This is a genomic window from Bifidobacterium breve DSM 20213 = JCM 1192 (assembly GCF_001025175.1).
Classification (GTDB): Bacteria; Actinomycetota; Actinomycetes; order Actinomycetales; family Bifidobacteriaceae; genus Bifidobacterium; species Bifidobacterium breve.
Window position 1 is genome coordinate 1,664,888 of record NZ_AP012324.1, and the last position, 57,671, is coordinate 1,722,558.

Annotated in this window: 46 protein-coding genes, 1 pseudogene and 1 riboswitch (2 of these 48 running past the window's edge); of the genes and pseudogenes, 12 read left to right on the top strand and 35 right to left on the bottom strand. The window is 57.2% G+C overall.

The window, feature by feature from the left end:
• The 6 genes from alsE to BBBR_RS07325 form a co-directional block, all read right to left on the bottom strand.
• Positions 1-107, bottom strand: partial view of a D-allulose 6-phosphate 3-epimerase gene (gene alsE / locus BBBR_RS07300; RefSeq protein ID WP_014483527.1) — the 5' portion only. 610 nt of this gene lie to the left of the window's left edge; 107 of the gene's 717 nt are visible here — the first part of the coding sequence; its start codon is at positions 105-107; its stop codon lies beyond the left edge, outside the window.
• Between the two features lie 177 nt (positions 108-284).
• A complete protein-coding gene (locus BBBR_RS07305; protein WP_003830272.1) occupies positions 285-1,403 on the bottom strand; it encodes a PTS fructose transporter subunit IIC in 1,119 nt (372 codons plus the stop codon).
• Between the two features lie 51 nt (positions 1,404-1,454).
• Complete coding sequence (locus tag BBBR_RS07310) at positions 1,455-1,766, bottom strand: PTS fructose transporter subunit IIB (RefSeq protein ID WP_003830271.1); 312 nt, start codon at positions 1,764-1,766, stop codon at positions 1,455-1,457.
• A gap of 50 nt (positions 1,767-1,816) precedes the next feature.
• A complete protein-coding gene (locus BBBR_RS07315) occupies positions 1,817-2,287 on the bottom strand; it encodes a PTS sugar transporter subunit IIA (RefSeq protein WP_003830270.1) in 471 nt (156 codons plus the stop codon).
• A 43-nt stretch (positions 2,288-2,330) separates the two neighbouring features.
• Entirely contained in the window at positions 2,331-2,759 is a 429-nt protein-coding gene (locus BBBR_RS07320) for a PTS sugar transporter subunit IIA (RefSeq protein WP_003830269.1), read from the bottom strand.
• The gene (locus BBBR_RS07325) at positions 2,756-4,249 is read right to left on the bottom strand and encodes a BglG family transcription antiterminator (protein WP_003830268.1); all 1,494 of its coding nucleotides are present in this window, start codon (positions 4,247-4,249) and stop codon (positions 2,756-2,758) included. The genes BBBR_RS07320 and BBBR_RS07325 overlap by 4 nt, the downstream gene beginning before the upstream one ends.
• Before the next feature lie 243 nt (positions 4,250-4,492).
• Here BBBR_RS07325 and BBBR_RS07330 point away from each other — a divergent pair, with 243 nt between their 5' ends.
• On the top strand, positions 4,493-5,206 hold the full coding sequence (locus tag BBBR_RS07330) for an HAD family hydrolase (protein ID WP_032738313.1): 714 nt from the start codon (positions 4,493-4,495) through the stop codon (positions 5,204-5,206).
• A 59-nt stretch (positions 5,207-5,265) separates the two neighbouring features.
• Here BBBR_RS07330 and arc read toward each other — a convergent pair.
• Positions 5,266-6,825, bottom strand: a pseudogene (arc, locus tag BBBR_RS07335) (proteasome ATPase); the annotation flags it as partial.
• A gap of 68 nt (positions 6,826-6,893) precedes the next feature.
• The gene (locus BBBR_RS07340) at positions 6,894-7,589 is read right to left on the bottom strand and encodes a DedA family protein (RefSeq protein WP_003830263.1); all 696 of its coding nucleotides are present in this window, start codon (positions 7,587-7,589) and stop codon (positions 6,894-6,896) included.
• A gap of 50 nt (positions 7,590-7,639) precedes the next feature.
• On the opposite strand from BBBR_RS07340, the gene serB reads away from it, so the two are divergent.
• The 4 genes from serB to fmt all read left to right on the top strand — a co-directional run bounded on the left by serB (position 7,640) and on the right by fmt (position 12,820).
• On the top strand, positions 7,640-8,362 hold the full coding sequence (serB, locus tag BBBR_RS07345) for a phosphoserine phosphatase SerB (RefSeq protein ID WP_003830261.1): 723 nt from the start codon (positions 7,640-7,642) through the stop codon (positions 8,360-8,362).
• Between the two features lie 47 nt (positions 8,363-8,409).
• Positions 8,410-10,719 carry a primosomal protein N' gene (locus BBBR_RS07350; protein WP_003830258.1) on the top strand — a complete coding sequence of 770 codons (2,310 nt, stop codon included), beginning with the start codon at positions 8,410-8,412 and terminating at the stop codon, positions 10,717-10,719.
• A 244-nt stretch (positions 10,720-10,963) separates the two neighbouring features.
• The gene (locus tag BBBR_RS07355; protein WP_003830255.1) at positions 10,964-11,668 is read left to right on the top strand and encodes an HAD family hydrolase; all 705 of its coding nucleotides are present in this window, start codon (positions 10,964-10,966) and stop codon (positions 11,666-11,668) included.
• Between the two features lie 138 nt (positions 11,669-11,806).
• Complete coding sequence (fmt, locus tag BBBR_RS07360) at positions 11,807-12,820, top strand: methionyl-tRNA formyltransferase (protein WP_003830253.1); 1,014 nt, start codon at positions 11,807-11,809, stop codon at positions 12,818-12,820.
• Between the two features lie 296 nt (positions 12,821-13,116).
• On the opposite strand, the gene ilvD is transcribed toward fmt, so the two are convergent.
• A complete protein-coding gene (ilvD, locus tag BBBR_RS07365) occupies positions 13,117-14,979 on the bottom strand; it encodes a dihydroxy-acid dehydratase (protein ID WP_003830252.1) in 1,863 nt (620 codons plus the stop codon).
• Between the two features lie 166 nt (positions 14,980-15,145).
• On the opposite strand from ilvD, the gene rpoZ reads away from it, so the two are divergent.
• Both rpoZ and metK read left to right on the top strand, forming a co-directional pair.
• The gene (rpoZ, locus tag BBBR_RS07370; protein WP_003830251.1) at positions 15,146-15,430 is read left to right on the top strand and encodes a DNA-directed RNA polymerase subunit omega; all 285 of its coding nucleotides are present in this window, start codon (positions 15,146-15,148) and stop codon (positions 15,428-15,430) included.
• A 230-nt stretch (positions 15,431-15,660) separates the two neighbouring features.
• Positions 15,661-15,720: riboswitch (SAM riboswitch) on the top strand.
• Positions 15,716-16,936 carry a methionine adenosyltransferase gene (metK, locus tag BBBR_RS07375; protein ID WP_003830250.1) on the top strand — a complete coding sequence of 407 codons (1,221 nt, stop codon included), beginning with the start codon at positions 15,716-15,718 and terminating at the stop codon, positions 16,934-16,936. It overlaps the preceding riboswitch by 5 nt.
• A 248-nt stretch (positions 16,937-17,184) precedes the next feature.
• On the opposite strand, the gene BBBR_RS09940 is transcribed toward metK, so the two are convergent.
• The gene (locus tag BBBR_RS09940; protein ID WP_197540523.1) at positions 17,185-18,036 is read right to left on the bottom strand and encodes a restriction endonuclease subunit S; all 852 of its coding nucleotides are present in this window, start codon (positions 18,034-18,036) and stop codon (positions 17,185-17,187) included.
• 91 nt (positions 18,037-18,127) lie between these two features.
• Here BBBR_RS09940 and xerA point away from each other — a divergent pair, with 91 nt between their 5' ends.
• Positions 18,128-19,087 carry a site-specific tyrosine recombinase/integron integrase gene (xerA, locus tag BBBR_RS07385; protein ID WP_003830245.1) on the top strand — a complete coding sequence of 320 codons (960 nt, stop codon included), beginning with the start codon at positions 18,128-18,130 and terminating at the stop codon, positions 19,085-19,087.
• A complete protein-coding gene (locus BBBR_RS07390; RefSeq protein ID WP_080543820.1) occupies positions 19,084-20,175 on the top strand; it encodes a restriction endonuclease subunit S in 1,092 nt (363 codons plus the stop codon). The genes xerA and BBBR_RS07390 overlap by 4 nt, the downstream gene beginning before the upstream one ends.
• Here BBBR_RS07390 and BBBR_RS10430 read toward each other — a convergent pair.
• Genes BBBR_RS10430 through BBBR_RS07400 form a run of 3 tightly spaced genes read right to left on the bottom strand, consistent with a single transcriptional unit; the run spans position 20,138 to position 25,221 of the window.
• The gene (locus BBBR_RS10430) at positions 20,138-20,641 is read right to left on the bottom strand and encodes a restriction endonuclease subunit S (RefSeq protein ID WP_033501742.1); all 504 of its coding nucleotides are present in this window, start codon (positions 20,639-20,641) and stop codon (positions 20,138-20,140) included. The two genes, BBBR_RS07390 and BBBR_RS10430, sit on opposite strands and share 38 nt — an antisense overlap.
• Positions 20,631-22,139, bottom strand: a complete 1,509-nt coding sequence (locus BBBR_RS07395) for a type I restriction-modification system subunit M (protein WP_003830240.1) — start codon at positions 22,137-22,139, stop codon at positions 20,631-20,633. The genes BBBR_RS10430 and BBBR_RS07395 overlap by 11 nt, the downstream gene beginning before the upstream one ends.
• Positions 22,140-22,164: 25 nt before the next feature.
• Complete coding sequence (locus tag BBBR_RS07400; protein ID WP_225851402.1) at positions 22,165-25,221, bottom strand: type I restriction endonuclease subunit R; 3,057 nt, start codon at positions 25,219-25,221, stop codon at positions 22,165-22,167.
• A 379-nt stretch (positions 25,222-25,600) separates the two neighbouring features.
• Between BBBR_RS07400 and BBBR_RS07405 the strand changes: the two genes are divergently transcribed.
• Positions 25,601-26,032 carry a PBECR4 domain-containing protein gene (locus tag BBBR_RS07405; RefSeq protein WP_025299953.1) on the top strand — a complete coding sequence of 144 codons (432 nt, stop codon included), beginning with the start codon at positions 25,601-25,603 and terminating at the stop codon, positions 26,030-26,032.
• Here the strand turns inward: BBBR_RS07405 and BBBR_RS07410 are convergent.
• From BBBR_RS07410 to BBBR_RS07480, 15 genes are all read right to left on the bottom strand, one after another.
• A complete protein-coding gene (locus tag BBBR_RS07410; protein ID WP_003830231.1) occupies positions 26,026-26,853 on the bottom strand; it encodes an alkaline phosphatase family protein in 828 nt (275 codons plus the stop codon). The two genes, BBBR_RS07405 and BBBR_RS07410, sit on opposite strands and share 7 nt — an antisense overlap.
• Positions 26,854-26,923: 70 nt before the next feature.
• Positions 26,924-28,042, bottom strand: a complete 1,119-nt coding sequence (locus tag BBBR_RS07415; RefSeq protein ID WP_003830229.1) for an ABC transporter ATP-binding protein — start codon at positions 28,040-28,042, stop codon at positions 26,924-26,926.
• The gene (locus BBBR_RS07420) at positions 28,039-28,965 is read right to left on the bottom strand and encodes an ABC transporter permease (RefSeq protein ID WP_003830228.1); all 927 of its coding nucleotides are present in this window, start codon (positions 28,963-28,965) and stop codon (positions 28,039-28,041) included. The genes BBBR_RS07415 and BBBR_RS07420 overlap by 4 nt, the downstream gene beginning before the upstream one ends.
• Complete coding sequence (locus BBBR_RS07425) at positions 28,953-29,855, bottom strand: ABC transporter permease (protein ID WP_003830226.1); 903 nt, start codon at positions 29,853-29,855, stop codon at positions 28,953-28,955. The genes BBBR_RS07420 and BBBR_RS07425 overlap by 13 nt, the downstream gene beginning before the upstream one ends.
• A gap of 36 nt (positions 29,856-29,891) precedes the next feature.
• Positions 29,892-31,016 carry an ABC transporter substrate-binding protein gene (locus tag BBBR_RS07430; protein WP_014483317.1) on the bottom strand — a complete coding sequence of 375 codons (1,125 nt, stop codon included), beginning with the start codon at positions 31,014-31,016 and terminating at the stop codon, positions 29,892-29,894.
• Between the two features lie 543 nt (positions 31,017-31,559).
• Positions 31,560-34,868 carry a mupirocin-resistant isoleucine--tRNA ligase gene (gene ileS, locus BBBR_RS07435; protein WP_003830220.1) on the bottom strand — a complete coding sequence of 1,103 codons (3,309 nt, stop codon included), beginning with the start codon at positions 34,866-34,868 and terminating at the stop codon, positions 31,560-31,562.
• Between the two features lie 672 nt (positions 34,869-35,540).
• The gene (locus tag BBBR_RS07440) at positions 35,541-36,509 is read right to left on the bottom strand and encodes a ribokinase (RefSeq protein ID WP_025299957.1); all 969 of its coding nucleotides are present in this window, start codon (positions 36,507-36,509) and stop codon (positions 35,541-35,543) included.
• A gap of 225 nt (positions 36,510-36,734) precedes the next feature.
• Entirely contained in the window at positions 36,735-38,165 is a 1,431-nt protein-coding gene (gene dcuC / locus BBBR_RS07445) for a C4-dicarboxylate transporter DcuC (RefSeq protein ID WP_003830216.1), read from the bottom strand.
• Between the two features lie 101 nt (positions 38,166-38,266).
• Positions 38,267-39,187: a ribonucleoside hydrolase RihC gene (gene rihC / locus BBBR_RS07450; protein ID WP_003830214.1), complete on the bottom strand. Its 921-nt coding sequence runs from the start codon at positions 39,185-39,187 to the stop codon at positions 38,267-38,269.
• 64 nt (positions 39,188-39,251) lie between these two features.
• Positions 39,252-39,713 (bottom strand): GNAT family N-acetyltransferase, encoded by a 462-nt coding sequence (locus BBBR_RS07455; RefSeq protein ID WP_025299959.1) that lies wholly within the window; start codon positions 39,711-39,713, stop codon positions 39,252-39,254.
• 187 nt (positions 39,714-39,900) lie between these two features.
• Entirely contained in the window at positions 39,901-40,926 is a 1,026-nt protein-coding gene (locus tag BBBR_RS07460; RefSeq protein WP_003830211.1) for a LacI family DNA-binding transcriptional regulator, read from the bottom strand.
• A 179-nt stretch (positions 40,927-41,105) separates the two neighbouring features.
• Entirely contained in the window at positions 41,106-43,121 is a 2,016-nt protein-coding gene (locus BBBR_RS07465; protein WP_003830208.1) for an ABC transporter ATP-binding protein, read from the bottom strand.
• Positions 43,118-45,079, bottom strand: a complete 1,962-nt coding sequence (locus BBBR_RS07470) for an ABC transporter ATP-binding protein (RefSeq protein ID WP_003830206.1) — start codon at positions 45,077-45,079, stop codon at positions 43,118-43,120. Before BBBR_RS07470 ends, BBBR_RS07465 begins: the two co-directional genes overlap by 4 nt.
• Complete coding sequence (locus tag BBBR_RS07475) at positions 45,076-45,609, bottom strand: MarR family winged helix-turn-helix transcriptional regulator (protein ID WP_003830203.1); 534 nt, start codon at positions 45,607-45,609, stop codon at positions 45,076-45,078. Before BBBR_RS07475 ends, BBBR_RS07470 begins: the two co-directional genes overlap by 4 nt.
• A gap of 210 nt (positions 45,610-45,819) precedes the next feature.
• Positions 45,820-48,093: an exo-alpha-(1->6)-L-arabinopyranosidase gene (locus BBBR_RS07480; protein ID WP_003830202.1), complete on the bottom strand. Its 2,274-nt coding sequence runs from the start codon at positions 48,091-48,093 to the stop codon at positions 45,820-45,822.
• Positions 48,094-48,339: 246 nt separating this feature from the next.
• Here BBBR_RS07480 and BBBR_RS07485 point away from each other — a divergent pair, with 246 nt between their 5' ends.
• The gene (locus BBBR_RS07485; RefSeq protein WP_003830200.1) at positions 48,340-48,927 is read left to right on the top strand and encodes a TetR/AcrR family transcriptional regulator; all 588 of its coding nucleotides are present in this window, start codon (positions 48,340-48,342) and stop codon (positions 48,925-48,927) included.
• A 216-nt stretch (positions 48,928-49,143) separates the two neighbouring features.
• On the opposite strand, the gene BBBR_RS07490 is transcribed toward BBBR_RS07485, so the two are convergent.
• From BBBR_RS07490 to BBBR_RS07500, 3 genes are read right to left on the bottom strand one after another with little or no spacing between them, the layout of a single operon-like run.
• Entirely contained in the window at positions 49,144-50,412 is a 1,269-nt protein-coding gene (locus BBBR_RS07490) for a glycoside hydrolase family 5 protein (RefSeq protein ID WP_003830199.1), read from the bottom strand.
• Between the two features lie 14 nt (positions 50,413-50,426).
• On the bottom strand, positions 50,427-50,828 hold the full coding sequence (locus tag BBBR_RS07495; protein WP_003830196.1) for a nucleotidyltransferase substrate binding protein: 402 nt from the start codon (positions 50,826-50,828) through the stop codon (positions 50,427-50,429).
• The gene (locus BBBR_RS07500; RefSeq protein ID WP_016462486.1) at positions 50,815-51,102 is read right to left on the bottom strand and encodes a nucleotidyltransferase family protein; all 288 of its coding nucleotides are present in this window, start codon (positions 51,100-51,102) and stop codon (positions 50,815-50,817) included. The genes BBBR_RS07495 and BBBR_RS07500 overlap by 14 nt, the downstream gene beginning before the upstream one ends.
• 180 nt (positions 51,103-51,282) lie before the next feature.
• On the opposite strand from BBBR_RS07500, the gene BBBR_RS10955 reads away from it, so the two are divergent.
• A complete protein-coding gene (locus BBBR_RS10955) occupies positions 51,283-51,534 on the top strand; it encodes a hypothetical protein (protein WP_003830192.1) in 252 nt (83 codons plus the stop codon).
• Between the two features lie 5 nt (positions 51,535-51,539).
• On the opposite strand, the gene BBBR_RS07510 is transcribed toward BBBR_RS10955, so the two are convergent.
• The 4 genes from BBBR_RS07510 to BBBR_RS07525 all read right to left on the bottom strand — a co-directional run.
• A complete protein-coding gene (locus tag BBBR_RS07510) occupies positions 51,540-53,903 on the bottom strand; it encodes a glycoside hydrolase family 3 N-terminal domain-containing protein (protein ID WP_003830190.1) in 2,364 nt (787 codons plus the stop codon).
• Between the two features lie 195 nt (positions 53,904-54,098).
• A complete protein-coding gene (locus BBBR_RS07515; RefSeq protein WP_003830189.1) occupies positions 54,099-54,830 on the bottom strand; it encodes a TetR/AcrR family transcriptional regulator in 732 nt (243 codons plus the stop codon).
• A gap of 59 nt (positions 54,831-54,889) precedes the next feature.
• Positions 54,890-56,167 carry a glutamate-cysteine ligase family protein gene (locus tag BBBR_RS07520; protein WP_003830187.1) on the bottom strand — a complete coding sequence of 426 codons (1,278 nt, stop codon included), beginning with the start codon at positions 56,165-56,167 and terminating at the stop codon, positions 54,890-54,892.
• Positions 56,168-56,334: 167 nt separating this feature from the next.
• A protein-coding gene (locus BBBR_RS07525) for an acyl-CoA dehydratase activase-related protein (protein ID WP_003830185.1) crosses the window boundary here: on the bottom strand, positions 56,335-57,671 show its 3' portion. The gene runs 3,778 nt beyond the window's last position; 1,337 of the gene's 5,115 nt are visible here — the last part of the coding sequence; the start codon falls outside the window, past its right edge; it ends in the stop codon at positions 56,335-56,337.

Genomic DNA, 57,671 nt, shown 5'->3' on the forward strand with positions numbered 1-57,671 from the left:
TCGATGTGGAAGGAGTTGACCTTGTCATTGAGGAAAGTAATCTGCTCCTTGAATTGATCGAGATCCATGGTCATCAGGGACGGTGAAAGCTGAATCTTGCGAGTCATTACTGCGCTTCTTTCTTGAGTAATACGGGATATTTCCAGGTTTTTGGGCATAAGAAACCGCGCGCCGGTGCCACAGACCTTGTGATTCCGGTTGGCCGGCGCGCGGCCTTACTCTGTTGTGATGATTGCGGTCAGTTACTGACCGATATAACGGTGTCCGCTATCTCGCGATGCCAATCACATGACCTTGATGTCGTCGAGGTCGAGCTCCTCTTCCTCGGCGGAGGAGGACTGCACGGCATCGAGCTGATCGGCGGGGATGTCCTTCTTGATCAGTGCGTAGACCACGCCGGTGACGACCACGTTGGCGGCGATGGCCAGCAGGCCGACCCACCAGTTGGAGCCCATGGTCGGCAGCATGAGGAAGCCACCGAACGGAATCGTTGCGCCTTCGCCGTTGGCAAGGGACATCAGGATTGCACCTTCAACGCAACCGCCGAGGCCAGCAGCCACGATGCCACGCACCAGGTCGTTCATCACAATCGGGATGGTGCCTTCGACGATGTTGACCACGCCCATCGGCATGGAGGACTTCAGGGTCTCGACCTCTTCGCGGGTGTAGATGTTCTTGCGCAGCAGCTTGGCGACAAGGAATGCGAAGCCGAAGCCGATCGGGGTGGCGGTGTTGGTCAGCTGCAGAGCGGTGACGGCGCCGTTGAGGCCTTCAGCCTGCAGGGTCAGGGCGAATGCGAACGCGGTCTTGTTGATCGGGCCGCCGAAATCGACGATGGACAGGGTACCGATCACAGCACCGAAGATGAGGTTGGAGGCACCGGACATGGACTGCAGCAGGTTGGTCAGCCAGCTGGTGAACCAGGAGACCGGGGTGCCGATGATGTAGACCATGATCAGACCGGAGCTCAGTGATGCTAGGAACGGCACGATCAGAGTAGGCATCAGGCCCTTGGCCCAGCTCGGAACCTTCACGAGCTTGATGACGGCCACGGCGATCCAGCCGGCGACATAACCACCGATGATGCCGCCGATGAAACCGGCGGAGATGGAGTTGGCCGCGAGACCCACCACAAAGCCCGGTGCGATACCCGGCTTACCGGCGATGGAGAAGGCGATGCCGGTGGCGATGATGACCGGCAGCATGCCCAGGGCCTTGCCACCGAGGGTGGCGAGCGCTTCCAGGAAGTTGAACTTGCCCATCACAAGCGAGTCCTGGCTGGTACCGCCGAAGGCCATACCGATGGCAATGACGAAACCGGCACCGCACACGATTGGAATCATGTACGAGATTGCGGTAAGCAGGTGCCCCTTAAAATTGGCAGCCTTCCAGAAATTCTTCATTGAAATTCCTCCTTGTTTTCTTATCTCTATTGCTATAAGCGCGGAAAGCGATTACTTTTCGGCGATTTCGTGAAGCTTGGCGATGAGCTTGTTCGGAGCCTTGATCGCGGTCTCGGTGGAGACCTTGACGACCTTCTTGCCGGCAAAGCGCTCTTCGTTGGCGATCTTGATATCGATGGCGAGAATCACAATGTCCGCGTCGGCGATGTCCTGGGCGGTCAGCTCGTTCTCGACGCCGATGGTGCCCTGGGTCTCGATCTTGACCTCATCACCCGCGGCCTTGGCGGCATCTTCGAGCTTCTGCTGGGCCATGTAGGTGTGCGCAATGCCAACGGTGCAGGCGCTCACTCCGACGATCTTCATGATGTACTCCTTTGTTGTGTTTATTGGTTGCTATTGGTTCGAGAAACGGTTCAGTCTTGGAACGCGGCGATGACCTCGTCGGCATCCTTGGCTTTAAGCAGCGCGTCAACGACTTGCTGCTGGGCCATCTTGCGGGCGAACATCGAGAGCAGCTTCAGATGATCGTTCGCGCCATCGCCGGAGGCACCGACGGTGAACATGACCACCAGCTTGGCGCCGGTGTCATCCAAGGATTCCCACTCGATCTCATGATCGAGAATCGCGATGGCGACGCCGTTGCGGGTCACAGTCTCGCTACGGCCGTGAGGGATGGCAATGTGATTGCCGATGCCGGTGGCGCCTTCCTCCTCGCGCTTGTGCAGTGCATCGAGGAAGTCATCGACGGAAGAAACGTATCCTTGTTCAAACAAGCGCTCGGCGAGCGTGCGGAACACATCTTCCTTGGTCTCGACCTTGACGTCAGTGAGAATCGTGTTGCGATCGAGAACGTCGTTGAGGGTAAGGGTTGCGGTGTCTGCCACTGTGGTTCCTTTCTCCTAGTTGTTGAAAAAAATCGTTTGGTTCCTATTGGAAAATCTGGGTTACTGACTCTTGGCTGCCGGTACTGAACACGTTCAGCACCGCATCGTCGGCCAGTGAGGTGAAGAAGCGTTTCACGGCTTCCCCATCGTCCGCGCTCGGCTGTTCGGGCACCACGGTGAACACGAACCGATCCACTGCCGCGCCTTCACTCCAATCGAGAAGCGGTTCGGCGAGTTTGACGTAGACGAACGCGCCTTCAGTAACCGCCGGGCATGTGGCGTGCGGAATCGCTGTGTTGGTGGCAATAAGCGTATTGCCCAAATCTTCGCGGGCCACAAGGGCTTCGACCAGCGCGTCTTGCTCGCCGAATGACACCACGCCTTGCTGGGCAAGAGACTCAGCCACGCTGGAGATAAGCGTGTGCTTGTCGTTGGCGGCCAATGCCGGCTCCCATACCATGAGTCGTTTCATCGTCCCATCGCCTCCCTGCGGATGCGGTTGGCTTCCTGTTCGAGACGGTCCTGATCCTCGGTGGTGAGCATCGCGGACACCACCAACGTGGGCGCTGCGACTTCATCCGGCAGGCGGACGGTGGAAACGACCAGATCGATATCCGAGTATTTGGCGAGCGTTTGTGCCAGATTGCGCGACGACACCGTTTCCACAATGTTGAACCCGGAAAAGCGCTTGGCGATCTTGGCCTGCAATAGCTGCGCGGTGCCCAGGCCCGTTGTGCATACCAGTAGCAGGTTGAGCGGCATCGGAGCACGCTCCACGGCCTGCGCGAAATGCACGGTGATGAAACCAAGCTCCTCATCGTCGATGCGGGCAAGCCCATGGCGGCGCTCCAGCTCGCGGCAGGCATCGCTCACCTTGCTGAACAGGTACGGGTATTCAAGCTTGATTTGCTCGAGCAGATTGTTGGCCACACGAATGTTGTTGCGCAAGCGGTTCATCAGCGGCTTCATATGCAGCGACAGGTGAGCGAACAGCGCCTGCTTGTCGATGGTGCGGAAGGCCGGGTCTTCGGCGACATGATCGATGAGTTCATAAGTCAACTCGCGCACGTCATCGGGGATCTCGTGCGGGTCGAGCTGAGCGAAGTCGATGCGCGAGGAAGTGAGGTACTGGTACAGGTAGTAGACCTCGATACGCGGCAGTGCGGAGCCGAGGTAGACGTCGAAGTTGCCGATGACCTTCTCGCAGACCTGCGTGATCTCCTGATGGTGCTCCATCAGCGCTTCGTCAGCGTTGCCCTGCTCGCCTTCGTCGATCAATGCCCCGACGCCGCGGAAACGTTCGATGAGAATGTACAGGTGGGTGAACAGGTTCACGCTGTACGGGTAAGGAACCTGTGCGTGGGTGAGGTCCTCGATGAGGTCAAGCTGGTGAGAGACGAATGCCACGTCACGCTGCTGCACCGTATGGTCAGCGTGCATGAACTGACCGTTGGCGATGTCATCATCGGTGACCAGCAGGCTGGCCATCGCACGACGGATGTCGGTTTCGGTACCGGACACCCAAATGACATCGGCGCTGCGGGCAAGATCCAAATCGAACTTGGCAAGCATGCTACGCAAGGTGCGCACATCCACCGCGATAGCGGATTCGCTGATGTAGAACTTGCCCCACAGATCATTGATGCGGTACTGCTGCGGAGCGGTGATGAGCAGACGCTTGATGATCTCGTCGCGGCGTTCCACCGAGCTCAGCACACCGGGCTTGCCGGCTTCCGCGTTGAGGTCTCGCTGGGCGAAGTAATTGGAGGAGTTGAGGCGATAGCCGCGACCGCGCTGCGATTCGATGATCATGCCATTCGTGGACTGTTCGTTGACATGCTTGACGATACGTGACACGGTTTTGGTCGACACGCCAAGTACCGCGGACAGCTCCGTTCCGGGAACGAAATCACGGCGGTTCAACAGGTAGTTGAGCAGTGATTTATTGTAGCCAGTCGCCATTGCCTTGCCTCCTTGACATATTCCAATGTAAGGGGAACACGGAGGCGGACTGCCGTTCTACGGACAAACTGTTGTCCGTTGTCTACGGACACTGCCTCCTGTCCGTAGACAACGGACATCAGACCATCAGCCGCTCCGAGTAGCGCTGCCGCACGAACCTAATATGAGAGTTGAGGGCGGTTTTCCGCCTTTGCACCTGATGCCTGTTCAATAGGTCTCATGAATCTCATGAAAGGAAACACGATGAAGGGTTGGCCTGGAGAATCGGAGCTGAATATACCGTTCAATGAAGTGATCGCCTATGACTCCGCTGCGGCTCATGCCAGGCAGCCGATCGCCAACGTCATCTTTGATTTCGGCAATGTACTCGTCGATTGGGATCCGCAGGCGCTGTTCATGCCGCGCTACAGCGAGAAGCGTATCGAGGATTTTCTCGACAATGACATATCCGGCTTTTACGACGCCTGCGACAGGATGGATGCGGGAGCCAGCCCGGCCGAGGGCATTGCGTGGATACGTGAGACTCATGGTGAACGCTGGGCTGAGATGCTTGCCTACTATTTCGATAATTTCTTGGACTCACTTACCGGCACCATTCCCGGCATGCGCGTACTGGTGCATGACATCAAGACCGCCGGCCTTGGTGTATGGGGATTGTCGAATTGGCAACGGGAGACCATTGGCGAGGCCGAGAACGCCTATGAGATTCTGCGCATGCTGAATGGACGCGTCATTTCCAGTGAGGTCCATATGCGCAAGCCCGATACGGCCATCTATATGAAAGCGTTGGAGTCCTTTGGCATTGATGCCGAGACAACCGTGTTTGTTGACGACAGGGCGTCCAATGTGATCGGCGCGAACCGTGCGGGGATTCGCTGCATCCGTTTCCACGACGAGCGCGGGCTGCGAGAGACGCTTATCGATGCCGGAGTGCCGATTCCGGCGGTCGCCGAATAGGTATGCGCTCATTCCGTTGTGCGGCTGACTTATGGCTATGACGCAGCCGCACGGCTGATTCAACACCCTACTGCACGGATTGCAGTGACTCGTCCAGCGTCGAAACCATTGACACGCGCCCATTGCACCGGATCGGCGTCAAGCAGCGAATCGCGAGTCTCAGCAAACTCATCTTCGACCGCACGGCCAAGCAGCGTGGCATCAAGAGCCACATCCTTGCCTGATGCAATCGATGCTTTAACCGCGTGGGTCTTCGCACGGTCAACGATATTCTTGAGGCTCGCGCCGGAAACCACGTCGGCCAGGAACAGCGCATTCCACGTGCCGCGCTCGTCACGCACGTCAGCGAGATGCCGGCGCTCGGAACGTGTATAGATATCTCGCACAAGTACGCGGGAGAGCGCATCGGCATCCAGACCCTGTTCCAGCGGCAGGTCATCAGTCAGGTAATGACGCACGATGGAGGCGGCTGCCTCGCCGGAAGGCCGGTCTATACGAATCTTCACGTCAAGACGGCCCGGGCGCAGCACGGCGGGATCGATCATGTCCACGCGATTGGATGCGCCAATCACCATCACATTATCGAGCGATTCCACGCCGTCGAGTTCGGAAAGGAACTGTGGCACGATGGTGGTTTCCACGTCGGAGGATACACCGGAGCCGCGGGTTCTCAGCAGCGAGTCCATCTCGTCGATGAATACGACCACCAGCTTGCCTTCGGCGGCGCGTTCGCGGGCGCGTTGAAAAATCAAACGAATCAGACGCTCGGATTCACCGACGTACTTGTTGAGCAGTTCAGGCCCTTTGACGGACAGAAATACGCCTTTGACCTGCTGCTCTCTGCCGTTGATAGAGCCATCGCCATCCATGTCACAGCCGCCTTCGCACAAGGCATTGGCCACGGCTTTGGCAATCATCGTTTTGCCATTGCCGGGAGGCCCGTAGAGCAATACGCCCTTCGGCGGCTTCAAATCATAGCGCTCAAATAGCGCGCGATGCTGGAACGGCAGCTGCACGGCATCCCTGATGCGGACGATCTCGCTGTCCAAACCGCCGATGTCGGCAAAGGTGACGTCTGGAGTCTCTTCCAACACCAGATCCCGGTCACTCTCATTGGGCAGCAGTTCGATGGCGAGACGCACGGACGGATCGACGATAATGCGATCGCCTTGACTGATGGCGGTCAAACTGAGTGCGCTGGAACGACGCACCAACACGGGATTGCCGGAAGCATCGACAACGATCAGACGTCCGTCATCGAGTATTTGCTTGACTACGCGAATCTGGCCCACAGTGTCGGCATCGCGCTGTTCGACCAGCACGAGCTTCTCGTTGAGCACAACAGTGGAACCAGCGGCGAGACGAGACGCGTTGACGTTCGCGGCCACGGGCACGACTATGCGTCGAGTACCGGAAATCACCTCTGCGCTGGCATGCTGTACGCCGTTCTCATCGGTGTGGGTCGAATCGATTTTGACCATCGTGGCGAAGGTGAGCGGCGGCTGTGCGAGTTGCGCCAGCTGCGATTTGGCTTTGGTGAGCTCTTTGCCGGCACGGTTCAGAGCTTCGGCGAGCGCATGGTTCTTGGCCATAAGCCGGTCGTTCAGCTCGGCAAGATTTTCGGCTTCTCCCATATATGCCTTCACTCCCCTATCGGAACCATCCGAACCCTTATGCGGGCTTGGCGTTATTCGCCATGCTGTGCTTTCCTGTTACGCACCACAGTACGCACTTTTTTCACCGCGAACCATACGATGACCACAACCACGGCCACGATGACCACGTCTTCGAACACACCGAGCGCACCTTGAATCGAGCACCATTGGTCTCCGAGCAGATAACCTGCGGACACCAAGATGGTGTTCCATACGGCCGATCCGAGCAGGGTCCAGCCGGTGAACTGCAGGAAATTCATACGGTTGAAGCCGGCGGGAATGGAAATCAGCGAGCGCACCACGGGAATCACGCGGCCGATGAGCACCGACCATGTGCCGTACCTGGTGAACCAATCGTTGGCCTTGCTCACATCCTTGCGGCTGACGCCTGGAATCTTGTCCGCCGCACGGTTGATGCGATGCAAGCCCACCCAACGGGAAATGCCATACAGCGTCCATGCACCCAGCAAAGAGCCAATGGTGGCCCAGATGATCGCGCCGGGCAGACTCAGCGTGCCGCGGGCCGCGGTGAAGCCTGCGAGCGGCAGAATCACTTCGGAAGGGATGGGCGGGAACACCGATTCGAGGGCGATGGCCAGAGCCACGCCGACGCCGCCGATGGTTTCCATCAGGGTGATGAGCCATTCAGTGATGGTGCCGATCAGGCCGCCTTCGGACGTGGTGCAGATGGGTGTGGGGTTAGCCGCGAGTGCAGTGGCAAGCTCCATAGAAAAACTCATAGAGGGCATTGTCTCAAGGTTTTTCGAGAATCGAAAGCATGACGCAAGAAGATGTGCATTTTATTGACAAGTCCGCCGAAAGCGAAGTTGGGGCTTTGGGCGGTTCCGCCGATTCCGTACCGACGCTGGCTGAGCCCGGTCTGCTGGTGATGGATGTGGACTCCACGCTCATCGACGAAGAGGTTATTGATGAGTTGGGCGAGGCCGCCGGATCCGGTGAGGAAATCGCGAAGGTGACCGAACGCGCGATGCGTGGCGAGTTGGAGTTCTGCGACGCGTTGCGGGCCCGTGTGGCATTGCTTGAGGGTTTGCCGGTCTCCGTGTTCGACACCGTGCATGACAAGCTGCATTTCACCAAAGGCGCGCTGGAGCTGATTGACACGCTGCATGCGCATGGCTGGAAGGTCGGCGTGGTGTCCGGCGGCTTCCATGAGGTGGTCGACAAGCTGGCCGCCGAGGGGCATATCGATTATTGGATTGCGAACCGTCTTGAAGTTGCCGATGGGCGCTTGACCGGCAAGGTGTTGGGCGAGATTGTCTGCAAGACCGTGAAACTGCATGCGCTGCGGAAGTGGGCCAAGCAGCTGGATATTCCGATGAGCCAGACCGTGGCCGTGGGTGATGGCGCGAATGATATTCCGATGATTCAGGCCGCCAGTCTGGGTATTGCTTTCTGCGCCAAGCCGAAGACCCAGCTCGCCGCCGATGAGGCTATCAACGACCGCGACCTGATGCACGTACTCGACTATCTGCGCCGGTAGACCGGTAGATAATTACCGGTATTGGCTGAGGCCCTTATAGTTGAGACATGACTACATCGGACGCACAGCAGCTCACGCTTGACGGGTTGGCCCCGCGCAAGCGGCGCAAACGTGCGCCCGCGGAGCACACGCCCGCCGAGCATGATCCCATTGCACAAGTGGTGCTTGATGTGCAGGCGCTGCATCTTGGTCAGACATTCGACTACTTCATCGACGAGAAAGACAGTGATGCCGCGCAACCCGGCGTTCTGGTGCGCGTGCGGTTCGGTGTCCAGCGAGTCAGTGGCGTGATTTGGTCGCGTACATCCACTAGCGATACACCGCGCTCTTCAATTCGCTATATCGAGCGAGTGCTGAGTCCTGACGTGCTAGTCCCCGCTTCGATGCGCGAGGATATCGGGCTTATAGCCAATGCCTATGGCGGCACTCGGGCCAATATTCTGCGTTTTGCCGTGCCGCCGCGCGTGTCCAAAGTGGAGACCGAACAGCGGCTGACCGCATCGTTCCAGCGCCCAGTTGGCGGATCGCTGCCAGATAACATACAAGGAGGGTTTGCCGGCCGCGGCACCCTGCCGGATGGCACCCGCCCATCCGGTTCCTCGTTTGAGGTGGCCGATTCGGTATCAGAGGGCGCCGCACAAGGATATCGTCGCATCGCCGCCAATTATGGTGAGGCCAATGTGTTGAACGATGCCCTGCACGGGCAACGGTTCCAATCCTTTGTTTTCGATTCGCTGCCCGGAGCCCAGGAATGGCAACGGAATATGGCATGGATGGCGGCCACCTCGCTCAGTGCCGGCAAATCAGCCGTGGTAGAGCTTCCCACCATGCGGGAAGTCGAGGATCTGCTACCGGTTCTGCGCAACTACGGGCTCAAACCGTTCTCCCCCACGCCTTCCGGCGGCTGGATAGGCGATGTCGCAGTGCTGAATGCTCAAATGCCTGCGGCGGACCGATACCGTGCGTATTTGGCCGTGGCATTAGGACAGGTAAAGGTGATTATCGGCACCCGCGCGGTGATGTATGCGCCGGTTGAAGGTCCTGCTCTGTTCGCCATATTGGAAGATGCCGCCTATCAAAACATGGACGGCATGATGCCGTATCCGCAGGCACGCGGCGTGATGCGGCTGCGCGCCAAATCACACGGCGGCGTATTCGTGGCGATGTCCAATGCACGCACAGTGCAGAGTCAGTGGGAGAACACTGGCCCAGACACGGTGGAGACGCCGGTGAGTGGCTATTCCACGGCAATCCATCCGCTCGCCTCACCGCTGAAAGATGCGACGCCGTGGGTTCGCTGGCTGAATCGCGACGAGCTAGCTCGTTTGGCGGATGCGACCATCGGCGCTCGTGTGCCTCATACGGCTGTGCGTGCGCTCAGCAAAGCGTTGGAAAGCGGCCCCGTGCTGCTCTCGATTCCTCAGGACAGTACCAGTGAAGCATTGAGCTGCGCGAAATGCCACCGTCAGGCACGCTGCGCAAAATGTTCCGGTCCGCTGCAATTGCCGGCAGATAGAAGCGAATCCGTGCCTCGGTGCCAATGGTGCGGCGCTGCGGCCATTCATTGGGCATGTCCCGGCTGTGGGCATGAACGCATGCGTGTGGTACGTGTGGGGGCGGCCGGCACGGCTGCTGAATTGGCTGGACTGTTCCGCGGCGTGCCGATGGTGTTGTCCAGCAAGGCTCAGGGATTGGTCCGCGATGTGCCATGCAAGCCGATGATTGTGATTGCCACGCCGGGTTTCGAGCCGCGTGTGCGCCCGGTGAGCAATGAGCGGGGGGCGGCTGGCCACGAATACCGCGCCGTGGCGATTCTTGATGCTTGGACCAGTCTGTATGCACTGGGTGTAGATGCACGCTTGGATACGTTGACGGCTTGGATGCGGGCGGTTTCGCTGTGCGCGCCTCGCTCTCGAGGCGGGCAGGCGCTGATATTGGGAGAGACCGATCCGGCCATCGCTCAATCGTTGATGATGTGGGATTCGCGAATTTTGGCATCCAAGGATCTGGACGAGCGCATGGAAACCGGTATGCCGCCGACTGTGGCCGCGGCCTGTGTGTGGGGACGACGCGATGCGGTGATGACGCTGATGCAGCGCATTGGCGCGCTCGGAGGAGACTGGGCGGTATGCGGCGAGTTGCCGGGCATGCTGGGACCGGTGCCGATTGCTCAGCCCGATACCGTCGATGCGCGGGAGCTCGAAGCCACGGCCGACCGGGTGAAAGCCGTGGTACGTGTGCCGCAAAGCCAGCGAGCTGAGCTGGCCATTCGTCTTCACCGGGAAACCGCCCGTCATGTGGCCTCTCGGGAACCCGGCGAACTCCGATTCCGTATTGATCCTAAAGACCTGATCTAGGTTTCCCGTGTCAACGTCTCTCTGGCTCCCCTCTGGAGGCTGAGCCTAAAGCAAACAGCCCAGCGGGCTGTTTGTAGGCGGAGGCGAGACGATAGTCGAGCCAGAAGGTCTCGGGCAAGACCCGTCCATAATTGCAGGACGAGCTGTCTGTGACGGCAGACTGAGGGGAGGCCCAAAAACCAAATCGTCTCCAACACGTGAAACGATGATTACAGAACAACAACCTCAAAACGGAGGAGGAACCATGAAGGGTTGGCCCGGAGAGCCGGATATGGATTACAATGTGCTGGTTGCAGACGGCGAAGCTGCCACGAACGCCGGCAAACCAATCACTGACGTGATTTTCGACTTCGGCAATGTACTGATCTACTGGGATCCGGCCGCAGTGCTTATCCCCCGTTACAGCCAGAAGACCATCGACGCATTTCTCGATAACGACATCTCCGGTTTCTACGATGTCAACGACCTCATGGACGGCGGCACCAGCACCGAGGAGGCCATCGCTATTATGCGCGAGCGCAAGGGCGACAAGTGGGCCGACATCCTCGACTATTACATCAAGAACTTCCGCGATTCCCTGACCGGCATTGTGCCCGGCGCGCGCGTGCTGGTCGACGACCTCAAGGCTGCCGGCATCGGAGTATGGGGACTGAGCAACTGGGAGGCCAGCCTGTTCCATGTGGCCGAGGAACAGTGTGACATCCTGCAGAAGCTGGATGGCAAGCTGGTCTCCGGTTTTGTTAAGCTGCGCAAACCCCATAAGGAAATCTATGATGCGGCGCTGAAGGAGTTCGGCATCAAGGCAGATGGCGCTCTGTTCATTGACGACAAGGCCATGAACATCGTTGGCTCGAACGCTGCAGGCATCCGTGGCGTTCGCTTCCAGAATCCCGTCAAGCTACGCGAATTGCTCATTGCCAACGGCGTGAACATTCCCGACGTGCAGTAGGACTCTGTTCCGCACCCCGCTTTTGACACTCGTCAGATGCAGAGCCTGCGCATGTGCGGCCACCGCATTCTCGCTTATCCGTTGACAATGACTTTATCCGTGACATGAGCACGGGTTTGTTCCCGCTAAGGAAGAAATATGCTCAAACTAGTGTTTGCCGGCACGCCCGATGTAGCAGTGCCCTCACTTCAGGCGTTCGCCGCCGACTCTCGTTTTGAGGTCGTCGGCGTCATCACCCGTCCGGACGCGCCTACTGGCCGTGGTCGAAAGCTCACGCCGAGCCCGGTCAAAGCCGCAGCCGTGGAGCTTGGTCTGACCGTGATTGACGCCAAGCCTCACTCCCCCGAGTTCATGGAGGCCCTGAAGGGGCTGCATGCGGATATTGCCGCCGTTATCGCTTACGGCAATATTCTTCCCAAGTCAGTGTTGGATGCCGTACCGATGGGCTGGTACAACCTGCACTTCTCCAACCTGCCGAAATGGCGTGGCGCCGCTCCCGCCCAACGTGCAATTTGGAACGGCGATCCGACCACTGGTGCCGACGTGTTCAAGGTTGGCGAAGGCTTGGACGATGGACCGATTATCGCCTCGTTGACCATTGAGCTGACCGGGCGGGAGACCTCTGGCGAGCTGCTTGCTCGTTTGGCCGAAGAAGGCGCTCCCATGTATGTAGATGCCCTGGCTGCCGTGGGCAGCGGCACTGCCGTATTCACACCGCAACCTGCCGAGGGTTTGGAATACGCGCATAAAATCACCGTGGAAGATGCCCGCATCAACTGGGCTGACCCGGCGGAGGCCATCGACCGCCAGATTCGTGCATGCACGCCGCATCCGGGAGCTTGGACCGAACTGTTTGCAGAGGGGTTGATAGCTGACAGCGGCGAGGCCAACGAGGAATCGTCGAATCTTGCGACCACCGCCAAGTCTCTCACATTGCACATTCTTGCCGCGCAACCAGCTGATCAGACGAATCCCAATACTCCAATCGACCTCGATCCCGGCGAACTGAAGGTCGGCAAGAAGAATGTATGGGTCGGTACCGGTACCGGCGCGCTGGAACTCACCCAGGTCAAGGCCCAGGGCAAGAAAGCCATGCGCGCTGCCGACTGGGCCCGAGGCGCACGCCTCTCCCCCGCTGCCTGCGTGAGGTAAAGCGGCTTCGCTCCCGCTGGCGGGAGAGCCGTATAGCAGAACAGCCCAGTGGGCTGTTTGTAGGCGAGTGTGAGCCGTCAGGCGAATCAGAAAAAACATGGCCATAGGCCATCCGCGATTGCAGGGCTCGGAGAGCTGTCGAACACAGTGAGACTGAGGGCGGTCGTTAGGGCATCTCGCTAGGAACCATCCTCAGTCTTGCTTCGCAAGCCAGCTCCCACCAGTCAGGAGCAAAGCAAAAGGTCCGACACCTTCTTCGTGAAGGTACCGGACCTTTTCAGCTATGCAATCTGCTATCAGGCGAGACCGGAGAGCTTGTTGATAAGCTCCGGGTCACGGGTTGCACCCTTGTCGGCCGAGCGGGCGAAGGCGGCGTATGCCTTCAACGCCTGGGAGACGTGACGGTCGCGGTGAGCCACGTAGCCGTCGCCAGCCTCGAGCTCGCGACGACGCTCATCCAGCTGCTCGTCGGTCAGTTCGACGTTCACGGAACGGGCTTCGATGTCGATGTCGATGATGTCGCCGTTCTTGATGAGCGCCACCGGCCCCTTGTTCGCGGCCTCAGGAGCCATGTGGCCAATGGCCAGACCGGAGGAACCACCGGAGTAGCGGCCGTCGGTGAGCATTGCGACCTGCTTGCCGATGCCCTTGCCCTTGACGAAGGAGGTCGGGTACAGCATTTCCTGCATACCCGGGCCACCCTTCGGACCCTCGTAACGAATGACCAGAGCCATGCCGGGCTTCAGGGTGTCGTTCAGGATGACCTCGATGGCCTGCTCTTGGGAGTCGACCACCAGAGCCGGTCCGCGGAACTTCCAGATCTCCGGTGGAACACCGGCGGTCTTGACCACGCAGCCGTCGGGGGCCAGATTGCCGCGCAGCACAGCGAGACCGCCTTCGTGGATCTCCGGGTGGTTGATGTCGTGGATGGCGCCGTTGACACGGTCGGTGTCGAGCGAATCAAACAGAGTGGTGTGCGTCCACGGCTCCGGGGAGATGATGTGGCCAGGAGCGGCCTTGTACATCTGCTTGGCTTCCTCTGTGCAGGTGGGGCGCATGATGTCCCAATCGGCCAGCTTGGCTTCCAGCGTCGGGTAGTCGATGGAGTGCACGTTGGTGTGCAGCTTGCCCGCGCGCTCGAGTTCGCCGAGGATGCCGGTGATACCGCCGGCACGGTGCACATCGGAGATCTCCCACTTGCCGGAGGGGCTGGCCTTGCAGATGCACGGCACGGTGTGCGAGATGCGCTCGATGTCGTCCAAGGTGAAGTCCACATCGGCGGACTGGGCCATAGCGAGAATGTGCAGCACGGTGTTGGTGGAACCACCCATGGCCACATCCATGGTCATGGCGTTCTCGAAGGCTTCCTTGGTGGCGATGGAGCGCGGCAGCACGGAATCGTCGGAATCGTCGTAGTACTGGTGGGCGATCTTGACGACCTGCTGGGCGGCGCGCTTGAACAGGTCCTTGCGGTAGGAGTGGGAGGCGAGGATGGTGCCGTTGCCGGGCAGGGCCAGGCCGATGGCCTCGGTCAGGCAGTTCATCGAGTTGGCGGTGAACATGCCGGCGCAGGAGCCGCAGGTCGGGCAGACGGTCTTCTCGTAGTTGAGCAGTTCCTCGTCGGACACGGAGTCGTCGGCGGTGGCGTACATCACGTCGATGAGGTCGGTGCTCTTGACGGTGCCGTCGGCGAGCACCGTGGTGCCGGCCTCCATCGGGCCGCCGGAGACGAACACGGTCGGGATGTTGAGGCGCAGGGCGGCCATCAGCATGCCCGGCACGACCTTGTCGCAGTTCGGGATGCAGATCAGGGCGTCGGCACAGTGCGCGTTGCACTGGTATTCGACGGTGTCAGCGATGATGTCGCGGGAAGGCAGGGAGTACAGCATGCCGGTGTGGCCCATGGCGATGCCGTCGTCCACAGCCATCGTGTTGAACTCGCGCGGGATACCGCCGGCTTCCCGGATGGCCTCGGAAACGATGCGTCCGACCTTGTTCAGATGAACGTGGCCAGGCAGGAACTCATCGAAGGAGTTGGCGATGGCGATGATGGGCTTCTTGCCCATGTCGTCTCCGCTGACGCCTGCAGCACGGTAAAGGGCTCGAGCGCCTGCAAAGACGCGCCCTGACATAATTTTTGCAGATCGCATTTCAGTCATGGTTCTATTCAAGCCTTTGCGAGGGACACGCCACTTGTCAAGAGTCGAATAGTGGAATTTTCAAAAACGTAACGTTTCTCACACATAAATTTTCTTGGAAGAAGTCGCCCCAAACCTCTATACTCGCCTCGTTGAGATAGATTTTCCAAGTCTGGAGATATGAATAATGGCTTTTGGCACTGACCCGACCCCTGATGGTCTCGCAAACCCGCCGATCGACGACCTGATGCAGCACGCCGATTCCAAGTACGCTCTGGCCATTTTCGCCGCCAAGCGCGCCCGTCAGATCAACTCCTACTTCACCCAGCTTAACGAGGGCCTGCTGCAGAACGTCGGCCCGCTGGTCGAATACCAGAACAACGAGAAGCCGCTGTCCATCGCATTCCGCGAGATCGACGAGGGCCTGCTTGAGGAGACCCTGGGCGAGGACGACACCAACGAGGGCAACTGATTTCCCGCTGACTTGGGCTTGAGTTAGACACTTACCCGATGCTTGCCGCATAGTTGCCGTCGATGTGCTTTCGACTGATTTAGGGCGACACACTTGCTCATGTTGCGGCAATCGGCTATAACTCAAGTTCAGGAGCGAACGTGTTGTTAAGGGCTCGCGCCACCGTGTGGTTGGCACGAGCCCTTAACTATGTGTGCTTCATCAATAACTCAATACATAACAATCAACGACGTATCATTGTGCCTCGCTTTCCGCGGGGCGATAAGTCCTGAAGAAAGGGATGATATGACAGAAGAACATCGGCTTATTTCCGCCGAATCCGTGACCGAAGGTCACCCCGATAAGGTCTGCGATCAAATCTCCGACGCCATTCTTGATGATCTGCTGGCCCAGGATCCGTCCAGCCATGTGGCCGTGGAGACCTCCGCCGCCACCGGCGTGTTCCTGGTCTTCGGCGAAGTCACGTCCAAGGGGTACTGCGACGTGCAGTCCAAGGTCCGCGAAACCCTGCGCAACATCGGCTACACCTCCTCCGAAGTCGGCCTTGACGCCGATTCCTGCGGCGTTGTGGTGGCCATCACCGAGCAAAGCGCCGAAATCAACCAGGGCGTTGCCCGTCTGACTGGCGATCAGGAGACCGCCGCCAGCCGCGAAGAACGTTACGAAGCACAGGGTGCCGGCGATCAGGGCGTGATGTTCGGCTACGCCACCGACGAGACTCCGACGCTGATGCCGCTTCCGATCTATTTGGCACATCGCCTCGCCTTCCGTCTGACCGAGGTCCGCAAGTCCGGTGAAGTGCCGCACCTGCGCCCGGACGGCAAGACCCAGGTAACCATTGAGTATGACGATAACGATAAGCCCGTTCGTCTGGACACCGTGCTGATCTCCACCCAGCATGATCCTGAGGTTACGCAGGATTGGCTTGCTGTTGAGCTGAAGAAGCACGTGATTGACCCGGTGCTTGATGAGGTGCTGGGTTCCAAGGTGCCGCATGACAACTACCGCCAGCTGGTCAACCCGACCGGTTCGTTCATCCTGGGCGGCCCGGCGGCCGACGCCGGTCTGACCGGCCGCAAGATCATCGTCGACACCTACGGTGGCGCCGCCCACCACGGCGGTGGCGCGTTCTCCGGCAAGGACCCGTCCAAGGTCGATCGTTCCGCCGCGTACGCCACCCGTTGGGTTGCGAAGAACATCGTAGCTGCCGGCTTGGCTCACAAAGTCGAGATCCAGATCGCCTACGCTATTGGCGTTGCCGACCCGGTGTCCGTCAACGTGGAGACCTTCGGCACCGAGCAAGGCGTGACGCGCGGCCAGATCGCCGCCGCCGTACGCAAGGTCTTCGACCTGCGCCCCGCCGCAATCATCGACGAGCTGGATCTGAAACGTCCGATTTATCTGAAGACCGCCGCGTATGGTCACTTCGGCCGCACGGACGTTGAGTTCCCGTGGGAGAAGACCGACAAGGTCGAGGAGCTCAAGGCCGCGATCGGCGCGCAGTAGACGTTGGCGCATTCTTGCGTCGCACCCCGTGCGGGGTGCGACGCAAGAATGGACTCCATGTCCCAAAATACGAATACTCCGCCCGTCCCACGGCATCGATTGCACGGTACAATCCATCCGTATCTTCCCCGATACGCAACCGCTGAAGCGACATGCCAGCAGATCACTCACTCTTGAGTTATCAAACAACAAGAAGAACACACACCGTCCCCAAAAACCATAATCTGCGGCGCAAACGACCCAGTGCTTCATGAGAGCTCAGAGCTCACACCGCACAAGACAACTTGACAGAATACAACGAGCATCGCGAACGACTGTGCCGTGAACTGACTCACCGCCAGCCAGCTCAACAGCGGCGCGATTCCGCCGAGCGTCAAGGCGGTGCGACATGGAGAATGGGACACTTTAGGCACAGATTCGTAAGCAGGAATCTGGCTTTGCTGACTGTGCACAGCGTGAATAGCTCTTACTCTGATCACATTGCTCCAATGCATCCGTCCGGCTAAATGATTATTTGTTAGCTGCGTGAGGTCAACCTTCGAAACGTCGATTTCGCCGGACATGAGTTTGGGAAGAAGATAATTCCTTAGGTTATTTAATTTCCGTGTTTCGTTTTCATTACTCCTAATTAGTGCATCTATCGGTGCCGCAAATGACTCGAATTGCATCACTTCGTTATGAGATGGAAGCGCAACTTCTAAGCTTTTGAGAGCCTTACCGTTGATTGAGCCGAATACAGTACCCTCTCCGTTGTAAGCCTCAAGTTGAGGCTTAAGGAATCGCATTAAGTACAGAGCAAATGACGGGGTTTCGCTATGGATAGCTGCCAGACCACGTCCGATACAGCAATTTTCAAAGGCAACGTTGAGGTCCCCGACAGGCGCACGAACGCTCATTAGGACGTCACCCTCGCAGGCTAAACGTTTTGGCTCAGTGGTATAGAGACGACGCTTTGGGAAACGCCATCCAAATTCACCCCTTCCTTGATAGAAGATTATGCCAGCACCTTCTTCGTTATACGAACTTCCTGCTGGTGATTGCCCCATCGTTATTTCGGCAACATCAGAGAGCGTAGCGTTGAAATTAAGACCACCAAACAACTCTTGAAACTTACCGTCTACAAGCTGCTCTAAATAATCATTTGCCAGCGCGTGGGCACAATGTTCCTAACTGTTATTGGAAGGAACCCCTATGGAAACCATCATTAATAGTGTTCTGTCGCAGATGCAGAACATGCTTGATCCGTCACAGCTCAAACATCTGGCCGAAGTACTCAGAGTCACGCTGCTGCCAACTCAGGAAACATCAGCGCCGCAGAATCTGCTGACGCTATTCCTCACGGCAAAAGAGGTCGAAGGCTGCTCGCCGAAAACCATCGCTTACTATGAGAGCACACTCCAGCACATGACCCAGGCCCTCGCCAAGCCTTGTACGCGGATAAACAGCGATGACTTGCGCGAGTACCTCAACAGATACGAGAACGAACGTCATGCGGGCAAGGTCACCATCGACAACATTCGGCGTATCATGTCAAGCTTCTTCGCGTGGCTTGAGGACGAGGATTATATCGTCAAAAGCCCTGTAAGGCGCATCCACCGTGTGAAGACCGCTGTAATGGCTAAGGAAGTCCTGAGCGACGAAAATCTGGAAACTCTGCGGGACCGATGCGGCACCTTGCGGGATCTTGCCATCGTGGACATTCTCGCATCCACGGGTATGCGAGTGGGTGAACTGGTCGGCTTGAACATAGCCGACGTGAATCTTCAGGAGCGGGAATGCTTGGTCACAGGCAAGGGAAACAAGCAGCGTCCCGTTTATTTCGACGCCAGAACGAAGCTTCATCTCACCGCATACCTGCAATCACGTAACGACAGCAATCCAGCGCTATTCGTTGCTTTGAATGGCGATGGTGACCGTATCAGCATCGGCGGCATCGAAAGCCGCCTCAGACAGCTCGGCAAAGATGCCGGCATTCATCGAGTTCATCCGCATAAGTTCCGTCGTACTCTGGCCACGCACGCCATCGACAAAGGCATGCCGATCGAACAGGTGCAAAAACTGCTCGGGCATGCGAGAATAGACACGACCATGCACTACGTCATGGTCAACCAGAACAACGTGAAAGCTTCACACAGAAGGTATTTGGAATGAGCTGGCGAGAGACGACCCTTGGTGAGATTACCGACTTAAAAAGAGGATTTGATTTGCCGAAAAGCCAGCGTTTGCAAGGGGATGTGCCGGTTTATTCATCATCGGGAATTACCGGATCTAATAGTACTGCAGCAGTAGAGGGGCCCTGTGTAATCACAGGGCGATACGGCACTATCGGAGAAGTTTTCTTTTCGGGTGGTCCATGTTGGCCTCTCAACACAGCTTTGTATTCTACCGAATTCAACGGCAACAATCCTCGATTTATTTATTATCTTTTGCAGACAATTCCTTGGCAGGGATACACAACAGCTAGTGCTGTGCCAGGCGTCAATCGAAATCACGTGAATCTCTGCCCTGTCAAGATACCTGACAGGGCAACGCAAGATGCAATCGTAGAAGTGCTTGATTCCATTGTCGACAAAATTGCCCTTAATAATCGGCTAAATGATTATTTAGCCAACTTGTGTGAAACGATTGCCAGTAGATACTGTAATGACAGAAATTCACGTCTTCGAGATATCTGCTATCAGGTTGCTGACCACGTCGATTATGACAACGCGAATCAGGAGACTTACGTTTCGACTGAGTCACTAATGCAGAACAAGGGCGGACGGCAACTGGCGTCTTCGCTCCCAACAACGGGCAAGATTACACGGTATAAAGCCGGCGACACTCTGATTTCTAATATTCGGCCCTATTTTAAGAAGATATGGTACGCCCCGTTTGAAGGTACATGTTCGGGTGATGTCATCGTTTTTAGAGCGAATGATCCCAGCAACGCGCCATATCTGCATGCATGCCTACGGCAAGACTCATTCTTTGACTACGTCATGCAAGGTGCGAAGGGAACAAAGATGCCCCGTGGTGATAAAAAACAAATGATGGAGTTCAAGGTTGCCAGTTCATGCAGTACGAAAGATTTGATCCTATTAGATTCCGCAATAAAGCAAAGATCTGATAACGATTCAGAGACAGTAAAGCTCCAAGCACTGCGCGATACGCTCCTTCCCAAGCTCATGTCCGGCGAAATCGACGTTTCGAAGGTTGACCTCACGCAGCTAACAAATAATCATTTAGCTGGTTGTTAAGCTCGATTTTCCTATCAAACAAACTAAGAACATTTGCAATAGCATTTTGTTCCGCCATCGAAGGAAGAGGCAATTTCATGGCACAAAGATTACTCTGGCTCAGCTTTGGCTGCGTAGATCCTGTTACGTAGGCAGAAATATCAGTCATATTAAGAAGATGTCTCAGAAAAACGAGATTACACTTTTCGGACTCAGCAATAACATGCGCATGATTATTCACTCTGAATTTTCCAGAAGCCGCATTCGCAATAGGATTCTTGCGACTCCTAAGATTTTCCCCATCTTCAGCAACCAGTAGGTAATCTCCCTCATAGGTGTAATCATCTAGATAATCGACAATACCTTGAGCTCCGTAATAAGGATAGGAACCTTTTCTGTCCTTTCTGTCCCTAGAAGATATCGGCTCTCTCTTGACATCTTCAAGCTCGATAACATCACCTAGACGCGTCAGCTGCTCACATGCCATAGCCGATGGCCTCCAGATTCTTCTTGATCTGCTCTTGCAGACGGTTGGATTCCTCGAAGCATTTGGCGATCTCGCCGGTCAGACGGGTCATCTTCTCCTCGAATGGCTCATCGTCTTCTTCCACTTCGGCGACACCGACGTAACGGCCTGGAGTCAGGATGTAATCCTGCGCCTTGATATCTTCCGTCGTGGCGATGGCGGAGAAGCCCTTCTCCGTTTCCAGAGTGCCGTCATGGAACGCGTCGAACGCAGTCGATACCTTGGCGATGTCCTCATCGGTAAACTCGCGGAGCCTGCGGGACACCATGGTTCCCATATCGCGCGCGTCGATGAACAACGTCTTGCCGGACTGCTTCTTGTTCTTGGTGATGATCCACAAGCTCACAGGTATACCGGTGCTGTAGAAAAGCTTGTCCGGCATTGCGATGATGCCCTCGACCAGATCGGCATCCACGATCTTGGCGCGGATCTCGCCCTCGTTGTTCGTCTGGCTGGACAACGCGCCGTTCGCCAGAACCATGCCCATGCGGCCGGAACGGTTGAGATGGTGGATCATGTGCTGGACCCATGCGAAGTTGGCGTTGCCCTCCGGTGGGGTGCCGTACTGCCAGCGTACGTCGTTCTCGAGTTTCTTTCCTCCCCAGTCCTTCAGGTTGAAGGGCGGGTTAGCGAGGATGAAATCGAATTTCTCGGTCTTGTGCAGGTCCTCGAAGAACGTGTCAGCATTATGATCGCCCAGATCCGCGTCGATGCCACGGATCGCGAGGTTCATGGTCGCCATTTTCCACGTGGTCGGATTGGACTCCTGGCCGTACACGGAGATGTCGTTAATGTTGCCCTGATGGCGTTTGACGAAGTCCGCGGACTGTACGAACATGCCGCCGCTGCCACAGCACGGATCGTACACTCGCCCGTGGTAGGGTTCGATGACTTCGACCAGCGTCTTCACGACGCACGCGGGTGTGTAGAACTCGCCGGCGTTCTTGCCCTCCGCTTCGGCGAATTTGGCCAGGCAATATTCGTAGGTGCGTCCGAGGATGTCGCGGCTATCGCCCTTTTCGGCCATCTTCACGTTGGCGAACAGGTCCACGACTTCGCCCAGACGTCGCTTGTCGAGCTCCTGGCGTGCGAAGTTCTTCGGCAGGATGCCCTTGAGCTTGTTGTTCTCGGCCTCGATCTGGCGCATGGCCTCGTCGATGGCCTTGCCGATCTCGGGCGTGTGCGCGGCCGCTGCGATGGTCTTCCAGCGGGCGCTCTCGGGAACGAAGAAGATGTTCTCACTCGCGTATTCGTCGCGGTCCTCCTCGAAGCCCTCTCCCTCCTCAACGAGTTCCTGGTATTTCTGGTCGAACTTGTCGGAGATGTACTTCAGGAAGATGAGGCCGAGCACGACGTTCTTGTATTCGGAAGCGTCGATGTTGCCGCGCAGCTTGTCGGCAGCGCTCCAGATCTGTTCCTCGAAGCCGATCTCGGCGGTATTGTCCTTCTTCTTTGCCATGTCTTGTATTATCCTCCTGCTCGTCCTATTCGCTGATCTTGGTGTCGGCCCACAGCTCGCACTGTTCCATGACGGTCTTCATGGCGTCCTCGACGCCTTCGGGCGGATACTTGTATTTGCGCAGCAAACGTTTGATGGCACGCCGCATGCCGGCCCTGGCGCTTTCCTTCTTCTGCCAGTCGATCGTGGCGTTGCTCCGCATCGCATCGGTCAACTCGCGGGCTATCGAGACGAGCTGGTCGTTGTCGTAGAAGTCCTTGACCGCCTGCGGCTGGGTGATCGCGTCGTAGAACGCCATCTCCTCGTCGCTCAAGCCGAGCTTCTGCGCGTCGTCGCGGTCCTTCATGATCTCCTTGGCCATGTTGACGAGCTCTTCGATGACCTGCGCGTTCGTGAGCATGCCGTTGAGATACGCGTTCAACGTGTTCTGGAGCATCTCGCTGAACTTCTGGGATTTGACCACACTGGTGCGCCCGTACGCCCGCACTTTCTCCTTGATGAGGCGTTTCAGGCTCTCGATCGCGATGTTCTTCTCCTTCATGCCGGCGACCTCCTGGAGGAACGCCTCATCGAACAGGGAGATCTCCACGCTGTCCTTCTCGAACAGGTTGAGCACGCCGTCCGCATGCACGCTCTGCTGGAGGATCTCGCTCACCTGCTTGTTGAACTCCGTGTACGTCATGCCGCTGCCCCCGCCGGAGCCACGTCCGGTCAGGCGAAGGACCTGCACGCGCAATACGGATAGGTAAGCCGCCTCATGCGCGTCCTCTTCGCTTACCATGCTTTTGCACAGGCTCAGCGCCTGGTTCATGAGCTGGCATTGCTTGAGGAACGATTCCGTGTCTTCGTGCCGTTCCAGATCGAGCAGCCAGTCGGTTCCCTCCGCGATGGCGTCGGCAAGCGCCTCCCTGCTGTTCTGGAAGATGAGTTTGCGGTAGTTGAAGCCGTACATGAGATCACGGCACACGTCGAGCTTTTCGAGGAATTTCGGATAGGCGGTCTCGGCGATGTTCATGTCGCCGTAATTGTGCTGGTCACGGCTGGTATAGTCCTTCATCGCCCGCTTGAGCGCGCCTGCGATGCCGATGTAATCCACGACCAGACCGCCCTCCTTGCCCTTGCACACGCGGTTGACGCGGGCGATGGCCTGCATGAGGTTATGGCCCTTCATCGGCTTGAACACGTACATGGTGGACAGGCTGGGCACGTCGAAGCCGGTGAGCCACATGTCCACGACGATGGCGATCTTGAGGGAATCGGAATCGTCCTTGAACCTGCGTTCCATCTCCTTCTTGTGCGTGGTGCCGCCGCACACGTCGAACCATTCCTCCGGATCCTGGTTCGACATGGTCATCACCACGCCGACCTTGTCTTTCCATTCGGGGCGCAGCTCCATGATCCTGTAGTAGATCTTCATCGCAATCGGCCGGCTGTACGCCACGATCAGGGCCTTGCCGGCCAGGACGTCGGCGCGGTTGTTCTCGTAATGGTCCACGATGTCGCGGCACAATGCGTCGATGGTTTCAGGAGTGTCGAAGATGGCATCGAGGCCGCCGAGGTCATGCTTGGACTTCTCCACGCTCGCCTCGTCGGCCTGGTCCGCGAACTCCTTGTAGACCGCGTCGATGCGGCCCAGCGCGTTCTCGTCAAGATGGAGCGAGACCACACGGCTTTCGTAGTAGACCGGCTTGGTGGACTCGTCCTCGACGGACTGGGTCATGTCGTACACGTCGATGTAGTCGCCGAAGATCTCGCGGGTGTTGCGGTCATCCGTGGAGATCGGCGTTCCGGTGAAACCGATATAGGACGCGTTCGGCAGTGCCTTGCGCACGACACGGGCCGCGCCGACCGACACATGACCGTCCGCGTTGATCCGTTCGGTCAGGCCGTACTGGCCGCGGTGAGCCTCGTCCACCATCACCACAACGTTGCTCCGGTCGCACAACGGCTCGTCGCCGTCCGAGAACTTCTGCATGGTCGTGAAGATGATGCCGTTCGCCTCACGACCCTCAAGCAGTTCCTGAAGATTCCTGCGGCTCTCGGCCTGGACCGCCTTCTGGCGCAGGAACCTGGCGCAGCGGCTGAATTGTCCGAAAAGCTGGTCGTCGAGATCGTTGCGGTCGGTGATGACCACGATGGTCGGGCTTTCAAGATAACGCTGCAGCAGATGTGCGAAGAACACCATCGAAAGCGATTTTCCGCTTCCCTGGGTGTGCCAGAACACGCCGATCCTGCCATCCCCATTGACGGCCTCTTCCGCTCTGACGATGGCTTTCCGCACCGCGAAATACTGGTGGTATGCGGCGATGATCTTCACGACCTTCTCGGAGGAATCGTTGAAGCATACGAAGTTTTGGATGATGTCGAGCAGCCGTTCCTTCGGGAGCATGCCGTCAATCATGGTGCTCCATGCCGCGGCTTTCGTTCCGGAATAGTCGCCGTCCGCCGACTTCCAAGCCACGTAACGGTCCTCGTCGGATGTGATCGTGCCGACCCTGGTCTGGGTCATATCGCTCATCACGCAGAACACGTTGGGCACGAACATGCTCGGTATCTGCTTCATGTACTGGCGCAATTGCAGGTACGCGTGTGAAGCGTCCGTCTCCTCTCTCGACGGGGACTTCAGCTCGAACAACACCAACGGCATGCCGTTCACGAAAATGATGACATCGGGACGTTTCTCGGAATACTCCACGAACGTCCACTGGTTCACGACATGGAAATCGTTGTTCTCGGGATCGTCGAAATCAAGCAGCCGGACGATGTCATCACGCTCTTCCTTGCCGTCAAAGAAGTGCACTTCGACTCCTGATTGCAGGTAGTCATTGAATATCTCGTTGCGCTGCTCCAAGCTGCCGATCTCGACATTCTGAATCTTCCGGATGGCCTCCTCGACGGCTGCTTCCGGCAGATTTCTGTTGATTCGTCGCAACGCATCCGGGAGAATATCAGGAAGGAATACGTCGCGATACGAGTCGTCGGCGCGGCGAACATCGGGCCCGTACAGGTGCTCATATCCGAGTTTCTCCGTTAGATGTTCGACGATCAGATTTTCGTACCATTCCTCGTTCAGTGGATCCATGGACGTGATGTTGTTCAGAGAACACTCCGAGACCGTACGAGATTCGACTTTGGAAACAGCCATTGCTTACCCCACAAACATATGGATTCTCAAGCAAACCACTTTTCGGTTAGTCTATCAACCAGCCTATCGTTCGGGTGTAATCAACATGGTTGTCCATGGCTATTTTCCGGCTTCCTTTTAAGATTTTCGCATCGCCGCAAGGCGGAACACGTCTAGTCCATCAAGCCGGTGGACAATAAGCGTCCGGCTGGGAGCACGCCCGTAATCGTAATCGTCATCCGCGAGCGACAGAAAAGACCTATTGACGTCGGCAAACCCAAGGGCACCGGCGTCAATTACTATTTCCTGAATCCGCGCCGAGTCCGGGAGACAGCCGTTGAAAGAGAACCGTTTCGATCCCGAGGATTCGATCAGGGCCATACATGTGTGCGCGCCCGTCTATCTGGAACGGTTGCTGGGCAGGCATGCGCTTTTCGTTCCAGGCGACGGTTCCGTCTCCATGGAGACGCTGTACAAGGCCGACAACTTCATGCACTTGTGCGGCGCGCACTACGAGAACGTCTCTTCGAAGGATTTCTGGGAGATGGCGTTGAAATCGTATCTTACGCCGGATGGATTGCTGTCGAACAGGACATGCGTCGCCACTCGAACCAATCAAGATACAACTGCAAGTACCTCGCGCTCACCTCCCACGAAAGCCCGACATGAAGCCCTCAAGGTTCGAGTGGAGAGTGCTCGCCCTGTTGGCAAATTATCAGGCATGAGATGCCCGTGGATGAGTCAGGTCACCGATACCGTCTTTCATTGAATCGGCGTATCAAGGTGTCGCAGCATCCATCCGGCAATCTGTTCAGGACGCATAGACTCAAATGAGTACTGATCACTTGAGCGAGCTCCTAATCGCAATGCACCGAAGAAGGAACGTCGTAACACCGGATCGGCACCGCCGTGCCCACCTTCGTCAAGATGTCCATGATCAGTCGTAATGCACACCAGCCAATCCTCATCCGGATGATTGGACGAACGACGTTCGACTGCATCAAGGATCTCACCGACATGCTCATCCACACGGGATAGCGCAGATTCGTATTCCTCGCTAATACCACCATACAGATGGCCAACCTCATCCACCTCACCAAGATAGATGAAGGAGGCATCTGCAGGATCGTTAGATATCGATATCACCGCAAACCGTGCGATTTCACTGTCGGCCAGACGGTACCCATATGTCTCACCATCGCGTACCACCAAACGGTGATGACAAGAGATGATCTGATCGTTGCGTGTTGCGATAACCGGACCAGGGCCTGCAGGATCCACCAATGGAGGCCAACTTGAAGCGGCAACCGTTTTCATCATCGGATGAGCAACAGCCGCACGTGTCAGAAAATCGGGGCACTCGTATAAACGATTTCCACGGAAGGTGTTGTCCTGCACCCCATGCTGAGCATGAGTGGTGCCCGTAAGTATCGATGACCATCCCGGCCCTGATATAGTAGGCACTTCCATTGTCATTTCAGCCGAAGATCCATTATTGAGGATCCGATTGATATTCGGTGCGTGATTCTCTTTACGCACAATGTCAAGGCGTACTCCGTCCACACCAATAAGGAGAAGTTTTTGTTGCATAGAAAGTCCTTTCGCAGAATCCTGTGGATTCCGTAATTCGTTGTGACGATTTTTATCGGTAGAGGCGGAATTAAGCAACACACTCGACTCTTCGTGCTGTGCATAACATAGGTTCGTCGGCAATCCTCACCATTACCGAGCATCCCGGAGCGAACAGCTGCGCGTCCTTCGAAGGCAAATCCACACGAAGATGCAATCCGTCACCCATGGCAACCATTACACTGGTGAATGCACCACGCAATACAGTTGATGTAACTATTCCCAATACAGCATCGCGATTATTGAGATCATCATTGGAGATTTGCAAACGCAACTCCTCCGGTCTGACGAACACATCAACAGGACCGGGGTCCAACGTCGCCGCACTGGTTGCTGCACGTACAGGCACGCGACAACCAATCGTCTGTGCCGTTCCATCGGTCGACAACACGCCAGGCAACACATTCATAGATCCAACAAACCCTGCTACAAACGCAGTGGCAGGCGAATGATAGATTTCTGCAGGCGTTCCAACTTGTTCGAAGCGTCCGTTGTACATAACAGCAATCCGGTCGGCCATCACAAGAGCTTCCTCTTGATCATGCGTGACCATTATGGTCGTGGTATGAGTTTCTAATTGCAAAGCACGGATTTCGTCCCGCAACTGCACACGCACCTTGGCATCAAGAGCCGACAAGGGCTCGTCGAGCAATAAGACTCGCGGTTTAGTGGCCAAAGCACGAGCCAACGCCACGCGCTGTTGCTGACCGCCTGATAGCTGCGCTGGATAACGATCTGCGTAATCAGCCAACCCCACACTAGCCAATAGCTCAACGGCGCGGCTTCTCGCCTCTGTCTTGGCCACATGTCGTATGCTGAGCCCATACATGACGTTTTCGACCGCGTTCAAATGGGGGAACAGCGAATAGGCTTGAAACACCAGTCCGATGTCACGACGATTTGTCGGCACACCGCTCACATCAACATCATCCAGTAACACTGAACCCTGATCTGCGGCTTCAAAACCAGCGATTATGCGCAGCAACGTACTCTTGCCGCAGCCCGAAGGTCCCAGCAATGCGACTAACTCACCGGAATGAATATTGAGGTCAAGTCCATTGAGCACCTTCGTAGTCCCGAAGGATTTAGTCACATTACGCAACGTGACGGATGTCCCCTGTGGTAAAGAACTCACAGCAACTGTCGTCATTTGTTTTCCTTACTACCGTATTGTGCAGTTCTATGTTTGTCGGTTCCTCCAACCATTGACAACAGTCCAAGCAGTATCCATGTGACCATAATCGTGATGAAGGCCAACGCCGCAGCCGAATGCGGATGTGAAGTACCAATCTGCGAAAGAATCACAGGAAAAGTAGTTTTGAGCAAAAGCTGAGCAATAGCAAATTCACCTAAAACAATTGCGCATCCCAACAACGATGCCGACATGATGGCACTGCGAAGGTTAGGCAAGATGGCACGCACCAACGTGGTAACCGCACCTGCTCCCAATGATGAACTCGCATCCCAAAGCGTGCGCACATCAACAACCCGAATGCCCGCATCAAGGGAACGGTACACGAATGGCATTATCACCACCATATAGAGAGGAACTAAGCCCAGCGGACTATTCAACGCCTGAGGCAGGATGATGCGATACAAAGGCCCCACAGCACTGACTAAGGCAATGGCAGGCACTACGTATGGCAACACGGAGAAGCCCTCAGCCACAGGCAACATCTGCGGTGCTTTTAAATGTAAAATTAACAAAGTTGGCAACATAAGCACCAAAGAAAACAGACACGTCATTAAGGCCAGTCCAATGCTGAGAGCAATCGACTCACCAATGCCAGGCATGTGAACAATCTCCATCAATGGATCAAAAGTGATGAAGGTGCCGGGCAAATGGATTCCGAACCAGAGCGAAGCGAGAAGCGGTAACAGGAAAAACACCGCGCAAACGCCTAATACTATTGTCTGTCCCACATGCCTCGGATAGTTCCGTCGAACGTCGGAAAATGCATTTCCCGCAAAACATCTGGCACCACTAGCAGCATCGTGGTTCGTTTCGGCACCGATCCGCGATTCCGACTTTACTGACGAGACGGCCTTCGAATCAGTAGTCACTGCAGCCATTTCGCAGTTCTCCTTTCAAGTACGGAACGCATGATGAAGGCCACGAGGATGATGGCAATCATTCCGACAATGAGCGCAGCACCAAAATTCTCATCCACGAATACGTTGCCCGTCAAGAAGACGCCCACCATAATGGCGATAAGATTCGCCGACCCTCCGCTGAGCGCATAGGCAGTTGCATAGGCAGCAAAGGCATTGGCAAACAGAAGCAACATAGTGCCAATTATCGCGGGTGCCAGAACTGGAATGGTCACACGCATCAGCGTCTGCAAAGGACTGGCACCCAATGCGGCGGAGGATTCCGACCACTCTTTCTTTAAACCTAGGATAGAAGGCATAATCAGTACAGCCATCAAAGGAATCTGAAAGTACAAATAAACCACGGTCAATCCCCAGAAGGAGGACAGATCAAGGAACTTCGAGATATCGACACCGCTGACATTCCGAATAGCCACGGTCAACACTCCCTCAGTACCCATCAATGCAATAAAGGCGAAGGCCAGCGGAACGCCACCTAGTTGGGAGGCTACAGCTGAAAATGAGAGCATGATTTTGGCCAGCCATCGCGGCTTGGTAGCCGTGCAAAGCGCCCATGCCAGCAGTAGACCCAACAGGCCACCCAATAAAGCAGTGACCAAAGATAATTTGATAGTATTCACGTAGGCATTAAGGTATTCAGGAGCAAAAATGCCTCGCAACGGCTGCAACGACCATGCTCCGGAACTATCATGTAGACTTCGCCAGAAATTAAACAACACTGGGATGACCAGAAACAAAGTCATGAATACTGCGAATGGCAGCAGTCCAAGCCATCCAATGAGTTTCGTACGCGACACGCCTCGTTTAGTCCGTTGCCGCTTAGAGGGGGCATCCCCGGTAGCGTTCATCATGATAATTGCGCCACTCCACTCTGCATCTCATGAGCCTTATTCGAAATTGGCGACTTGACTGCCCCAATTCTTGACCACCAACTGCGACATCTTGTTGCCTTGCTCGATATTCGGGAAGCTGATCCGTTTAAGCGTGTCGGCATCAGGCAATCCGGCTTCAGCTTCCTTGGTCAGAGTACCGACCTTCTTCATCTCCTGGAAGCGCGCAGGGATAGCGCCGTGCTCAGCATAAATATTGGCACCATCATCGCTCAGCAACCACTCAAGCCACAACCTTGCAGCGTTTGGATGCGGGGCATCCACCAACGCGGATTGAGCATAATAATTGCCAAATACACCATCCGTCGGCACATTGACCGTAAGCTTGACGCCGGCCTTCTCAACTTCGTCACGGATACCGTTGAAATTATAATTCCAATCAAGCACCACAGCAGCCTGTCCGGTGGTCAAAGCCTGCGCCGTGCCACTAGCCTTGGCGAGATACCCATCCTTAGCGAGTTTAGAGAAGAAATCAATACCCGGCTGGATGTTGTCCAACGAACCCCCATTCGCAAGCGCAGCCGATGCGACTGCAGCGAGCTGGCTGGCCCCCTCTCGAGGATTTCCTATATAGATCTTACCTTTGTACACAGGCTTGAGCAGATCTTTCCAACTGGTTACTGCAGGTACTTTGCTTTCGTCCACGCCAATGCTCAATACGCCATAGTATGCGCCAACCCATTTTCCATCTGGATCTTTGAGATTGGCAGGCAATTCATTGGCCACCGACGGCGTATAAGAACTCAGCAAGTTCTTCTGCTTAGCCGGATCGGTGAACGAATAACCCAAATCGGGAACATCGGGCTGAGAAGGCTGTCCTTTGAGGGTCTGTATGCTTTGGATTTCTTCCGCGCTGGAAGCATCCGGGCTAGAAACATGAATCTTGATGCCATACTTCTTGGTGAATGCCTTGAACGAATCGCCATAACCGGCCCACGTTTCCGGATAACCAATCAACTCCAGCTTACCCTCTTGCTTAGCAAGCTTGGTGATTTCCTCAAGATTCGAACCGACCTTCGTGTCGGACTCACTTTGTGCAGAAGACGTACCGCAAGCTGACATCGTGATTCCCAGCAACGCCACCAATAATCCGGTGACACCCTTGCGCCATATATTCGTCATAACCATCCTCTTCATAAAGAATTACTATTCATTCACACTGGAAAAGCGGCTGTCGCCGACATCTCATTGAGTGATGGTAGATGACCTAGATGGCACGAATCTGGCTTTGACATGAATTCCAAACGCATATCGCTAATAGTGGGTAACAAGCATGTGAACCAGTAATGAATCCGGTTTCATGTGTTGAGAACTTGAAATGCGCAGTGGATTATTCGTCTTTGTACGAGCACTCGAAAGTGAGGCCCTGCAAGTTCCGACATTACATCATGTTCGCCTCCAAGCATGAAGTTAAAACATGCGATGGATTTGCGCGATAACCGGAATGACGGATGACGATAATGCATCTTTAATCATGTGAGAGCGAAGAAACGCCATATTCAAAATCTGCATGCCGACCGCATTGAACAGTTGAACGAATACCTGACGTAAACTTTATGGCATACCACGGAACAAAAAGTGGTCCCGCCGCCAAGCGGCGGGACCGCTTCGTGCATTCCACGCGCCAGTGCATCACGCATCAGGCGCGGTCGGTCCGCCACGGCATCACGCCTTGGCGACCTCCACACCCAGCTCGGCGCCTTCCTTCACTTCGAAGGAGGTAGCCAGCGTCTCGTGGGCGATCAGATCCTTGAACTGCTCGACCTTGGCCACATCGGCGGCCGGAACGGTCAGCGTCAGCGCGATACGATCGGCGATGTCCAGATCGGCGGCCTTGCGGGCATCCTGCACGGCGCGGATGGCGTCGCGGGCGTAGCCCTCGGCCAGCAGGTCGTCATCCAGAGCGGTGTCGAGAATCACGAAGCCACCAGTCGGCAGAGCGGCGGACACCGAAGCGGCGGCCTCGGCGGCGTTCTCCTCCTCCACACGGTTGATGAGCTCGTACTCGCCTTCGACCAGTTCCAAATCGCCGGACGGCGTGGAAACCACCGGAGCGCCGGAAGCGTTGACGCTCCAGTCGCCAGACTTGGATGCCTTGATGGCGAACTGCACCTGCTTGCCCAGACGCGGGCCGGCAGCGCGAGCGTTCACGCGCAGCTCGTGCACGATCTTCAGACCCTGGGAACCAGCGTCCTCCATCGTGCAGAATTCGATATCCTTGACGTTGAGCTCGGACTTCAGCAACTCGTCGTAGGCCTTGACTGCGTCCACATCCTCGGCCACCACAGTGAGCTTGGCAAGCGGCTGACGCACGCGGATCTTGGCGGACTTACGCAGGGACAGGGTGCCGGAAACGACTTCGCGCACCTTCTCCATTGCGGCGACCAGAACCGGATCGTCGACCAGAACACGACCAAGTTCGGTGTCCGCACCGGTCTTCTCGTCCACCACATACGGCCAGTCGGCCAGATGCACGGACTCGCCACCGGTCAGACCGCGCCACACGGACTCGGCCTCCATCGGAGCAAGCGGAGCAAGCACGCGCATGAACGCCTCAAGCACGGTGTACAGCGTGTTGAACGCGGTGGCATCCTCATTCCAGAAGCGGTCGCGGGTGTTGCGGATGTACCAGTTGGTGAGCACGTCGATGAAGTCGGAGACCGCATCGCAGGCGTCGGAAATCGCGAACTCGTTCAGCGACTTCTCCACACGCTCCACCAGACGGCGGGTGCGGGCCAGCAGATAGCGATCCATCTGCGGCAGGCCAGCGACCTCGTCGGCACGCAGCTGGCGGGCGTCGAATCCGGCCCCGCCGTTGGCCGCGTTGGCGTACAGCGTGAAGAAGTAGTAGGAGCTCCACACCGGCAGCATGACCTGGCGCACGGTGTCGCGGATGCCCTCGGCGGTGACGATCAGGTTGCCACCGCGCAGAATCGGCGAGGACATGAGGAACCAGCGCATGGCGTCGGAACCGTACTTGTCGAACACGCCGTTCACGTCCGGGTAGTTGCGCAGGTGCTTGGACATCTTCTGGCCGTCGGAGCCGAGCACGATGCCGTGGCAGATCACGTTCTTGAATGCCGGTCGGTCGAACAGGGCGGTCGCCATGACGTGCAGCAGGTAGAACCAGCCACGAGTCTGGCCGATGTATTCCACGATGTAATCGGCCGGGAAGTGCTGTTCGAACTTCTCCTTGTTCTCGAACGGGTAGTGGAACTGCGCGAACGACATGGAGCCGGACTCGAACCAGCAATCGAGCACATCAGAGATACGGTGCATGTGCGATTTGCCGGTCGGATCATCCGGGTTCACGCGCGTCAGGTTGTCGATCCACGGACGGTGCATATTGACGTTGCCGTCCTTGTCGCGCGGGTAGTCGCCAAAGTCGGCCTTGAGCTCTTCAAGCGAACCGTACACGTCCACACGAGGGTACTTCGGGTCATCGGACACCCACACCGGAATCGGGGAACCCCAGAAACGGTTGCGGGAGATTGACCAATCACGCGCGTTGGCAAGCCACTTGCCGAATTGGCCGTCCTTCACATTCTCCGGAATCCAGTTGATCTGCTGGTTGAGCTCCAGCAGGCGCGGCTTGATCTTGGTCACGGACACGAACCAGGAGGAAACCGGCTTGTAGATCAGCGGGGTGGCGCAGCGCCAGCAGTGCGGGTAGGAGTGCACGTAGCTCTTCTCCTGGAAGAGGATCGCGCGCTGGTCTTCGGGAATCTCGGCGAGCGGGCCGTCGCCGGCACGCAGGTTGCGCAGGATCGGCAGGTTCGCGTCGAACACGTACATGCCCTCGTATTCCGGGCACTGGGAGGTGAAGCGGCAGCCGGCGTCGAGCACATCCGTGCTCTTGACCCCGTGCGCGTTCAGCGTGTTCATATCGTCTTCACCGTAGGGAGCCTGGTGAACCAGGCCGGTACCTTCGACGGTGTCGACGTAGTCGGCGGTGAAGATCGTGTAGCCGTTCGGGCCGGGCACATTGCCTTCGGTCTCGGCCTTCTCCCCCGCGAAGTACGGGAAGACCGGGTAGTAGCGACGACCAGCCAGCTCAGAGCCCTTGAGCTCACGCACGACCTCGTAGTTCTCGCCGAGTTCCTTGGTGTAGTGCTCAAGCAGCGGCTTGCCGAAGTAGAACTTCTTGCCGGCGAACTTGCCCTCGGTCGGGCGCACCTCGACATAATCGATGTCGGCGCCGACCACGATGGCGAAGTTGGTGGGCACGGTCCACGGCGTAGTGGTCCAGAAGACGGCGTAGGCATCTTCCTCATCACGCATCTTGACGGCCACGGACACGGTGGTGTCCTGACGATCCTGGTACACATCGGCATCCATGCGCAGCTCGTGCGCGGAAAGCGGAGTCTGATCCTTCGGGCAGTACGGCAGCACGCGGTAGCCTTGGTAGGCCAGGCCCTTGTCGTAGAGCTGCTTGAAGGCCCACATCACCGATTCCATGTACGGGATGTTCAGAGTCTTGTAGCCGTGCTCGAAGTCAACCCAGCGGGCCTGACGATGCACGTAGTCCTGCCATTCATGCGTGTACTTCAGCACGGATGCGCGGCAGGCGTCGTTGAACTTATCGATGCCCATCTTCTCGATTTGGTCGACCGAGTCGATGCCGAGTTCCTTCTGAGCCTCGAGCTCGGCGGGCAGGCCGTGGGTGTCCCAACCGAACACGCGGTTGACCTTGCGGCCCTTCATGGTCTGGTAGCGCGGGATCACATCCTTGGCATAGCCGGTCAGCAGGTGGCCGTAGTGCGGCAGGCCGTTCGCGAAAGGCGGGCCGTCGAAGAACACGAATTCGTTCTGGCTGTGGTCGCCGGAGGGATTGCGCTCCACCGACTTCTGGAAGGTATCGTCCTTATCCCAATAGTTAAGAACGGTCTCCTCCATTTGGGGGAAGCTGGGGTTCGGCGCCACGTGTGCGGTCTCGCCGCCCTCGTTCGCCTTGGGATATACGTTTTCGCTCACCGTAAATCTCCTAGTTGTACTGTGCACTGGTCCTACAGGAGCATCATTGGTGGCGATTGATTCAAGTGGCCGCTTTAGTAGTCGCCTCGCTCGAAACCATCGTCGGATGATGTTCCTGCCTACGAGGACGATGACGAGCGCTTTGCACGCTCCGCACCGCGGTACCACCTCGCTTATCGCACCGGTTGCGCTCCGCCGAATTGTTGCACTCAGCGCAGCGCGGCCTGCACGACCGCTTGTGTTCGGCTATCTCGGGCCGATCCCGTCGGTTCTACTAGGCGATTGCCGCCGTTCTTCCGAAGACTCCCCGCTGATAACGGATCACTGCCTCACAACGGTGCATATCCTAACACGCTGCGCGGTCAAGTCTGCACGAATGTTCACTGAGAGACGCCGTTGACCGCGAACCCGTGAATGTTGCAGACATTTCTGTATCAGTTATCAGTCATGCAGACATATCCGTACAAGTTATCGCCGATTTATAGCCATAACTAGACGGATAATGACTGCATCCCGTTAATCCAACAGGTTATGTCTGCAAAATCCACCAGTACAACAACGGATTACGTCTGCATTCTCTTATGGTCAGTCCAATTCGTTCCCGCATAGCGTCTAAATGGACGTGTTAGGTCTGCATCCAATTCACGGCCTGCAAGACTCTGCACTCAGCAATTACTTCGCACCAAACCGCTCACGAATCTGAGCGGCAGTACCATAAGAGGCTTGCGCGCCGAACCCAGTCGCGGCGTACGCGGAAACGTATGAGGCCAACTGCGCACTGTCCGCCAACGCATGACCCGAGGCAAGTCCGGCCAGAACCGTGCCCATAAAGGCATCTCCGCACCCGGTAGTGTCGATGGCCTCAACCGCAACTGGCGCAATACGATAGATATCATCACCATCGATGACTACCGACCCATCCCCGCCAAGCGTAATTACCGCCTGATTAAAGCCGAAGTCATGCATCTGCCGCGCCACATCAGACCAGTCCAGTCCATCCCAATCGTCATCGTCCGGCTCGGCGATGTCCAGCAGCTGCGCCATTTCATGCTCATTGACCAACAGAATGTCCGAAGCCTCGATAAGCTCAGCGGGCAGTTCAGCAACGAATGGCGAATCGTTGAGCAATACCTTGAGCCCGGCATCATGACAGAGGCGAGCGCATGCCGTGACCGTTTCCATCGGACTCTCTAAACACAGTCCCAACACATCGGCGGCAACCAATGCGTCAGATGACTGGCGCACATAGTCGACAGACACCTCACCATTGGAACCAGCCGAATATACGATGGTGTTCTCACCATTCGCGTCCACGGTAATTACCGTAGTGCCACTGGGACCTGCAACGGCAGCGATATGCGAAGTATCCACACCAGCATCGCGCAAATGCTCCAGCAGAAAATCCGCATTGGCATCTTCCCCGACTGCACCAAACATCCGCACCTGCGCTCCAATTCGCGCAGCCGCCGATGCCTGATTCGCTGATTTGCCTCCCGGCAATAAGGTCAGCGGGCCACCGTTGACGGTCTCTCCCGGTTTCGGCAACCGCTCAGTAACGACCGTGTAATCAACATTCATTGATCCGACCACGGACACACTGCCGTGCAGGTGGTCGAGCAAGTCAAGACATGATGCTGACATGATGCATTTCCTTTCGGCCTTCTTGTTTCGGCCTGTCTTCTATGTTCTGCGCTTGTTCTACGTTTCAGCAAAATCACGATGGAAACACAATCGTGCGGGTATGCGAATGCCCGGAGTCTGAAGTCAAATCCCGGGCATTGCACGTATTCGGGGCCAAATCGTCTGCGCGATTGATATGTTCTGCTGACGACTGACGCCTAGCGGATTGTGATGGTTATATCAGCATCACGCACCCATCGGCAGGAAGATTGCCATGGACAGGATGAACATGACGATTACGCCAGCGATCATCGGCACACTGGTACGGCGCACAATGTCGATTGGGCTCTTCTTGATGGAGCCGGCGACGATCATCACCACAGCGGAGACCGGCGAGACAGCGCGCAGCAGATTGCCAGCGAGACCCATCGGGATGGACACAGCGAGCACATTGATACTAGCAGCAGCGGCCAGCGGAACCATGAGCGGAACCATCGCGAAGAACAGTGCGGTACCGGAACCGGAGAGTAGCACGATGAGCGCAGTGAGGCCGACAAGGATAAGCGGCAGCACGAAGCCCATACCAGAGCCGGACAGGCCGGTCATTGCGTTCTGCAGTTCGGTGATCAGACCAATGGACTTAAGACCAACGACGAACACAGAAGCAGCGACCAACAGTGCCACAATCGGCATTGCGCCACCCATGCCCTTGAAGAAGGACTCGGTGCCAGCGAGGGTTTCCTTGCCCTTGCGAGTGCGGATGAGCTCGCAGATAATGGCGATCACGAAGGAGAGAATGGAAGCGAGTTCAACACTCAGGTCGATCTTTGCGCCGGTGGTGGAAGTGATGGCGAACACGATGAGAAGCATGATGATCGGCAGCAGCGGCAAAATCGCATACACAGTGCGGTAGAGAGCGCTACCTTCGACAGCCTTAACCTCAGCCAGGTCAACATCACCGTCGGTCAAATCCGAGCCAGCGCGCTTGTCCATGAACTTCTGCCAGAAGTAGTGTGCCAGTGCCATGACGAGCAAGGTCGGGATGGAAACGAGCACGTGATAACGGAAGACGTAATCGCTGGCGGTCAGGCCGGAGAACATGTCGGTCTTAGCGAGTTCAGCGGCGATGGCAACATTGTCGGAGCCAAGCGGGGTCGGCATAATCGTTGCAGTAGTGGCAATGACTGCAGCTGCGCTCAGCAGGCTCATACCAGCTTGGCGAAGCACCGGGTACAGCGTTGCCATAAGGATGATAGCCAGGTTGGAAGCACTCGGAATGACCAGAGACAACAGGTTGCCCAACAAGAAGGTAATCGGCACGAGGATATACGGGGACTTGATGTGCGCAATCGGCTTGGCGAGCACACTTACCGTGACTTCATTGGCTCCGATATGGGACATGTAGCCGGTGTAGCCACCAAGGATGAGGATGATGAAGCCAGCAGAAGTGAGCGTGCTCACGAACTGATCGCCTACAACCTTGAACGGATCAAGCCAAGTGACACCACTGGAAACGAAGTCGGTGAATGAGATGTCCTTGCCCATCAGCAATGCGATGTACATCAGCACAATGCCGATGAGGAACAGGGAAATCTTGATGTCCATTTTCTTCACGAGCATAAAGCCCACAATGCCAATCGCGGCAATTGCCACGAGGTACATAATCACCAGTTCCATCGGTCTGGTCCTTTCTTTGTTCTCTTATTCTCTGTTGTTGAATTCACGAATATTGATGCGCTCAGGGGCGCCGGTGTTAGCGGCGTCGAAGAGACAAGGGACTATGCACAATGGGCGATGCCGTCCATGAACCAGTCGCAGAATCGATCTGCGTGAACGCCGGTGGTGACGGTGGCATTCGGTTCGCGCTTAAGGTAGCCCTTAAGATCAACGACCGTACACCCTGCAGTGAGTTCGCCAGCGATTTCTACGTCCACAAATGCCTTAGTCATGTCGAATAGGTCAGGCTCCAGCAAGCATGCGACTGCGCAAGCGTCATACATTTTGAGACCGGTGCCGAAGCTGCGCTTGCGGTAGCGCTGGAACAGGTCATGAGCCATCAGACCGACCTTGCCCATATCCTTAAGCTGAGCGGTTTTCTCCGGCGGAATCACAGTTCCCAAGCCGGCGTCCAGTGTGGCCATAGTAATGTCAAGACCAGAAGTGAGCACAATCTTGGCGGCTTCAGGGTCAACGAAAATATTGAATTCGGCCATAACACCCTTGTTGCCGCGAGTGACCGAACCACCCATGAGCACAATGCGCTCAATACGCGACTTGACTTCCGGAAAAGTTTTTAGCAACAGTGCGATGTTGGTCAGCGGACCGATTGGCATGACGGTGACGGGTTCAGCAGAAGCCATGATCTCGTCGCGCATTGCTTCGACAGCATGCTTATCCAGCAGAAGTTCAGTTTTGGGCTCAGGGAAATCGAATCCCTCCATACCGGTTTTACCGTGGATATCGCTTGCATCATCAAGCTGACGGATCAGCGGTTCAGCAGCGCCACGAGCGACCGGTACGTCCTTACCGTAGTAGGCCATCAGCTTGAGCGCGTTCGTCGTTGTCGCTTCAATGCTGACATTGCCAGCAACCGTAGTAATCAGCCGCACGTCGAAGCGCGGGTTGAACACTGCCAGTGCGATGGCGACGGCGTCATCGATGCCGGGGTCAGTGTCGATAATCAGAGGGATCTGCTTCATTGCTTGTTCGGTTCCTTTCGTGGTGTGTTGATATACGTGTTATGCGTAGTGCTCGGCGAGCCGATTACTTGATTCCGCTTGTGGCGGTGGATTCAGCTGCGCTGAGCGGAACGGGATCAACGAATTGGACTAATCCGCTGCCATAACCCGGTGCCGGCCGGCGCAGGAACCCATGCTCTTCGTAGAACGATTCCTTGCCAGGTGTTGCCATCAGGCCAATGTACGCATGGTTGCAGCAGTGTTCTCGAATGCGTGTGATAAGTGCGCGCAGCACCGCCGTACCGACTCCATCCCCTTGGTATTGCGGTAATACCACGAGATCTTTGATGAAGAATGCGATACGTCCATCGCCGACCACACGACCAATTCCGGCCACCTGACCATCAACGTAGGCAACCACGGAATACAGCCCACCATCCAGCGCCATACGCGCGTCTTCGCGGTCGTAATGGTAGAAACCCACAGCGTCGCGAACGCTGACGTACAGTTCGGCTGTCAGCGCGTCTTGCTGAATCGATATGCACATTGCCCGCTCACCTCCTCTGTGAGTTTCCTCCAAACCGATCATCGTTGATCATCGCCATTGATAAAACGTTTAATCAACTAATGAAAATTATGATATAACCTTTTACCAATGTTGTCAACGATGTCGGCACGTCAGCACTGTTCAGCGCATAAGCCCAGCCTTCATACACCTGATAAACGCTGCAATATCAGGGAACACGCCACATAGGAGCCCCAACCGAATCACGCAGTACAAACGATGACGGGACATAGCGCGATTCACCACGACTGCAATCATTATTTATAATCATGTCGAGCAACATATCCACGCCCTGGCGACCCATATCCTCAGCTTGCTGCGAAATAATCGCGACTTGCGGAGTCAGCAGACGGAATACGGCAATGTCATCGAATGAAATCACTGACATTTCACTACCAATATCAATGCCGCGGTCATGCAGCAAACCAATCATCGTGATCATGTCAGGCGAGTAAGCGCAAATAATCGCCGTAACACCTGCTCTTACAAGTTCATTTAGTCCTGCTTCGCGCGAAACATATGTAGAATCACAGTCGACAACCGCCGCAGTTCCCTTCCCCAACTGCGTCACCTGTGCCACAGCAGAACGGAATGCCGCTTCACGCTCATTTATATTGGACGAGCCCAGTGACGAGTGTGACACAAATCCAATGTGACGATGCCCTAAGCGCACAAGTTCGGCAACAGCCTCGCAAACACCTGGGTATGGGTCGGACACTACGAATGGCACCGAATTTACTCCCGATACCAAACGATCCACGAACACCAGTGGTAGCTCGCGCGCGATAAGCGACTGCATACCAGGCGAATTGACACCTTGCGGCACCACGATTGCCCCGTCAATACGTTGCCCAAGCAGATTGTCAATAAACGCATCCTGGCGTTCCACTGTTTCTGCTGAAGTACCAATCAGCGTGGAATAGCCCTGGGCATACAACTCGTCTTCCATTGACGAGACTAAATCAGCGAAATACGGATTGCGCAAATCAGGAACCAGCAGGCCAACAGTCTTAGTATCCGACGAGCGCATGGAACGAGCACGTTGATCGGGCACATACCCCATTTCCTCAACAGTTTTCAGCACCAACTGTCGCGTATCACTAGAAAAGCGGCCTTTATTGTGAAGTATCTGGGAAACAGCAGCAGCCGATACACCGGCACGTTGAGCAACATCCTTCAACGTCACGAACGCCATAGTCCCCTCCTTGCGGCCGATACATCGTCAAAGCAACAATTCAAATGTACCCTTTTCACCGCCAATATTCGCAATCCTGCGCCAACACACGGCTCTCAACATAGAAAACCGCACCCCAACCACCGGATGAGAATTGCTTCAACCCGATAATCGAGGTGCGGTTTTTGCAGGCGTACCGACTACTCCAGCTCCACCGCGCCGGTGTACAGCTGGTAGTACTCGCCCTTCTGCGCGATCAGCTCGTCATGCGAGCCACGCTCGATGATGTTGCCATGGTCGAGCACCATGATCACATCGGAGTTGCGCACGGTGGACAGGCGGTGGGCGATGACGAAGACCGTACGGCCCTTCATCAGGTTATCCATACCAGCTTGCACAACCTCTTCAGTGCGCGTATCAATCGAGGACGTGGCCTCGTCAAGGATCAGCGCGGGCGGATCGGCCACCGCCGCACGGGCAATGGAAATCAGCTGGCGCTGGCCTTGGGACAGGCCGGAACCGTCGCCTTCCAGCACTGTGTCGTAGCCCTTGGGCAGCATGCGAATGAAGCTATCCGCATTAACCAGGCGAGCAGCCTCGATACATTCCTCATCGGTGGCGTTCAGGCGGCCGTAACGGATGTTGTCCATCACGGTGCCGGTGAACAGGTTCACGTCCTGCAGCACGATGCCCAAAGACCTGCGCAGGTCAGGCTTCTTGATGCCGGCCACGGAGATGCCGTCGTACAGAATCTGGCCTTCCTGAATGTCGTAGAACCGGTTGATCAGGTTGGTCACGGTGGTTTTGCCGGCACCGGTGGCGCCGACGAGCGCAATCTTCTGGCCGGGCTTGGCGAACCAGGTGATGTCGTGCAGCACCGGCTTATCCGGGTTGTAGCCGAAGGTCACGTTGGTGAAGCGCACATCGCCGCGCAGCAGGGTCAGTCGACCATCAGGCGAGGTAATCGCCTGCTCCTTGGCCTTCATCACCACTTCACGGGCCGAACCCTTGAGCTTTTCTGCGGCCTTCAGAGACCTCGTGCCATCGTCGCCGATTTCGCGCTTCCACGCCCAGTGACCGGTCTCATGGTCCACCTCGGTCATGGTGCGTCCGTCCTCGCCCAGTTCCACGTTGACGAGCGTCACAGTGCCCTTGTCTTCCTCGATGGGCTCATCCATCAGCTTGAAGATACGGGAAGCACCGGCGAGCGCCATCATCACCATGGTCAGCTGCTGGGAGACCTGGCCGATCGGGTTGATGAACGAACGGGACAGGGTCAGCAAGGAGACGAGCGTACCGAGGGTGAGCGGCTTGACACCAGTCAGACCGATGTCGTTGACGCCGGCCAGCGAGACGGCGGCGCCGATGATGGCGAGCAGGATGTACAGCAGGTAGCCCATGTTGCCGACGACCGGCATGGTGACGTTGCCCCATGTGTTCGCTTCGGCGGACGCCTCGAAGAGCTCCTCGTTCTTCTCGTCGAAGGTCTTCTGGGTGGCGTCTTCGTGGTTGAAGACCTTGATGACCTTCTGGCCGTTGACGGATTCCTCCACGAAGGCGTTCACGTCGCCGATCCACTGCTGCTGCTTGACGAAGTAGCGGCCGGAGCGGCTCACGATCTTGCGCACGATGAAGTAGAGCAGAACGGTGAACACGATTACGAACGCGGTGAATGGAATGGACAGCCACAGCATGGACAGCAGCGCCGCGGCCGCGGAGATAATCGAGGAGAACATCTGCGGGAACGACTGCGAGATGGCCTGGCGCAGCGTATCGGTGTCGTTGGTGTAGTGGCTCATGATGTCGCCGTGCTCGTGGCTGTCGAAGTAGCGGATCGGCAGCTTCTGCTGGTGGGCGAACATGTCGTCACGGATCTTCTTGAGCGTGCCCTGTTCGACGGTGATGATCAGCCACTGCCAAGCCCAGGATGCCACGATGCCGGCCACATACAGGCAGGCCATCAGACTGATGGCGCGCAGCAACGGAGCCCAGTCGGGGTTCGATTCCCCCACCATCGGCAGGATGTAAGTGTCAATCAGCGATTGGAGGAACAGCGCGGATCCGGCCTGCGCGGCGGCACCGACCAAAATGCACACCACGATGGCGATAACGCGCAATTTGTATTGGAAGATGTAGCCGAAGATGCGCTTGATGGTTCCGGGGTCGGCTTTGCCCATGGCGGGCTCGCGATTCTTGAAACTCTGGTCGTTGCTCATCGTGCTTCTCCTTCCTTGGTATCGGCTGCATTGGTATCAGCTGCGCTGGTATCGGCCGTGGGCATGGTCACCGTCACCGTCACGGTTTCGGCCGGCTCAGCGGCAGATGACTCAGTGGCAGCCTGTTCGGCAGCGGCCAATTCTTCGGTCTTAGCCTGGTTCTTGGTCTGGGATTCGTAAATGGAACGGTATTCATCGCAAGTGGTGAGCAGCTCCTCGTGCGTACCTGATGCCATGATGCGACCGGAATCCATCACCAGAATCATGTCGGATTCCTGCACGGAGGCCACGCGCTGGGCGATGATGATCTTCGTGGTGTCCGGAATCTCGTTGTGGAATGCGGCGCGGATCAGCTTGTCCGTCTTGGTGTCGACGGCGCTGGTCGAATCGTCGAGAATCAGAATCTTCGGCTTCTTCAGCAGTGCGCGGGCGATGCACAGGCGCTGGCGCTGTCCGCCGGACACATTGGTACCGCCCTGCTCGATGTACGTGTCGTACTTATCGGGGAATTCCTGAACGAATCCATCGGCCTGCGCGAGCTGCGCGGCATGGCGAATCTCTTCATCGGTGGCGTTCGGGTTGCCCCAGCGCAGGTTTTCGGCAATAGTGCCGGAGAACAGCACGTTCTTCTGCAACACCATGGCCACCTGATCGCGCAGCGCCTCAATGTCATAGTCGCGCACGTCCACGCCGCCGACCTTGAGCGAACCAGAGCTCACGTCGTAGAGTCGCGACACCAGCTGCACTAAAGACGACTTTGCCGAACCAGTACCGCCGACGATGCCGATGGTCATGCCGGAGCGAATCTTCAGGTTGATATCGTCCAACACGGGCTTTTCGGAACTGTCGGAGTAGCGGAAACTGACGTGGTCGAACTCGATGGAGCCATCGGCCATATCGGTCACCGGGTGAGCCGGGTTCTGCACCGTGCTTTCCTCCTGCAGCACCTGGCAGATTCGCTCGGCGGAAGCCTGGGAGATGATGACCATGACGAAGATCATGGACAGCATCATCATGGCCATAAGAATCTGCATGGCATAGGTGACCAGCGAAGTCAGCTCGCCGGTGGACAGGCCCAGCGCCGCATTATTGCCGGAAGCGACGATCTGCTGCGCGCCCATCCATGCGATGAGAATCATCGAGGCGTAGACGCACACCATCATGATCGGCATGTTGAAGCTCATGATGCGCTCAGCCTTGGTGAAGTCCTTGAAGATGCGCTGGGAGATGCGGCCGAACTTGGAGACCTCGAAGGATTCGCGGTTATAGGACTTGACCACGCGGATGCCCTGCAGGTTCTCGTCGACCACGTTGTTCAACGCATCGTAGGTGTGAAACACGCGCTCGAACACGGGGTGCACGAGCACGACCAGACCGCACAGGCCGATGGCCAGAATCGGGATGCAGGCCAGGAACACCATGGAAATCGACGGGGAGATACGGAACGAGAACAGCCAGGCTACGACCACCATGATCGGGGCACGCACGCCCAGACGAATGATCATCATGTAGGCGTTCTGCAGGTTCGTCACGTCGGTGGTCAGTCGGGTCACGATCGAACCGGTGGAGAACCGGTCGATGTTGGTGAAGCTGAAGCCCTGCACCTTCTCGAACTGGTCCTTGCGCAGGTTCTTGGCGAAGCCCGCGCCGGCCACGGCCGCGTACTTTCCGGACAAGAAGCCGGCACCCAGCGAAACCATCGCGCACACCAGCAGAATCACGCCGAACTTGACGGTGGCCGGCATGCTGCCACCGGTGATACCCTCATCGATCAGCGAAGCCATGATGGTCGGAATCAGGATTTCCAGAATACCTTCGACCGCCACGAACACCGGAGCCAGGATGCTGGCTTTCTTGTATTCACGAATCGAATGGCCCAGCGTGCGCAGTACATGTTTGGGCTTGTCCGGTTCGACGGCTTTGCGCGCCTGCGCGATTGCCTCTGCGGTATCACTCATTCGTTCTCCTCCTTCGTGTTAGCAACCTCCGCTCCGTCTTGATCGGGAGCCATCACCACAGGTGACTGAGGGAGTGTTTGATGTTCAAATTCATGTTGTGCGCGGTCGATGTTCGCGCGCATGCGACTGACGTAGTCACGTAGGGCTGCTTTCTCGCTTTCGGAAAAGCCATCAACCAACAGACGTTCGACGCGTTCGCCGTTCGCTTTGAGATCGGCGACGATGGCGTCCGCCTTATCGGTCAGGACGATACGCTTACAACGGGCATCATGCGCCACCGATTCGCGGGCAATAAGCCCTTTCTTTTCCATAAGCGCCAGCACGCGCGAAGCGGTGGAGCGGGTGATACAGAACTTCTGTTCGATGGTGTGCTGGTAGATTTCACGATTCCGGTTACGAGCCAGGAACATGATGATATGCGCGTTGCCGCCAGTGGTCTCCTTAGCGGAAAGCGGCATGCTCTCACCGAGATAGCGGTCGACGGCTTTGGTCACCGCACGCATCTCAATGCTGAGAATATGCTGATCCATTGTCCTCCGTACCATGCGAGGCCGTGCGCGTATGCGCCTTCACCCCACATTGTTGCATACGCAACAATTCATGATAAAGAGACCCATATACAACAGTTGCATATACAACAATCGGCGTGTTGCCTAGACAACGAATCCCACATATGCCCTATACACAAACTGGCTCCCTTCTCTGAATCTCAGAAAAGGGAGCCGGCAGTTTGCGTAGTATTACTTGCTCAGCTTGGCGTACTCGTCGAGCATGAAGGCGGTGATTTTCTTGCCGCCTTCGCCCAGCAGGGTGGGCAGCGAGTTGATGGGCATGGAGTTGAGGAACATGCGCATCATCGCATTATCCGGAAGCTTCGGCAGCTCGCCGGCCTCGCCGGCGGCGGCCACGGCGGCCACGATCTTGGCGCCGAACGGATCGGCCTCCCACTCGCCGTAGGTGGACCATTCGGTGAGCGGCTGGGTCTTGCCGTCGCCATCGAGGGCCACGGTCACGGTCTCCGCAATATCGCGCGAGCTGGTGCCAACTTCGATGGCGTATTCGCCAGACTCCACATGCCAGTCGTTATACTTTTCGGACCAGTAGGCGAACGCGCGCTCATCAAGGTCGATGGTCACGGTCTTGGACTCACCGGCCTTGAGGAACACCTTGGTGAAGCCCTTGAGCTCGTGCTTCGGGCGAGCCACGTCGGCCTTGCCCGGAGCCACATACACCTGCACGGTTTCGGCAGCGTCCACATCGGAGGTGTTGGTCACGGTGGCGGTCACGGTGGCGGTGTTCGCGCCGGTCTTGGCGACGGCGACACCGGTGATCTCGAACGTGGCGTAGCTCAGGCCGTAGCCGAACGGGTAGTCGACAGCCTTGCCGTAGGTGTCGTAGTAGCGGTAACCGACGAACACGCCCTCGCCGTAGTCGACGTGGCCTTCCTCGCCCGGCCAGTTCAGCATGCTCGGGTCATCGTTGATGTCCAGCGGAATCGACTGGGCGAGCTTGCCGGACGGGCTGACCTGGCCGAAAATCACATCGGCGAGCGCCGGGCCACCGGACTGGCCGAGCAACCAGGATTCGAGGATGCCCTTGGCGTTCTTGGCCCACGGGGCCACGGTGATCACGGAACCGTTGGACAGCACGACCACGACGTTCTTGTTTGCGGCGGCGACCTGTTCGAGTAGGGTGATCTGCTTGGCGGGCATGTCGAGGGTGTCGCGGTCGAAGCCCTCGGATTCCGCGGCTTCCGGCAAGCCCAGGAACATGAGGACAACGTCGGCGTTCTTGGCGGTTTCCACGGCTTCGGATTCGAGGGCCGGGTCGGCCGGTTCCAGATCGAGCGTGAAGCCGGGGGCGAAGTCGGCCTTGATGCCGCGCTCGGCGAGCGTGTCGAGGAAGCTGGTCATCTTGGCGGGGGTGATGTGGGAGGATCCGCCGCCCTGGTAGCGCGGGGTGCGGGCGAATTCGCCGATAACGGCGATCTTCTGGGGCGTGGCGGACGGATTGGCGACTGGACCGGCGTTCAGCGGCAGAATCGCATCATCGTTCTTGAGCATCACAATGGATTCAATAGCGGCCTGATGGGCGACTTCATCGTGGACGTCCACATCGAAACGGTAATTATCGATGCTCATTGCAGCGCGGGTCTTGTTTACCAAGTCAATCATGCCCTGAGCCATACGATCGAGCTGGGCGGGGGTGATTCGGCCGTCGCGGACGGCGTAGACAATTTGGTCGTCGGTGTAGCTCGGCGGCATCTCCAGATTCAGGCCTGCATTCAGGGAGGCCCCACGGTCATGATCGGCGCCCCAATCGGACATGACGATGCCCTCGAAGCCCCATTCGTCGCGCAGCACGTTGGTCAGCAGCCAGTGGTTCTGTGCGGAATGCACGCCGTTGATGCGGTTGTAGGAGCACATGATGGTCCACGGCTGAGCTTTCTTGACGATGTACTCGAAGGCCGGGAAGTAAATTTCGCGCAGGGCGCGCGGGCTGATGCGGGCATCGACGCGCAGACGGTCGGTTTCCTGATTGTTGGCGGCGAAGTGCTTGAGCGACGTGCCCACGCCCTTGGACTGCACGCCTTCAACAATGCCAATGGCTTCATGACCAGCCAAGTACGGGTCTTCGGACCAGTATTCGAAGCAGCGGCCACCGAGCGGGTTGCGCTTGATATTGACGCCGGGGCCAAGAATCACAGCCACCTTTTCTTGAATGCACTCCTCAGCCATCGCCTCACCAACCTTGTGAATGAGCTCAGGATTCCAAGAGCTGGACAAGCCGGCGGCCGGCGGGAAGCAGGTAGCGGGCACGGAGTCGTCAAGGTCGGTCTCACCGGTGCTGGAGGCCAGGGACTTCCTCAGACCGTGAGGACCGTCAGTGATCATGTAGCCTGGGATGCCTTTGGACTCCACGCCCTGCAGATGCCAGGCGTCGCCGCCGGAGGTGAGGGATGCCTTCTCTTCCAGGGTCAGATCCTTGACGGACGGGTAGGTGGACTCGCTCATGTTGCCTCTTTCCTTAGGTTGTGCGGTTGTTGTTGCGTTGTTTCGTTGTCGTGTTGTGTTCGTCGTTGTGTGTCGTTTCCGGCCCAGTAGGGTTGCTGTTGGTTTGGAACGTTGGCTGAGGTTCCTCCACGAACCTCAGTCGTCGCTTTTCTCGACCAACCGGTTGGTAGGTAGATTATCAAAATCTGTGTCACAACACACCGAAATCATTTGGAATCACTACTAACCGACCGTAAGGTTAACTGTATGAACGCCCCCTCCCCTACCGATACCGATCGTCGTACCACGATTCTCGACGCCGCCGTCGAATCGTTCGGCAAGCTCGGCTATTACGGCACGTCACTGCAACGCATCGCCACCGAAGTGGGGCTTACCAAGGCCGGAGTGCTGCATTACGTGGGCAGCAAGGAGGGACTGCTCGATCTGGCGCTGACCGAGGAATACGACCGGGTCACCGAATCGATCAATGCCGCGATGGTCGCCCAAGAGCGCCCGCTTATCGCGGATATGTGGCGTCAGGTGGTGGCGGTGAACAACAAGAGGCCCGCACTGGTGCACATGTTCTCCACACTGAGCGCCGAGGCACTTGACCCGACCCACCCCGCGCACGATTATTTCGCCGACCGCGAGCGCCGCACGGTCACCATGGCGCTCAACATCAACTGGGCCGTGCCGCAAGGCGTCAACGTCGAACATGTGCTGCAGGCCGGATTCTCGATGATGGACGGCCTTCAGCTGCGCTGGCTGCGCACCCCCGGCCAGGACCTCAACGCCATGTGGGCCGATTGTGAGGGCGTGCTGATGCCTTTGCCCCTGTGGGACGGGTATCGCTGAGCGTTACAGTTGCGATTCATACCCATCGCGTAAATGTGGCTGTAGCCGAGACTGCCGTTGTCCCGAGCGGCGCTAACTTGCCAAGCGCTGGCAGTTTGGCCTCACTCAGTACAAATAATCGCGCCAAGCTGCCAGTGTTTGGCAGGCTAGCGCCACAAAACCGCCATTCAACGGCGCCAAACTGCCACTCCTTGGCAGAATAGCACCGCACAGACGTCACTCTGCGGCGTCAACCTGCCAAGAACTGGCAGTTTGGCGCCGCAGATATTCCGTCAGTGTCGCCATCTTGCCAGAGCTTGGCAACTTAGCGCCGCCAAACATACCCTGAAGCCCCCAGGCCATCCAACCGGCGTGCCAAACGTGGGTGAGGTCCCATGGGTCGAGCCGTGACGTGTCGGATTGCGGGTCGATAGTGGGCAGGAAAGCGCGATTGCCGCGCAGTTGGTAGCTCCAGTAGATCTGCCCGGCAGATGCGCTCCACGCTTTGCGCTGCATGGCGGCGACCTCGCGATAGACGGCATTCCTCGCTGAAGGGGTTCGGTTCACCAGATTGTTGGCCACGCACCACTCCCCTACGATCACCGGCGTATAGCGCGCGGCCCGGCGGATGCAGCATTCGTTCCAGCGCACGAACAAGCGATACCAGCCCATCAGCCACCGATCCGGAATCAGACGGAACAGCGAGAATTGTTCGGCCGCAACCAGATAGATATGCGTATCGAGCATGACGCCCCGCATGCCCTCCCGCACAAACCAGTCCCGCCAACGGCCCAGTCGGAAGCCGTCATGGAACACGATGGCTTGGTTCTCGGCCAAAATCGGGCGCAACCGGCGATACGACTCACGGTAGAAACGCTTGAGGAACACCATTGGAATCGGCCCACTCCTCCGTGCTTCAAAGCTATCCTTTGCCTGCCTGCTCGATGACGACGTAGCATACGTCAACCAATCGATCGGCTCATTCAGCACCTCGATACCGAACAGCGCCGCGCGATCACGGTACCGTTTGGCCAAACGAGTCAGCACATCCAGCGCATAGGCGACCGCTCGCGGGCTATGATGCCAGCGCACCACGCCGGTGAGGCCGCCATTGTCGAATCCGTTCTGTGAGCCGGGCACCGTGTGCAGGTCGATAAGAATCTTGAGACCGGTACGCTCAGCCCAGTCGAACGCCCTGTCCAAGTACTCGATGCAGCCCGGATGACCGGACACATCCCCGAAGATAAAATACGGCACAGGAATACGCACCAGATTGCAGCCATGCGCGGCAATGTTCCGAAAATCAGCTTCAGTGATATACGTGTCGCGATGCCGCGTCAGCAGAGCCTCCAACTCAGCAGACTCCGTAGCCCGATGCAGCCAGATCTCGTCCGCTTCGCCGCTGGCGGCAAAAATCCCCGGCTTCATCCACTTTTCCAGTACCAGCCAGTTGCCGAGGTTCACCCCATTGATTTGTTCGCCAATGCCCAGCGTGCCCAGTGCCATTAATGTCACCCGCGCTAATCGTTCAATGCTTCGCCGTAACGAACGACCAACCCCTGATTCACACGCTCAAATTCGGGGATGTAATCAACGATGATGGCATCTACAAGACGCCGGGCGCGTTCCTCATCGTAGATATGAGCAGAATCATTGCGATCGCGCAGCATACGCAGCCACAACGATTCGTCCATGAAATCGTAATATTGGAAAGCGGTTTTGAGCACATCTCGCGGAGAACCGGAAGCGGAAACAGGGTCTCCCTCATAAGCCAGCAGCGCCTTGAACAGTTTCCAACCAAGCTCAAACTGCAACTCGAACTTGTCAATGATGCCGCTCTGGATGAAATCATTGCTGAGATCCTGTTCGGGAGCCTTGCGCAGCGACTTCAGTGCGGAAACGTAATTCTCATATTTTTTCATACAATACCTTTCCGCTACGCTCAATCTCCGCCCTCAGCGATGAAGAAATCGGCTCATCCAGATTAATGACATCAACTTTAAGCAGTGACCACAGATTGTCCTGAAGGTTCTGCTCCAAGCGATTGAAATCGGGGCAACCGGCCACGGCAAGATCGATATCGCTTTTAGGCCGGTTCACACCCTTTGCGCGAGAACCGAACAGCACGACCTTGCGAGCGCCGGCATCAGCGGCGAACGTACGAATCTGTTCGTACACGTGCTCAATAGGAACCATGACGCCTCCCGCCGTATGCAGAAAATCCCGGACCACCCGCGCTTCCATCATACGGCCGCGGCCCGCTCACCGCACGGAGCTCGAACCACCCGAACGCGGCGACGCAGTTGCGGGAGGCGGGCTGGCGCTGTAGGGTGTGCGGGAAGTTCCTGACGCCTTTTTTTCAGGAGGTGAATCCTCATGTTCACCACGTTTTCTCTGGCCGTTATTCTCGACTGCACCGTACGCATCGTGCTTGGCACGGCATTGGGCGCACTGATAGGGCTCGAACGCCAGTTGCGCGCCCGAAGTGCTCGGCGTGCGCTGGGATGTGGAGCACATCACCACGTCCGATTGACGCCGGCCGGCGGCGACGCAACAGCGCAACAAACCGAAAAGCGGGATGCGACATCGAGCCGCATCCCGCTTTGCCATTACCGAGCCGTTGCCTGACTCATCTACGCCACGGTGAACGTGGTGCGCTTCAAATCCTCACGGCGCGAGGAGTGGCCGATGAGCAGTTCGAATTCGCCGGGCTCGACGATGCGGTTGGCGTCCGGATCCACGATCGTGCAGTTCGCCACCGGGATCTCGAAGGCGACGGTCTTGGTCTCGCCGGGCTCCAGTGCGACGCGCTGGAACGCCTTCAATTCGCGGTCGGTCCAGCTGTAGGAGGTCACGATGTCGCCGATGTAGGCCTGCACGATCTCCACGCCGGCGCGCTCGCCGGTGTTGGTGAGGGTGATTTCGGCGCGTACAGTGTCGGTTTCGGCAAAGGTGCCGTCGGCATTGCTTGCGCCGCCCACGATGGTCGGTTCGCCGTATGCGAACGTCGTGTAGCTCAGGCCTTCGCCGAACGCGAACGCCGGATCCTGGGTGAGGTCGGCGTACCGGTCGCCGTGCTGGCCGCGGATCTGGTTGTAGTAGACCGGCAGCTGGCCCGCGTGGCGCGGGAAGGTGATCGGCAGTCGGCCCGACGGGTTGGTCAGACCCAGGATGATTTCGGCGATGGCCTGGCCGCCGCGCATGCCCGGGTTCGGCGCCCACAGGATGGAGCCGGTGCCGGTTTCAGGGTCGCTGACGCGCTTGGCGAACACGCCATACTCCCCCACGATGGAGGCGGGCAGCACCTGCGGCTTGGAGCTGATGAGCACGGTGACCATCGGCTTGCCGGTTTCGCGCGAGACGGCGGCGAGCGCGTCGAGCAGGGCGTTCTGGCCGCCGAGCAGTTCGAGCGTGGCGGTGGAGCAGGTTTCGCCGACCAGCTGGACCACGTCGCCGACCACGGCCACGATCAGATCGGACTGGCGGGCGTTGGCCACGGCCTCGTCGATCAGGGCCTGGTCCACGGCGGCGGAGACGCCGATCTTCGGGCGGGGCTGGCCGTCCGGGTAGAACTCGCCTGCGGGGTCGGGCACGAGGTCGATGACGTTCGCGCCGCGCGAGTAGACGACCTCGCAATCGTCGGCGGCGAGCTGGATCAGGCCGTCGAGCACGGTGGCGATCATATCGCGCGGCTGGCCGTCCGGCATCCAGGAAACCTGACCGGAGTTGCCGGTCCAGTCGCCGAGCTGGTTCTGGGCGTCGTCGGCGAGCGGACCTACCACGGCGATGCGCTTGGCCGTGTTCGCGGCGAACGGCAGGGTGCCGTCGTTGCGCAGCAGGGCGACGGATTCGCGGGCGAGTTCCAGGTTGATTTGCTGGTGTTCGGCCGAACCGATGACTGCCTTGATGCGTTCGGCGTCCGGCAGACGCGGGTCTTCGAACAAGCCGAGGCGGAATTTCAGAGCTAGGATGCGAGCTACTGCGTCATCAATCAGGGATTCGTCGAGCAGACCGGTTTTTACGGCTTCGATGGCACCCTCGTAGAACTGCGGGGTGGTCATGACCAGGTCGTTGCCGGCCTTGACCGCGTCTGCCGCGGCGTGCACGTAATCGGGTTTGACGTGCTGCTCCCATACCGAACGGCCGACGTTGTCCCAATCGGTGATCAGCGTGCCGTTGTACTTCCATGCGCCGCGCAGCTTGTCGGTCAGCAACCATTTGTTGAATGTGACCGGCACGCCTTCAATGGACTCGTAACCCAGCATGAACGTACCGCAACCTTCTTTGGCCACGCGCTCGAACGGCGGCAGGAACCAGGATTCGAGCTTGCGGTGGGAGAGGTCCGCTTCGGAGGCGTCGCGGCCGCCTTGGGTTTCGGAATAGCCGGCGAAATGTTTGGCGCAGGCCAGGATTGCGTTCTTTGGCAGTTCCTCACCGGCCTTGGCACCGCCTTGATAGCCCTTGACCATGGCGGAGGCGAGTTCGCCGATCAACATCGGGTCTTCGCCGAAAGTCTCATCCACACGCCCCCAACGGGTATCTCGGGCGATGCACAACACAGGAGAAAACGTCCAATGTACACCGGTACAAGAGACCTCCTCGGCGGTAGCACGGCCGGCGGCCTTGACCTTGTCCGGATCCCAGCTGACAGCCATGCCGAGCTGGGACGGGAAAATAGTGGCGCCCGGCCAGAAGGAGTATCCATGGATGCAGTCATCTCCGATAATCAACGGGATGCCCAGACGCGTCTTCTCATTGACGGTCTTGGCGGCACGAGATAAATCCTCGGGGCTGGTATGCAGAATGGATCCGACATGCTTATTCACGATGAGATCCTCAAGATCGCCGCCGCGGGCGTCAAGCTGCATCATCTGGCCGACCTTCTCTTCAAGTGTCATACGAGAGAGCAAGTCGGCGATTCGCTCACCAGCGGGCAAATCAGGATTCTTGTACGGTAAGGTTTCAGCAGTTGCGGCAGGCGTAGTGTTGTCGGTCATACGAAGTCGCTTTCCTCAGTGAAATCGAACAGTTTTTTAATTACCAATTGGTAGTTTATCTATTGACAGCATACAACACGCTTATGCCGCGCGCATCACATACACCAAAACGACCGTATGTATGCGACCCCTTCGTTCGCCCGCATACTTACTGCCGCTATCAAGCACAAGCCTCGGTTCAAGGCACACAGCGAATCAGCGATACCCGTCCCATATCGGCGAAGGAAATATCGCCGGCTCCAGATCGGCCCATTCATCGCATAAGTCAATGGCCGGCCCCCGTAACCACCTCAGTTGCACACCATCCATGATCTCCAGAGCATGGCGCAACGTGGGCCGGACCTCCTCAAACGAGGTGAATTCGGAAGGCAGGTTCCAGTTGTATGTCGAATAGTATTGCCATATTGAATCCCGACGATTGGCAAACTCGTCATGTAACGGATGCGCAGGATTGAACGATTCGACCTGCAATATCGAGAACAGCTGAACAAGCATGGGGCGCGTGGAATTGCAATGTACCAAGAACCTCAGATATGCGGGCAATCTGAAATCATCGGGCCCTGAACCAGGCAGGCCGGAGGCCATGAAGTCTTCCACACTGCCAAACGTGTTGTAATTCTCGTGATACACCGCGGCAAGCAGGTTATCTTTGCTAGGAAAATATCGCAAAACTCCCTGCTTGGTAACACCGACCGCATCGGCCACATCCTGCACAGAAGTACCGTTGTAGCCACGCTCGGAAATCAGTCGCACGGCGGCATCGAGAATTTCCTGCCGGCGTTCCCCCGGCGACTTGCGAACACGCTTATGCTGCAATGAATTCCCAGCTGTCATATCCGCCAGTCTATCCGCATTCTCCCCACTCCCATGCGCAACCACATCCAATATCCTTGGCCGGATATGCAAAACGGTGCCAAAACAAAACATTCTGTCATGCCTTCGACACCGATATCGCGCAATAGTTTTTTCTGTATATGCTTCTTCGCTTACTCCTGGAACACGTCGGGGTGCTTCAGATCGCCGGGAATGTCGGACAAGAGGCCCTCCAATCCCAAGAATTCCTTCCAGAAATCGAGCGGCTGGCCGTATGGCGAAGCCTCGCGACCGTGGGCCTGAATGTTGGCCTTGGCCTCGAACACCTCTTCCTCGCTGATGCCCTCGAAGTAGCTTTCCAGACGTTCACGGTGCTCAGGCACGTAGAACAGAGAGGACACAATCTCCGTCAGACGCTCGGCACGCTCAATCGGCAGTGAATCCCAGTGACGCAGTTCGATGAAGTTCTTCAGACGTACGTCATTGAAGTGCGTGGAGATGATGTGGTTGATCTCGTACGGGTTGAGTTCGCGGTCTGGGTACACCTCCCCCGCGTTCTCACGGAACGCCGGGCGATGCAGTTCCTTGGGGCTTGCTCCAGAAGCCACAGCTTCAGGGGTATGGGTCAGATCAGCGAACATAAGCGGCGTGGACAGCACGTCGATGGCGTAATCCTCCCAACCATAGCGATCATCGAACAGGCCGGGCAGCACATTGGTGCGCTGGAAGTCCAGATAATCCCACATACGCTGGCGCAGCAGCGGCCATGGGTTCGTCTCGCCCTCAAAATACGGGGTGTTACGGAAGAAGTAGGCCAGAATCGGACCGATAACCGTGCCCAGACGCAACTTTTCGATGGAGTCGCGCTCATCCACATAATCAATGCTGACCTGAGTGGAGGCGGAGCAACGCATCATGCAGGGGCCAAACTGACCCACGCGGCCGAGGTAGTCGGTCATTGCATCATAACGATCCTTGGGGTTGACCGGCACATCCGCAAAGCTGGATTTGGGCTGGTAACCATAGTTGACCAAGCGGAAGTCGAGATCGTCAAGAATCGGGTCGAGCTCGCGACGGAACTTGGAGTACAGCGTATTTAGGTCGCTCGGCTTCTTCAAAATGCCGATTGAGGTTTCCACCTGTCCGCCGGGCTCGAGAGAAACGGCGACGCCGGAACGGCTGAGACCCACCAGATGGCCGTTCTCCCAGTATTCCTTCTCCTCGTCGTAGTACGGAGCCAAGCGTTTGAGCAATGCCTCGATGCCATTCGGCTCGTAGTAGCTTACGGCAGTGTCGTCGCTGTTGTGCACGGGCAGGTGCTCGATCTCCACACCGAAGCCACCGGTGCCACGCTGGGAGCGACCGTTCTCAAAGAACTTGAGCAGGCTCTCGACATGCTTGGGGTTCGGCTTGGCGAGTAGGTGCGCGTAACTGATTCGGGGAGTAACCATGCTTTGTATCGTATTCGAGCCGGCCGGCGCGCGTGCCCGAAAGCCCGCAATACGCTATACGAAAAACCGATAGCAGGCTCCGGCCCGGTTTCTCGCTCTAGAGACTCCCCTCAGTCGCTGCGCGACAGCTCCCCCCCCCATAGAGGGGAGCTTAAGTGTATGTGCGTTCAGTCCGCGGAGGTGAAGCCCTGCGGCTCGCCGGTCTCGGCGAACTTGGCGTTGTGGGCCTTCTTGGCAGCGGCAATCATCAGCTTGATACGGTTGAGCTGATTGGCCTCGGAGGCACCCGGATCGTAATCGATGGAGACGATGTTGGCTTCCGGATGCAGACGACGAATCTTGCCGAACATGCCACGGCCGGTCACATGGTTGGGCAGGCAGGCAAACGGCTGCGCACAAATCACATTCGGGCAACCCTGTTCGATAAGCTCCAGAATCTCAGCAGTCAGCAGCCAGCCCTCGCCGGCCTGTACACCGATGGAGGTGACTTCAGCAGCCTTCTTGACAAGATCGGGCATCGGCTCGTCCTGCTTGAACTTGCCGTGCGAGGTGGCCAGTGCGGCCTTGATAGGCGCGTTGTACAGGTCAAGACCCTTGCGCATCAAGGCGTAGAGCGTCTTGTTGCCACCCATGCCGAGGTTCTTCTCGTTCCAGTCGGTGATGTAGGGGCGGGTGGTCATGAATTCCATGATGCCGGGCACTACGGCCTCGCAATCCTGGGATTCGATGACGTCGACCACATGGTTGTTCGCGTCCGGCTGGTACTTGACAAGAATCTCGCCGACCACGCCGACACGCACCTTGCGCGGAATATCACGCAGCGGCAATGCATCAAAGGATTTCACGATCTCCTTGGCCAGCACGTTATACGGCAGATAGCCCTTCTTGATGCTCGGCGTCTTGGCTGCGGTCTTGGAATAGCCGTGATGCTCGATGGTCTCACGCACGATGGTGTCCCACAGCTCGTACAGCTTGTTGGCCGAACCTTTCTCCACCTCATACGGGCGTACGCGGTAGAGGCACTTCATGAGCAAGTCGCCCAGAATCAGCGCCTTGATGGCACGGTGCAGCAGGGGCGGGGTGGCCTTGAAGCCGGGGTTGTCTTCGAGGCCCTGGGTAGAAATGGCGATAATCGGAATCTGCGGATAGCCGGCATCGACCAAAGCCTTGCGGATCAGGCCGAAGTAGTTGGTCGCACGGCACATGCCGCCGGTCTGGGTGATGGCGAGCGCTACATGGTCGGGATCGTATTTGCCTTCCAGAATCGCGTCGATGAGCTGGCCGACGACCATGATGGCCGGGTAGCAGGCGTCATTGTTCACGTATTTGAGGCCGGTTTCCACATCGCCACGGCTCGCGTGCTTCAGGATGTCGAACTTGTACCCACCGGAACGAATCACCGCTTCGACCAAGGACATATGAATCGGGCTCATCTGAGGGCCAACAATCGTATAGTTCTTCTTCATGTCCTTGACGAACTTCTCACGATGCGCGTATCGGGACA

What these genes read in the sequence shown, in the direction of transcription:
- BBBR_RS07305 (WP_003830272.1), bottom strand. Translation starts at nt 1,403, where the DNA reads ATGAAGAATTTCTGGAAGGCTGCCAATTTTAAGGGGCACCTGCTTACC.
- BBBR_RS07310 (WP_003830271.1), bottom strand. Translation starts at nt 1,766, where the DNA reads ATGAAGATCGTCGGAGTGAGCGCCTGCACCGTTGGCATTGCGCACACC.
- BBBR_RS07320 (WP_003830269.1), bottom strand. Translation starts at nt 2,759, where the DNA reads ATGAAACGACTCATGGTATGGGAGCCGGCATTGGCCGCCAACGACAAG.
- BBBR_RS07325 (WP_003830268.1), bottom strand. Translation starts at nt 4,249, where the DNA reads ATGGCGACTGGCTACAATAAATCACTGCTCAACTACCTGTTGAACCGC.
- BBBR_RS07330 (WP_032738313.1), top strand. Translation starts at nt 4,493, where the DNA reads ATGAAGGGTTGGCCTGGAGAATCGGAGCTGAATATACCGTTCAATGAA.
- BBBR_RS07340 (WP_003830263.1), bottom strand. Translation starts at nt 7,589, where the DNA reads ATGGAGCTTGCCACTGCACTCGCGGCTAACCCCACACCCATCTGCACC.
- serB (WP_003830261.1), top strand. Translation starts at nt 7,640, where the DNA reads ATGACGCAAGAAGATGTGCATTTTATTGACAAGTCCGCCGAAAGCGAA.
- BBBR_RS07350 (WP_003830258.1), top strand. Translation starts at nt 8,410, where the DNA reads ATGACTACATCGGACGCACAGCAGCTCACGCTTGACGGGTTGGCCCCG.
- BBBR_RS07355 (WP_003830255.1), top strand. Translation starts at nt 10,964, where the DNA reads ATGAAGGGTTGGCCCGGAGAGCCGGATATGGATTACAATGTGCTGGTT.
- fmt (WP_003830253.1), top strand. Translation starts at nt 11,807, where the DNA reads ATGCTCAAACTAGTGTTTGCCGGCACGCCCGATGTAGCAGTGCCCTCA.
- ilvD (WP_003830252.1), bottom strand. Translation starts at nt 14,979, where the DNA reads ATGACTGAAATGCGATCTGCAAAAATTATGTCAGGGCGCGTCTTTGCA.
- rpoZ (WP_003830251.1), top strand. Translation starts at nt 15,146, where the DNA reads ATGGCTTTTGGCACTGACCCGACCCCTGATGGTCTCGCAAACCCGCCG.
- metK (WP_003830250.1), top strand. Translation starts at nt 15,716, where the DNA reads ATGACAGAAGAACATCGGCTTATTTCCGCCGAATCCGTGACCGAAGGT.
- xerA (WP_003830245.1), top strand. Translation starts at nt 18,128, where the DNA reads ATGGAAACCATCATTAATAGTGTTCTGTCGCAGATGCAGAACATGCTT.
- BBBR_RS07390 (WP_080543820.1), top strand. Translation starts at nt 19,084, where the DNA reads ATGAGCTGGCGAGAGACGACCCTTGGTGAGATTACCGACTTAAAAAGA.
- BBBR_RS10430 (WP_033501742.1), bottom strand. Translation starts at nt 20,641, where the DNA reads ATGGCATGTGAGCAGCTGACGCGTCTAGGTGATGTTATCGAGCTTGAA.
- BBBR_RS07395 (WP_003830240.1), bottom strand. Translation starts at nt 22,139, where the DNA reads ATGGCAAAGAAGAAGGACAATACCGCCGAGATCGGCTTCGAGGAACAG.
- BBBR_RS07400 (WP_225851402.1), bottom strand. Translation starts at nt 25,221, where the DNA reads ATGGATCCACTGAACGAGGAATGGTACGAAAATCTGATCGTCGAACAT.
- BBBR_RS07410 (WP_003830231.1), bottom strand. Translation starts at nt 26,853, where the DNA reads ATGCAACAAAAACTTCTCCTTATTGGTGTGGACGGAGTACGCCTTGAC.
- BBBR_RS07415 (WP_003830229.1), bottom strand. Translation starts at nt 28,042, where the DNA reads ATGACGACAGTTGCTGTGAGTTCTTTACCACAGGGGACATCCGTCACG.
- BBBR_RS07420 (WP_003830228.1), bottom strand. Translation starts at nt 28,965, where the DNA reads ATGGCTGCAGTGACTACTGATTCGAAGGCCGTCTCGTCAGTAAAGTCG.
- BBBR_RS07425 (WP_003830226.1), bottom strand. Translation starts at nt 29,855, where the DNA reads ATGATGAACGCTACCGGGGATGCCCCCTCTAAGCGGCAACGGACTAAA.
- BBBR_RS07430 (WP_014483317.1), bottom strand. Translation starts at nt 31,016, where the DNA reads ATGACGAATATATGGCGCAAGGGTGTCACCGGATTATTGGTGGCGTTG.
- BBBR_RS07440 (WP_025299957.1), bottom strand. Translation starts at nt 36,509, where the DNA reads ATGTCAGCATCATGTCTTGACTTGCTCGACCACCTGCACGGCAGTGTG.
- dcuC (WP_003830216.1), bottom strand. Translation starts at nt 38,165, where the DNA reads ATGGAACTGGTGATTATGTACCTCGTGGCAATTGCCGCGATTGGCATT.
- rihC (WP_003830214.1), bottom strand. Translation starts at nt 39,187, where the DNA reads ATGAAGCAGATCCCTCTGATTATCGACACTGACCCCGGCATCGATGAC.
- BBBR_RS07455 (WP_025299959.1), bottom strand. Translation starts at nt 39,713, where the DNA reads ATGTGCATATCGATTCAGCAAGACGCGCTGACAGCCGAACTGTACGTC.
- BBBR_RS07460 (WP_003830211.1), bottom strand. Translation starts at nt 40,926, where the DNA reads ATGGCGTTCGTGACGTTGAAGGATGTTGCTCAACGTGCCGGTGTATCG.
- BBBR_RS07465 (WP_003830208.1), bottom strand. Translation starts at nt 43,121, where the DNA reads ATGAGCAACGACCAGAGTTTCAAGAATCGCGAGCCCGCCATGGGCAAA.
- BBBR_RS07470 (WP_003830206.1), bottom strand. Translation starts at nt 45,079, where the DNA reads ATGAGTGATACCGCAGAGGCAATCGCGCAGGCGCGCAAAGCCGTCGAA.
- BBBR_RS07475 (WP_003830203.1), bottom strand. Translation starts at nt 45,609, where the DNA reads ATGGATCAGCATATTCTCAGCATTGAGATGCGTGCGGTGACCAAAGCC.
- BBBR_RS07480 (WP_003830202.1), bottom strand. Translation starts at nt 48,093, where the DNA reads ATGAGCGAGTCCACCTACCCGTCCGTCAAGGATCTGACCCTGGAAGAG.
- BBBR_RS07485 (WP_003830200.1), top strand. Translation starts at nt 48,340, where the DNA reads ATGAACGCCCCCTCCCCTACCGATACCGATCGTCGTACCACGATTCTC.
- BBBR_RS07490 (WP_003830199.1), bottom strand. Translation starts at nt 50,412, where the DNA reads ATGGCACTGGGCACGCTGGGCATTGGCGAACAAATCAATGGGGTGAAC.
- BBBR_RS07495 (WP_003830196.1), bottom strand. Translation starts at nt 50,828, where the DNA reads ATGAAAAAATATGAGAATTACGTTTCCGCACTGAAGTCGCTGCGCAAG.
- BBBR_RS07500 (WP_016462486.1), bottom strand. Translation starts at nt 51,102, where the DNA reads ATGGTTCCTATTGAGCACGTGTACGAACAGATTCGTACGTTCGCCGCT.
- BBBR_RS10955 (WP_003830192.1), top strand. Translation starts at nt 51,283, where the DNA reads ATGTTCACCACGTTTTCTCTGGCCGTTATTCTCGACTGCACCGTACGC.
- BBBR_RS07510 (WP_003830190.1), bottom strand. Translation starts at nt 53,903, where the DNA reads ATGACCGACAACACTACGCCTGCCGCAACTGCTGAAACCTTACCGTAC.
- BBBR_RS07515 (WP_003830189.1), bottom strand. Translation starts at nt 54,830, where the DNA reads ATGTTTTGTTTTGGCACCGTTTTGCATATCCGGCCAAGGATATTGGAT.
- BBBR_RS07520 (WP_003830187.1), bottom strand. Translation starts at nt 56,167, where the DNA reads ATGGTTACTCCCCGAATCAGTTACGCGCACCTACTCGCCAAGCCGAAC.